At 71.4% G+C, this 50,418-nt stretch carries 50 protein-coding genes and 1 pseudogene; 9 read left to right on the forward strand and 42 right to left on the reverse strand.

The annotated features are described in order from the left end of the window. Positions 1–215, forward strand: a pseudogene (locus MFF54_RS21800) (1-deoxy-D-xylulose-5-phosphate synthase); the annotation flags it as partial. A gap of 67 nt (positions 216–282) precedes the next feature. Here MFF54_RS21800 and MFF54_RS21805 read toward each other — a convergent pair. From MFF54_RS21805 to MFF54_RS21825, 5 genes are all read right to left on the reverse strand, one after another. After that, positions 283–1,278, reverse strand: a complete 996-nt coding sequence (locus MFF54_RS21805) for an NAD(P)H-dependent glycerol-3-phosphate dehydrogenase (protein WP_238306363.1) — start codon at positions 1,276–1,278, stop codon at positions 283–285. After that, positions 1,275–2,204, reverse strand: a complete 930-nt coding sequence (locus MFF54_RS21810; RefSeq protein WP_370880326.1) for a GNAT family N-acetyltransferase — start codon at positions 2,202–2,204, stop codon at positions 1,275–1,277. Before MFF54_RS21810 ends, MFF54_RS21805 begins: the two co-directional genes overlap by 4 nt. A 35-nt stretch (positions 2,205–2,239) precedes the next feature. Then, positions 2,240–3,295: a tRNA (adenosine(37)-N6)-threonylcarbamoyltransferase complex transferase subunit TsaD gene (tsaD, locus tag MFF54_RS21815; RefSeq protein WP_238306364.1), complete on the reverse strand. Its 1,056-nt coding sequence runs from the start codon at positions 3,293–3,295 to the stop codon at positions 2,240–2,242. A 93-nt stretch (positions 3,296–3,388) separates the two neighbouring features. Beyond that, complete coding sequence (locus MFF54_RS21820; RefSeq protein WP_238306365.1) at positions 3,389–3,598, reverse strand: TOBE domain-containing protein; 210 nt, start codon at positions 3,596–3,598, stop codon at positions 3,389–3,391. A gap of 67 nt (positions 3,599–3,665) precedes the next feature. After that, positions 3,666–4,022, reverse strand: a complete 357-nt coding sequence (locus MFF54_RS21825) for a DUF2293 domain-containing protein (protein ID WP_238306366.1) — start codon at positions 4,020–4,022, stop codon at positions 3,666–3,668. 128 nt (positions 4,023–4,150) lie between these two features. Here MFF54_RS21825 and MFF54_RS21830 point away from each other — a divergent pair, with 128 nt between their 5' ends. After that, entirely contained in the window at positions 4,151–4,420 is a 270-nt protein-coding gene (locus MFF54_RS21830; protein WP_238306367.1) for a hypothetical protein, read from the forward strand. A gap of 81 nt (positions 4,421–4,501) precedes the next feature. Here MFF54_RS21830 and MFF54_RS21835 read toward each other — a convergent pair whose 3' ends face one another. From MFF54_RS21835 to MFF54_RS21855, 5 genes are all read right to left on the reverse strand, one after another. After that, entirely contained in the window at positions 4,502–4,831 is a 330-nt protein-coding gene (locus tag MFF54_RS21835) for an integration host factor subunit alpha (protein WP_238306368.1), read from the reverse strand. 128 nt (positions 4,832–4,959) lie between these two features. Beyond that, positions 4,960–5,934: a beta-ketoacyl-ACP synthase III gene (locus MFF54_RS21840; RefSeq protein WP_238306369.1), complete on the reverse strand. Its 975-nt coding sequence runs from the start codon at positions 5,932–5,934 to the stop codon at positions 4,960–4,962. A gap of 152 nt (positions 5,935–6,086) precedes the next feature. Then, the gene (gene plsX, locus MFF54_RS21845) at positions 6,087–7,124 is read right to left on the reverse strand and encodes a phosphate acyltransferase PlsX (RefSeq protein WP_238306370.1); all 1,038 of its coding nucleotides are present in this window, start codon (positions 7,122–7,124) and stop codon (positions 6,087–6,089) included. Between the two features lie 227 nt (positions 7,125–7,351). Then, complete coding sequence (locus tag MFF54_RS21850; RefSeq protein ID WP_238306406.1) at positions 7,352–7,858, reverse strand: YceD family protein; 507 nt, start codon at positions 7,856–7,858, stop codon at positions 7,352–7,354. Then, entirely contained in the window at positions 7,858–8,427 is a 570-nt protein-coding gene (locus tag MFF54_RS21855; RefSeq protein WP_238306371.1) for a ubiquinol-cytochrome C chaperone family protein, read from the reverse strand. The genes MFF54_RS21850 and MFF54_RS21855 overlap by 1 nt, the downstream gene beginning before the upstream one ends. A gap of 171 nt (positions 8,428–8,598) precedes the next feature. On the opposite strand from MFF54_RS21855, the gene MFF54_RS21860 reads away from it, so the two are divergent. After that, positions 8,599–9,096 (forward strand): outer membrane protein assembly factor BamE, encoded by a 498-nt coding sequence (locus MFF54_RS21860; protein WP_238306372.1) that lies wholly within the window; start codon positions 8,599–8,601, stop codon positions 9,094–9,096. Positions 9,097–9,528: 432 nt separating this feature from the next. Here the strand turns inward: MFF54_RS21860 and MFF54_RS21865 are convergent, their stop codons facing one another. From MFF54_RS21865 to MFF54_RS21875, 3 genes are all read right to left on the reverse strand, one after another. Next, positions 9,529–10,893 (reverse strand): aminotransferase class I/II-fold pyridoxal phosphate-dependent enzyme, encoded by a 1,365-nt coding sequence (locus tag MFF54_RS21865; RefSeq protein WP_238306373.1) that lies wholly within the window; start codon positions 10,891–10,893, stop codon positions 9,529–9,531. Next, the gene (locus MFF54_RS21870) at positions 10,890–18,323 is read right to left on the reverse strand and encodes a type I polyketide synthase (RefSeq protein WP_238306374.1); all 7,434 of its coding nucleotides are present in this window, start codon (positions 18,321–18,323) and stop codon (positions 10,890–10,892) included. Before MFF54_RS21870 ends, MFF54_RS21865 begins: the two co-directional genes overlap by 4 nt. 469 nt (positions 18,324–18,792) lie before the next feature. Next, positions 18,793–20,112 (reverse strand): UDP-glucose dehydrogenase family protein, encoded by a 1,320-nt coding sequence (locus tag MFF54_RS21875; RefSeq protein WP_238306375.1) that lies wholly within the window; start codon positions 20,110–20,112, stop codon positions 18,793–18,795. Between the two features lie 270 nt (positions 20,113–20,382). On the opposite strand from MFF54_RS21875, the gene argB reads away from it, so the two are divergent. The 3 genes from argB (at position 20,383) to MFF54_RS21890 (ending at position 22,504) form a co-directional block, all read left to right on the forward strand. Continuing rightward, positions 20,383–21,276, forward strand: coding sequence for an acetylglutamate kinase (gene argB / locus MFF54_RS21880; RefSeq protein ID WP_238306376.1), 894 nt, complete (start codon positions 20,383–20,385; stop codon positions 21,274–21,276). A 71-nt stretch (positions 21,277–21,347) separates the two neighbouring features. Continuing rightward, the gene (locus tag MFF54_RS21885; RefSeq protein ID WP_238306377.1) at positions 21,348–22,079 is read left to right on the forward strand and encodes a pyrimidine 5'-nucleotidase; all 732 of its coding nucleotides are present in this window, start codon (positions 21,348–21,350) and stop codon (positions 22,077–22,079) included. Further along, positions 22,076–22,504, forward strand: coding sequence for a metallopeptidase family protein (locus MFF54_RS21890; RefSeq protein WP_238306378.1), 429 nt, complete (start codon positions 22,076–22,078; stop codon positions 22,502–22,504). Before MFF54_RS21885 ends, MFF54_RS21890 begins: the two co-directional genes overlap by 4 nt. Here the strand turns inward: MFF54_RS21890 and MFF54_RS21895 are convergent. The 4 genes from MFF54_RS21895 to MFF54_RS21910 all read right to left on the reverse strand — a co-directional run bounded on the left by MFF54_RS21895 (position 22,501) and on the right by MFF54_RS21910 (position 26,301). Beyond that, positions 22,501–23,739, reverse strand: coding sequence for a peptide ABC transporter permease (locus MFF54_RS21895; RefSeq protein WP_238306379.1), 1,239 nt, complete (start codon positions 23,737–23,739; stop codon positions 22,501–22,503). The two genes, MFF54_RS21890 and MFF54_RS21895, sit on opposite strands and share 4 nt — an antisense overlap. Before the next feature lie 139 nt (positions 23,740–23,878). Continuing rightward, a complete protein-coding gene (locus tag MFF54_RS21900) occupies positions 23,879–24,403 on the reverse strand; it encodes a DUF2937 family protein (protein ID WP_238306380.1) in 525 nt (174 codons plus the stop codon). 222 nt (positions 24,404–24,625) lie between these two features. Beyond that, a complete protein-coding gene (locus tag MFF54_RS21905) occupies positions 24,626–25,630 on the reverse strand; it encodes a WD40 repeat domain-containing protein (RefSeq protein ID WP_238306381.1) in 1,005 nt (334 codons plus the stop codon). Between the two features lie 11 nt (positions 25,631–25,641). Then, the gene (locus tag MFF54_RS21910) at positions 25,642–26,301 is read right to left on the reverse strand and encodes a YoaK family protein (RefSeq protein WP_238306382.1); all 660 of its coding nucleotides are present in this window, start codon (positions 26,299–26,301) and stop codon (positions 25,642–25,644) included. A gap of 207 nt (positions 26,302–26,508) precedes the next feature. Here MFF54_RS21910 and MFF54_RS21915 point away from each other — a divergent pair, with 207 nt between their 5' ends. Together MFF54_RS21915 and MFF54_RS21920 are read left to right on the forward strand one after the other, a co-directional pair. Next, a complete protein-coding gene (locus tag MFF54_RS21915; RefSeq protein WP_238306383.1) occupies positions 26,509–26,946 on the forward strand; it encodes a response regulator in 438 nt (145 codons plus the stop codon). A 22-nt stretch (positions 26,947–26,968) separates the two neighbouring features. Next, positions 26,969–27,343 (forward strand): photosystem reaction center subunit H, encoded by a 375-nt coding sequence (locus MFF54_RS21920; RefSeq protein WP_238306384.1) that lies wholly within the window; start codon positions 26,969–26,971, stop codon positions 27,341–27,343. 63 nt (positions 27,344–27,406) lie between these two features. Here MFF54_RS21920 and MFF54_RS21925 read toward each other — a convergent pair whose 3' ends face one another. From MFF54_RS21925 to MFF54_RS22045, 25 genes are all read right to left on the reverse strand, one after another. Next, a complete protein-coding gene (locus MFF54_RS21925; protein ID WP_238306385.1) occupies positions 27,407–28,051 on the reverse strand; it encodes a DUF2939 domain-containing protein in 645 nt (214 codons plus the stop codon). Between the two features lie 28 nt (positions 28,052–28,079). Further along, positions 28,080–28,622: an RNA pyrophosphohydrolase gene (locus MFF54_RS21930; protein WP_238306386.1), complete on the reverse strand. Its 543-nt coding sequence runs from the start codon at positions 28,620–28,622 to the stop codon at positions 28,080–28,082. A gap of 53 nt (positions 28,623–28,675) precedes the next feature. Next, a complete protein-coding gene (locus MFF54_RS21935; protein ID WP_238306387.1) occupies positions 28,676–29,905 on the reverse strand; it encodes a divergent polysaccharide deacetylase family protein in 1,230 nt (409 codons plus the stop codon). A 181-nt stretch (positions 29,906–30,086) separates the two neighbouring features. Further along, positions 30,087–31,409 carry a S41 family peptidase gene (locus MFF54_RS21940; RefSeq protein ID WP_238306388.1) on the reverse strand — a complete coding sequence of 441 codons (1,323 nt, stop codon included), beginning with the start codon at positions 31,407–31,409 and terminating at the stop codon, positions 30,087–30,089. Next, a complete protein-coding gene (locus tag MFF54_RS21945; protein ID WP_238306389.1) occupies positions 31,409–32,752 on the reverse strand; it encodes a murein hydrolase activator EnvC family protein in 1,344 nt (447 codons plus the stop codon). Before MFF54_RS21945 ends, MFF54_RS21940 begins: the two co-directional genes overlap by 1 nt. Before the next feature lie 15 nt (positions 32,753–32,767). Further along, positions 32,768–33,265, reverse strand: a complete 498-nt coding sequence (rlmH, locus tag MFF54_RS21950) for a 23S rRNA (pseudouridine(1915)-N(3))-methyltransferase RlmH (protein ID WP_238306390.1) — start codon at positions 33,263–33,265, stop codon at positions 32,768–32,770. A gap of 9 nt (positions 33,266–33,274) precedes the next feature. Further along, on the reverse strand, positions 33,275–33,682 hold the full coding sequence (rsfS, locus tag MFF54_RS21955; RefSeq protein WP_370880324.1) for a ribosome silencing factor: 408 nt from the start codon (positions 33,680–33,682) through the stop codon (positions 33,275–33,277). Between the two features lie 42 nt (positions 33,683–33,724). Beyond that, positions 33,725–34,366, reverse strand: coding sequence for a nicotinate-nucleotide adenylyltransferase (locus MFF54_RS21960; protein ID WP_283206307.1), 642 nt, complete (start codon positions 34,364–34,366; stop codon positions 33,725–33,727). A 7-nt stretch (positions 34,367–34,373) separates the two neighbouring features. Further along, on the reverse strand, positions 34,374–35,675 hold the full coding sequence (locus MFF54_RS21965; protein WP_238306391.1) for a glutamate-5-semialdehyde dehydrogenase: 1,302 nt from the start codon (positions 35,673–35,675) through the stop codon (positions 34,374–34,376). Positions 35,676–35,775: 100 nt separating this feature from the next. Beyond that, positions 35,776–36,912 (reverse strand): glutamate 5-kinase, encoded by a 1,137-nt coding sequence (proB, locus tag MFF54_RS21970; protein ID WP_238306392.1) that lies wholly within the window; start codon positions 36,910–36,912, stop codon positions 35,776–35,778. Beyond that, a complete protein-coding gene (locus tag MFF54_RS21975; protein ID WP_283206308.1) occupies positions 36,909–37,307 on the reverse strand; it encodes a type II toxin-antitoxin system VapC family toxin in 399 nt (132 codons plus the stop codon). The genes proB and MFF54_RS21975 overlap by 4 nt, the downstream gene beginning before the upstream one ends. Continuing rightward, positions 37,304–37,621, reverse strand: a complete 318-nt coding sequence (locus tag MFF54_RS21980) for a type II toxin-antitoxin system VapB family antitoxin (protein WP_238306393.1) — start codon at positions 37,619–37,621, stop codon at positions 37,304–37,306. The genes MFF54_RS21975 and MFF54_RS21980 overlap by 4 nt, the downstream gene beginning before the upstream one ends. A gap of 61 nt (positions 37,622–37,682) precedes the next feature. Beyond that, positions 37,683–38,714 carry a GTPase ObgE gene (gene obgE / locus MFF54_RS21985; RefSeq protein ID WP_238306394.1) on the reverse strand — a complete coding sequence of 344 codons (1,032 nt, stop codon included), beginning with the start codon at positions 38,712–38,714 and terminating at the stop codon, positions 37,683–37,685. 122 nt (positions 38,715–38,836) lie between these two features. Further along, complete coding sequence (locus tag MFF54_RS21990) at positions 38,837–39,433, reverse strand: GNAT family N-acetyltransferase (protein WP_238306395.1); 597 nt, start codon at positions 39,431–39,433, stop codon at positions 38,837–38,839. Between the two features lie 198 nt (positions 39,434–39,631). Next, positions 39,632–39,898, reverse strand: a complete 267-nt coding sequence (gene rpmA, locus MFF54_RS21995) for a 50S ribosomal protein L27 (RefSeq protein ID WP_109953553.1) — start codon at positions 39,896–39,898, stop codon at positions 39,632–39,634. 88 nt (positions 39,899–39,986) lie between these two features. After that, complete coding sequence (gene rplU, locus MFF54_RS22000) at positions 39,987–40,301, reverse strand: 50S ribosomal protein L21 (protein ID WP_066924329.1); 315 nt, start codon at positions 40,299–40,301, stop codon at positions 39,987–39,989. A 183-nt stretch (positions 40,302–40,484) separates the two neighbouring features. Then, a complete protein-coding gene (locus MFF54_RS22005) occupies positions 40,485–41,453 on the reverse strand; it encodes a type II secretion system F family protein (protein WP_238306396.1) in 969 nt (322 codons plus the stop codon). Between the two features lie 32 nt (positions 41,454–41,485). Beyond that, positions 41,486–42,463: a type II secretion system F family protein gene (locus MFF54_RS22010; protein ID WP_238306397.1), complete on the reverse strand. Its 978-nt coding sequence runs from the start codon at positions 42,461–42,463 to the stop codon at positions 41,486–41,488. Beyond that, entirely contained in the window at positions 42,460–43,911 is a 1,452-nt protein-coding gene (locus tag MFF54_RS22015; protein ID WP_238306398.1) for a TadA family conjugal transfer-associated ATPase, read from the reverse strand. The genes MFF54_RS22010 and MFF54_RS22015 overlap by 4 nt, the downstream gene beginning before the upstream one ends. Before the next feature lie 34 nt (positions 43,912–43,945). Next, positions 43,946–45,199, reverse strand: a complete 1,254-nt coding sequence (locus MFF54_RS22020; RefSeq protein WP_238306399.1) for a CpaE/TadZ family protein — start codon at positions 45,197–45,199, stop codon at positions 43,946–43,948. A gap of 55 nt (positions 45,200–45,254) precedes the next feature. Next, on the reverse strand, positions 45,255–45,989 hold the full coding sequence (locus tag MFF54_RS22025) for a CpaD family pilus assembly protein (protein WP_238306400.1): 735 nt from the start codon (positions 45,987–45,989) through the stop codon (positions 45,255–45,257). 78 nt (positions 45,990–46,067) lie between these two features. Continuing rightward, on the reverse strand, positions 46,068–47,585 hold the full coding sequence (locus tag MFF54_RS22030) for a type II and III secretion system protein family protein (protein WP_238306410.1): 1,518 nt from the start codon (positions 47,583–47,585) through the stop codon (positions 46,068–46,070). A gap of 8 nt (positions 47,586–47,593) precedes the next feature. After that, positions 47,594–48,394, reverse strand: a complete 801-nt coding sequence (gene cpaB, locus MFF54_RS22035; RefSeq protein WP_238306401.1) for a Flp pilus assembly protein CpaB — start codon at positions 48,392–48,394, stop codon at positions 47,594–47,596. 125 nt (positions 48,395–48,519) lie between these two features. After that, positions 48,520–49,026, reverse strand: a complete 507-nt coding sequence (locus MFF54_RS22040) for an A24 family peptidase (RefSeq protein ID WP_238306402.1) — start codon at positions 49,024–49,026, stop codon at positions 48,520–48,522. Positions 49,027–49,181: 155 nt separating this feature from the next. Next, on the reverse strand, positions 49,182–49,346 hold the full coding sequence (locus MFF54_RS22045; protein WP_238306403.1) for a Flp family type IVb pilin: 165 nt from the start codon (positions 49,344–49,346) through the stop codon (positions 49,182–49,184). A gap of 377 nt (positions 49,347–49,723) precedes the next feature. On the opposite strand from MFF54_RS22045, the gene MFF54_RS22050 reads away from it, so the two are divergent. Beyond that, the gene (locus MFF54_RS22050) at positions 49,724–50,257 is read left to right on the forward strand and encodes a pilus assembly protein N-terminal domain-containing protein (protein WP_238306404.1); all 534 of its coding nucleotides are present in this window, start codon (positions 49,724–49,726) and stop codon (positions 50,255–50,257) included. The last annotated feature ends 161 nt before the right edge of the window (positions 50,258–50,418 follow it).

A 50,418-nucleotide genomic window follows, 5' to 3' on the forward strand; every position in this document is an offset into this window, starting at 1 on the left:
ATCTGCTGTCGGAGCGGGGTGTTCTGGACGCGATGCGGGTGCGGGTGCGCACGCTGACGCTGCCGGACACCTACCAGGACCACGACACGCCCGACCGGATGTACGCCGAGGCCGGCCTCGACGCCGCCGCGATCGTTGCCAAGGTCAACGAGGTCCTGCCCGAGCGCAAGGCGCGCGCGTCCAACGTAGTCAGCGTCGCCCGTCGCCAGCGCTGAGCGGCTCTCCCTCTGCCCGCACGGCGTAGAGGGGGCCACAGCGGCGAAGCGAGGCTCGGACTGGGGCCTACTCCACCTCGCCCTTGAGCGGGCGCGCCATCAGGCGCGCCACCACCGCGTCGACACGCGCCGCGCCCGCCACGATGTCGGCGACCGCCTCGGCGATCGGCATCTCAAGGCCCTGCGCCCGGGCGAGCGCCACCAGGGCCGCCGCCGTGAAGGCCCCCTCGGCGAGCTTGCCGCCGGCCGCGGCCTCCGGGGTCGCACCCGCGCCCAGCCGCTCGCCGAAGGCGAAGTTGCGCGATTGCGGCGAGGAGGCCGTAAGCACGAGGTCGCCGAGGCCCGACAGGCCCATCAGCGTCTCGGGCCTGCCGCCGTAGAGACGGGCGAAGCGCATCAGCTCCGCGAAGGCCCGGGCGATCAGCGCGGCGCGCGCGCTCTCGCCGAGGCCGCTGCCCGCCACGATCCCGCAGGCGATCGCCAGCACGTTCTTGCCGGCGCCGCCGATCTCGACGCCGCGGACATCATCGGTGTGGTAGAGGCGCAAGGTCGGTCCGGAGAGACGGTGCGCGAGGTCGGCCGCGAGCCCGGCCTCGGCCGCCGCGAGCGTCACGGCGGTCGGCAGGTTGCGGGCGACGTCCGCCGCGAAGCTCGGACCGGAGAGCACCGCGACCGGCGTGCCGACGGGCAGCGCCTCGGCCGCGACCGCGCTCATGAAAGCGTCCGTACCGCGCTCGATGCCCTTCGCGCAGAGCACGATGGGCGCGCCCGGCGGCAGGTGGGACTTGAGCTGTCCGATCACCGCGCGGGCGGTCTGGGCCGGGGTGACGAGGAGTACCGTGCCGGCCGCGGCGAGGGCGCCCGCATCCGCGGTCGCCCGGATGCCGGGGTGAAGCGGCACGCCCGGCAGGTAGCGGGCGTTCTCGCGGCCCCGCTCGATCCGGGCGGCGGCCTCCGGGTCGCGCAGCCACAGCGTCACGGGATGGCGGCCCGCCACCGCGTTGGCGAGCGCCGTGCCCCAGGCGCCGCCGCCGATCACCGCGACCGATCCGTTCTGGCTCATGCGCTTCCTCCGGGCAGGTCCGGTTCGCGGAGATCCCGCGCGTCCATGCGGTACAGGATATGGCGGCTCAGGGGATGATCCGCCGGAATGGCGGGGTGGGCGAAGGTCCCATCCGGGCGCATGCCCAGCCGTTCCATCACCCGCCGCGAGGCGCCGTTGCCCTCCGCCGTGTAGGCCACCACCGCCGGCACCCCGCAGCGCTCGAACAGGTCGGCGAGCACCGCGCGGGCACCGCGCGTGGCGATGCCCCGGCCCCAGGCGGTGCGGGCGAGACGCCAGCCGATCTCGACGCCTGCGCCCGGCCGCTCGCCGCCCGGGAACGGCATCGGTCGCATCATCCGAAGCGCCCCGACGAAGCCGACGAAGCGGCCCGCCTCCTCGACCGCCCAGGGGCCGAACCCGTCCGCCGCGAAGCGCCTGTCGAAAGCGCGCGCCTCGTTCAGGCTCTCGGCACGGCTTCGCAGGCTCGGGAAATGCGCCATCACGGCCGGGTCGGCGTTGAGGTCCGCGAAGGGCGCGTCGTCGCCCCTCTGCCAGCGCCGCAACAGGAGGCCGCCCGACGCAACGAGCCGGTCGGGCGCCGCCGGCGCCCGGCCCCTGCCGCGCCAGAGCAGGGAGCGGCGGTTCAGGAGATCGAGATCCGCGCGGCCCGCGAGGACAGCCTCGCCGAGCTCGATCGCCAGCCCGAGCCGCTCCGGCGGCAGGTTGGCCCAGGCCGGTGCCCCCACGCTCTCGCGCCAGGGGCCGCCGCAGGCATTGTCGAGCAGGATGCGGGCGAAGCACTGGTCGAGACGCGCCGGCCAGTCCGGACGCGCGCGGGCGGCCTCCGGCAGGCGCCGGTCGACGAGGTCGCGCCAGCGCGCCTGGGGATCGGAGGCGGGCGCGGCTGTCGGTGCGGTGGCCGGTGCCGCGACACGAAGGTCCAGAAGATTGCCGCGCGGCAGAACGAGGCGGGGCGCCCTCACACGATGACCGCGGCGCTGCCGGGTTTCTCCGCGAAGGGCCAACGGGCGCGGGCCGGCACCGTGAGATCGTCGGTCAGCCCGAGGCGCAGGCGCTCGAGGCCAGCCCAGGCAATCATCGCGCCGTTGTCGCCGCAGAGCTGGAGCGGGGGCGCCACGAAGGCGAGGCCGGCCTCGCCGGCAAGCGACGCGAGCGCGCGGCGGATGGCGCCGTTGGCCGAGACGCCGCCCGCCGCCACCAGGGCCGTCGGGTGGCCGGCCACGCCCGAGAAGGCGCGCAAAGCCACGCGCGCCCGGTCCACCACCACGTCGGTGATCGCAGCCTGGAAGCTGGCGCAAAGGTCGGCGACGTCGCGCTCGGCCAGCGGTGCGATTCGCTCGGCCTCGATGCGGAGCGCCGTCTTCAGGCCGGAGAGCGAGAAATCCGCCTCGCGCCGCCCGAGCATGGGGCGGGGCAGGCCGAAGCGCTCCGGGTCGCCGGCTTCCGCCATGCGCTCGACCTCGGGGCCGCCCGGGTAGCCGAGGCCCAGGAGCTTGGCGACCTTGTCGAAGGCCTCGCCGATGGCGTCGTCGATGGTGCCGCCGAGGCGCACGTACTGGCCGACGCCCTTCACGGCGACGAGCTGGGTGTGGCCGCCCGAGGCCAGCAGCAGTAGGTAGGGGAAGGCGAGCCCGTCCGTGAGGCGGGCGGTCAGCGCGTGCGCCTCCAGGTGGTTGACCGCCAGCAGCGGCTTGCGGGTGACGAGGGCGAGCGTCTTGGCCGTGACGAGGCCGATCAGCACGCCGCCGATCAGGCCGGGCCCGGCCGCCACCGCGATGCCGTCCAGATCGTCGAGGCCGAGGCCGGCCCGGTCGAGGGCGCGGTCGATCAGCCTGTCGAGCACCTCGACATGGGCGCGCGCGGCGATCTCCGGCACGACCCCCCCGTAGGCGGCGTGCTCGGCGATCTGGCTCAGCACCTCGTTGGCGAGGATGGACGCGCCGCCCTCCTCGTCGTGCGCGACGATGGCGGCCGCGGTCTCGTCGCAGGTGGTCTCGATGCCGAGGATCTTCATCGGTGGATTGTCCGGGGCATGCCTTGGGGCGTTCCTTCTACCCGCGCGGCACGCCCCGTCGCAACGCGCCGCGCGGGCAATCCCCGCTTGCCCTCAGTCCACCGCCACCATGACGTCGGAGGCCTTCACCACCGCGTAGGCGTCCGAGCCGACCGTGAGCTTCAGCGCGTCGACGGAATCGTTGGTGATCGCCGCGGTGACGACCTGACCGGGCGCGACCTCGATCTTCACATGCGCGGTGGTGGCGCCCTTCTCGACCGAGACGATCTTGCCCTTGAGCACGTTGCGCGCACTGATCTTCATGGCACCCGTTTCCTTACCTGCGCCGGAGCGGCGGGGATCCTGTAGCAGGCTCGCACGGCAGGGCACCTCACGATTCGGCAGGATCCTCGCCCGCATCCGGTGCATCCTCGGGAATGGGCGCCGCCCCCCAGCCGGTCAGTACGGCGTTCAGCGCGTCGAGCACGAAATGCCGGGCGCTGTCGCGGTCGTAGCCGTCGGCCAGGAGGTCGTCGTACTCGGTGAAGACGTGGCGGGCATAGGTCACCAGGGCGAGCCTGGCCGCGGTTTCGGGGGCGGCTTTGCGCAGGCCGGGGCTCAGGAGCGCCCGGTCGAGTGTGGCCTCCACCTCGAAGTCGGGCAGGCGCGGGGCGAGGCGCCGGAGCGCCTCCGCGACGCGCGTGCGCCGGTCCGTCGCTGGTCCGGGCCGGTCAGGTCTCACGGGCATCCCCTTTTGTCGCCTTCCCACGCACGGCAGTGCTGTCATAATCCCGACCGGCGCGCGTTCGATCCTGCGTGCCAAGGAACCTGCGTGCCAAGAACAAGGCCCCGCGCGGGCCATGGGAGACCTCGTCCATGCGCCGTATCACGTGCCGTTCCGTGCCCCGCGCGGCCCTCGCGCTGGCCCTGGCCCTCGGCGCAGCGCCGGCCCTCGCGCAGTCGGGCACGGCCCGCAGCCTCACGGCCACGGGTCAGACGAAGCCGCCCGGTGCCGTCGCGGGCGCGCCCATGAAGCCGATCAACGAGGCCGCGATGCTCAAAGCGCAGCAGGCCGCCGAGGCCCGCAACAAGGCGTGGGACAGCAAGATGCGCTCGACGCTGGGCTCAATCTGCCGGGGCTGCTGAGGCGGGCCCCCGGACGGCTCTAGACCTGGTTGTCACGCGCGCTCTTGCGCCGAACCGGCCTCCACTTCGGCGGAGAGCGCTCTAGTCGTCGTCCGATTCGTCGGCGCCGTTCACGACCTGCGCGCCGTTGATGCGGGCCTTCAGCACGTTCGAGGGCTTGAACACCATCACCTGCCGGGGCTCGATCTCGACCTCGACCCCGGTCTTCGGGTTGCGCCCGACCCGGCGGCCCTTGCTGCGCACTACGAAGGAGCCGAACGAGGAGAGCTTCACGGTCTCGCCCTCGGCGAGACAGGTGCAGATCTCGGACAGGACAGTCTCGACGAGCGCCGCGGACTCGGCGCGGGACAGCCCGACCTGCTGGTAGACGGCCTCGCTCAGATCGGCGCGTGTGACCGTCTTACCCGTCATGCTTCACCCCCTTGGAGATTGTCGGGATACAGCCGTTTACGACGTATCTCTATGATGCGGCACGCTAATCGGCGCTCCGGCCGGGGTCAACCGCGCGCCCGCGCATGACCCGCGGAAATCTCCGGCCGCTACCAGCGGATCAGCGCGGCGCCCCAGCTGAAACCGCCGCCGATCGCCTCGATCATCACGAGATCGCCCTCCCGGATGCGTCCGTCGCGGCGAGCGACGTCGAGGGCCAGCGGTATCGAGGCGGCCGAGGTGTTGCCGTGCCGGTCGACCGTGAGGACGATCTTGTCGCGCGCGATCCCGATCTTGTCGGCCGAGGCCTCGATGATGCGGCGGTTGGCCTGATGGGGCACGAACCAGTCGAGGTCGCCCGCCGTCGCGCCGGCGCGCTCCAGCGCGTCCACGATCACGTCGGTGACGGAGCCCACCGCGAAACGGAAGACCTCGCGGCCCTCCATGCGCAGGTGCCCGGTCGTGCCGGTCGAGCCCGGACCGCCATCGACGTAGAGCTTCTCCCGGTGGCGCCCGTCCGAGCGCAGGCTGGAGGCGAGCACGCCGCGCCCTTCCGCGGCTTCGGCCTCGCGGGCCTCCAGCACGATGGCACCGGCGCCGTCGCCGAAGAGCACGCAGGTGGTGCGGTCCTCCCAGTCGACGATGCGCGAGAAGGTCTCGGCGCCGATCACGAGGGCGCGTCGCGCCCCGCCCGTCGTCAGGAACTTGTCGGCGGTGGTCACCGCGAAGACGAAGCCGGCACAGACCGCCTGCAGGTCGAAGGCCGCGCCCTGCCGGATGCCGAGCGCCGCCTGGATCTGGGTCGCGGTGGAGGGGAAGGTGTGGTCGGGCGTCGAGGTCGCGCAGATCACGAGGTCGATGTCGTCGGCGCTCAGCCCGGCATCGTCGAGCGCGGCCTGCGCCGCGCGGGTACCGAGGACCGAGGTGGTCTCCTCCGGGCCCGCGAGATAGCGCTGCCGGATGCCGGTGCGCTGGACGATCCATTCGTCCGAGGTGTCGACCCGCTCCGTGAGCTCGGCATTGGTCACCACCCGGGCGGGCAGGCTCGATCCGGTGCCGAGCACGACGGAACGCAGGCTTTTCATCGTGTTCCTTCCCGGAGCGCCCGGACCGTCCGGCCCGCCGCGCCCCATCCCTCATCCATCGGAACGCGTCCGGTTCCGTACCCGGTTCCGACGGGGTGCGGCCTCGCGCGTCCGGGCTCGCCGCTCCGGCGGGCCGCTGTCGTCTGCGTCCCCTACACCCGCGCCATCGTGGTCGGCGTCTCGTCGAGCATGTCGCGGATCGTCCGCATCAGGTCGTGGCGGGCCATGTCGTGGGCGAGATCCACCGCCGAGGCGAAGCCCGCCGCGTTCTCCGAGCCGTGGCTCTTGATGACGATGCCCTCAAGGCCGAGGAACACGCCGCCGTTGGCCCGGCTCGGGTTCATCTTGTCCTTCAGCGCCCGGAAGGCCTGACGGGCGAAGAACGCGCCGATCTTGGCCGAGAGCGTGCGGGTCATCGCCGCGCGCAGGTAGCTGGAGATCTGCTTGGCGGTGCCCTCGGCGGTCTTGAGCGCGATGTTGCCGGTGAAGCCCTCCGTCACCACCACGTCGACGGTGCCGCGGCCGAGATCCGTGCCCTCGACGAAGCCATGATACGAAAAGTTGGCAGCATCGTGCTCGCGCAGCAGGCGGGCAGCCTCCTTCACGGCCTCGTTGCCCTTCATCTCCTCGGTGCCGACATTGAGCAGGCCGACCGTCGGGCGCTCCAGGTCGAACACGATGCGGGCCATGGCCGAACCCATCACGGCCATCTCGACGAGGTGCTCGGCATCCGTCCCGATGGTGGCGCCGACATCGAGCACCACGCTCTCGCCGCGGATCGTTGGCCAGAGGCAGGCGATGGCCGGACGCTCGATGCCCGCCATGGTCTTCAGGCAGATCTTCGACATCGCCATGAGCGCGCCGGTGTTGCCGGCCGAGACGGCGGCATCCGCCTCGCCGTCGCGCACCGCCTGGATGGCGCGCCACATCGAGGACTTGCCCCGGCCCTGGCGCACGGCCTGGCTCGGCTTGTCGTCCATCGCGATCGCCACCGTGGTGTGGCGCAGCTCGACCGCGCCCTTCAGCCGCGGCTCGGCCTCGATCAGCGGGCCGACCACGGCCTCGTCGCCGAACATGATGAAGCTGGTCTCGGGATGCCGCTCGCGGGCGATGGCTGCGCCCGGCACGACCGTCGACGGCCCGTGATCGCCGCCCATGGCGTCGAGCGAGATGCGCACGCGTTCTGACATGGTCTCTGGCGATCGCGGCCTTTGCAGCGGCGTCGGACGAGGCGTTGGGCCTGGCCGTTCGCGCGGACGTAAGCGGGTGTGGAGCGGGCGACGCGCGACCGCTCCGGCGGCGGGTCCCTCCCGCCATCGGCCGACGCGGCGAGCCTTGCCCGGCGCGCCGGAAAATAGCGATCCAGCCCCGCCGGGCAAACGATTTCTGCGGGGTCCCGGTTGCAGCCCCCGCAGCCTCACCTCTTCTCGTCGCGCAGTTGCTGCAGGGCCGCGAAGGGGTTCGGATCCTCGCCGGCCTGGACCGGCTCGAAGCTGACGCCGGGCTTGCGCGGGTAAGGGTCGAGGCCGAGTGCTAGGAACTCGGCGGTCAGCGCGCCGAAATCCAGGCGCCCGCCGACGATCGGGTCCGGCACGTCGGCGTCCTCCGCATCCGTCCCGGCGAGCTGATCGGTGTCGGTGAACTCGACCTCTACGGGCTCGCTCACCTTGGACTCGAACGGCTCAAGCGTCACGCTGCAGACCTGGGTCACCTGGGCCTCGACCGTGCCGGTCACCCGCAGACGGTTCAGCGAGCCCGCGATGTCGAAGCGGCCAACGAGGTCGCGGATCGCCGGGATCTTGAAGTCCCGGGCCAGCGCCTCGGCTTCCGCGGGGCTCGCCTCGACGGTGACGCTGCCGCGCCCCTGCGGCAAGCGGTCGACGTTCACCACCCGCGAGAGCGGGCCGGCCTTGTCCGTGTGCATCATACGCTCACTCCTGCATTCCTGAAGGCTGCCGGCTCGGGGAAGCGCGGCCCGGTCTCCAGCAGCCCGTCGAGGTCGCTTCCCTCCAGCGCTTGCGCCGCCGCCCGCACATAGGCCGCGAGCCCGGCCGCCTCCGCGTCGGCGTGCACCGCGCCGTCCTGGCCGAGGACGTTGCGGGCGAGCGCGGCGCGCAAAGCCGCCATGTCGTCCGCGTCGAGGGCCGCGTCGTAGCCCTCCGCCCGGCCGTAGAAGGCGGCACCGAGCTTCTTCATGCGCTTGGGCACGCCGAAATCGCCAACGCCGAGTTCGCGGAGCGCTGCATCGAGCTGGAGGAACACCGCGTTGACGAGGTCCTGCGCCACGTCCGCGGCGGGGTCGGGCAGCGCCCGCATCCGGCGCAGCACGAGGATGACGTGCAGGCACAGCGCCTCGAACCGGCCCTCGACGGTGTCGGGCACGCCGAGGTCCGTATAGAGTGCCGGCGCGCGCGAGGCCTCGTTGATGCGCAGGTGCAGCGTCTCGATCAGGCGCCGCCGGGCGTCCCCGCGGCGGAAGAATCGGGCGATCATCTCACGTCCTCGCCGGTGCCGGCCGGCTTCTCCCCGGCCGTGTGGCCGAGCTTGCCTTGTCAAAGCCATAACCCCGCGGTACGGCAACCCACCGTCAAGGTGCAAGCGTGGCGGGCGCCGTTTTTCCGGGCGCGCGCACGCCTTCCAACACAGCGACTGCAAGGGGGGCCGATGCGGCGCCGTCTCGTCTCGTCACTGGCGCGTGCCGCCCTCATCAGTGGTCTCGGCGTCGCCCTCTCGGGCTGCATCGGCGAGGAAATCCGCCACGGCTACCAGCTCGACCAAGCCGCGCTCGCCGCGGTGAAGCCCGGCATGAGCGCCGAGCAGGTGCTCCAGACTCTGGGCACGCCCTCGACGGTGTCCACGGTCGGCAACAAGTCCTGGTACTACATCTCGCAGAACACCAGCCGCACGGTGATGTTCCTCGGCGAGCGCGTGGACGACCAGAAGGTGACGGCGGTGTACTTCACCCCCGCCTTCAAGGTGGAGCGCGTGGCCCTCTACGGCCTGCAGGACGGAAAGGTGTTCGACTTCATCGAGCGCACCACGCCGACGAGCGGCCAGGACCGGGCCTTCCTCAGCCAGCTCTTCCGCGGCCTGACCCGCTACGAGCCCTTCGGCAGCGGCTCCGGCACCAGCATCGTCCCGGGCGCCAACCGCGGCATGTGAGGTGAGTGGGGGAGGGCCGTCAGGCTCTCCCACACCCGCGGCCGAAGCGTCGCGGCGAGCCTCCCCCGCGGTCTTCCGACTTCACGCAGCAGGTGCGGATACTCTCAACGCTCTACCTCCCCCCTCTGCGGGGGAGGGTGGCCCGCGAAGCGGGTCGGTCGGGACAAAGTCCAGTAGAGAGGGGAGCCCGGGTTTCCGGTAAGGCCGCCTGAGCGCGTGAAGGGCGTAGCCCTTACCTGCACCGTCGCACCCCTCTCTGCGGGACCTGGTCCCGACCGACCCGGCCTTACGGCCGGCCCCACTCCCCCGCAGAGGGGGGAGGGGATGCACCTCGGGCAAAGAGGATTGATCGGAAGCAATCGCGCGCGTCTTAGGCATTCACGCACGCGCGCGGAACGGTGCGGCCGCGTCCGGGACGCACAGTCGCCGGTGTCAGACGCGCTTGGCCAGCAACTGCTCGATCAGCGAGCCGCCCTGCTCGATCGCGGCGAGTTCCTCCGCCACCGCCGAGACGGTGTCGCGGATCTGCTCGGCCGTATGCTCCGAGGTCATGAAGAAGCGCAGCCGCGAGGCCCGCTCCGGCACGGCCGGGTGGATGATCGGCTGCACGTTGATGCCGCGCTTGTAGAGGCGATCCGAGAGCGTCACCGACTTCAGCGAGTCGCCCACGATCACCGGTATCACCGCGAGACCTAAGCTGAAGCCGGTGTCGAGCCCGTGCTTCTTGGCGCAGTCGAGGAAGAGTCGGCCGTTCCGGCGCAGGCGCTCGACCCGCTCCGGCTCGGCCTGCATCACCGCAAGGGCAGCCTCGGCCGCGGCGGCGAGCGGCGGCGACATGCCGACGCTGTAGACGAAGCCGCCGGCCGTGCACTTCAGGTACTCGATCAGCGCCGCCGGGCCGCAGATGTAGCCGCCGCAGCCGGAGAGCGTCTTCGAGAAGGTGCCCATCCAGATATCGACGCTGGTCGGGTCGATCCCGGCATGCTCGAACAGTCCGGCCCCGGTCCGGCCGAGGACGCCGAGGACGTGGGCCTCATCAACCATCAGCCACGCGTTGTAGCGCTGCTTCAGGGCGATCAGGCCGGCGATGTCCGGCGCGTCGCCGTCCATGCTGTAGAGGCCCTCGACCACGATGAGCGCCCGCCGGTGCTCGTGGCGCGTCGCCTGCAGCAGGGTCTCCAGGGCGTCGAGGTCGTTGTGGGCGAAGGAGCGCCGCTGCGCGCCGGAGAGCTGCGCCCCCGTGACGATCGAGTTGTGGCTGAGCGCGTCGTGGTAGATCACGTCGCCGGCATCGAGCAGCGCGCCGATGGTGGTCACGTTGGTGGCGTGCCCGCTCACCATCGCGACGCAGGCGTCGGTGCGGTAATGGGCGGCCAGCGCCTTCTCGAGGCTGATATGGCCCGGGCGCTCGCCGGCGACGACGCGGCTCGCCGAGGACGAGGTGCCGAAGGCGTCAATCGCGGCCTTGGCCGCCGCGGTCACCGCCGGGTGCCCGTTCAGGCCGAGATAGTCGTAGGACGAGAAGTTGACGAAGGGCCGACCCGCGATGCGCGTCGTGGCACCGGCCTTCGTCTCGTGGACGTGGAAGAAGGGGTTGCCCAGCCCGATCAGGTCGGCGGCCGAGCGCTGCAGCTTCAGCTCCCGGTAGCCCGGCAGCGATTCGAAGCTGAGGACGGAGGGATCCTGGGCGGGCTCGGCAGCCCGAACCGGTTGCGGCCGGGGCGGCGTGCGCCCCAGCCGGTTCGTCACAAAGCCTGCCAGAGCGGCGCGCCCCCCGTCCGGCTTCGGATTGCTCATGGAAGGATCTCTTTGATCTCGCGACTGTTCTGCTCGACGAGGTCCTGGAAGGGCGCGATCGCGGCCGCGTCGACCTCGCTGCCGACATGCTTCGAGGCGAGGCTGAGCGCGACGCCGGCAGCCTCATCCATAGGCGCCGAAACCGCCTGAATTAAGGTCTCGGACAGCTCGTTCACGGTGAGGCCCGACGACAGGCCGGCCGGCGGCGAATCGAGGCCGAAGCGCTCCTGCAGGCTGGCACCGAGCTCGACGCCCATCAGCGAGTCGAGGCCGATCTCGGAGAGCTGGCGCACGCGGCTGATGTCGTCCTTCGGCAGGCGCAGGATGCGGGCGATGTCCTCGACGATCGCGTCGGCCACGGTCTTGCGGACCGTGTCGAGGTCGCCGCCCTTGAGGAGGGCCGCGATGTTGATCGTCGCGACGGTGCCGGCCTCCGCCTGCTGGTCGGAGCCGAGGTCGCTGTAGCTCGGCGACTTGAGGGTGGCGAGACGCTCGCGCGCCTTGCCCCAGTGCATCGCCGCGATGGCGACGACCGCCTCGTCCGGGCTCTGGCCCTGGGCCTGCAGCGCCTCTTCCATCAGGTCGAGGCAGCGGCGCGCCTCCATTGGCGTGACGCCGACGCGCGACGACAGCGTCTCCATCACCGCCTTGTTGCGGGCGAGCATGCCGACATCGCCGATCGCGCCCCAGGCGACGGCGAGCGCCGGCAGGCCCCGGCGGCGGCGCTGGCGGGCGAGCCCCTCCATGAAGCCGTTGGCGGCGACGTAGGCGCCCTGGCCCGGGTTGCCGATGAAGGTCGTGGCCGAGGAGAAGACCACGAAGTAGTCGAGCTGACGGTCGCGGGTCGCCGCGTCGAGGTGCTGGGCGCCGATCACCTTCGGGCCGATCACCGCGTCGAGATTGGCCGCGTCGATGTTGGCGATCAGGCCGTCCTGCAGCACGGCCGCGGCGTGGATCACGCCCGCGAGACGGCCGCCCTTGGCCTCGATGCCCGCGATCAGGCGATCGACCGCGGCCCGGCTGGTGATGTCCACCGCCGGAGCCTCGACCGTGACGCCGCGGGCAGCGAGCTCGGTGACCGCCGCCTTCGCTTCCTCGCTCGCCGCGCCCTTGCGGCCGCAGAGCACGATGTGCTTGGCGCCGCGATCCGCGAGCCAGCGCGCCGCCTCCAGGCCGAAGCCGCCGAGGCCGCCGGTGACGAGGTGCACGCCCTTGGGCGCGATCGCGAAGCTCGAGCGCTGCTCGGCCGGGACCCGGCCGGGCTTCGGCGGGCTGATCACGATCTTCCCGATATGGCCGGATTGCTGCATCAGCCGGAAGGCGTCGGAGGTCTCCTCCGCCGTGAAGGGCTGGAAGGGCAGGGGCTTCAAGCCGCCCTCGCCGAACAGAGCCATCACCTCGCGGAACAGCCGCGCCCCGTCCTCGCCCTGGTGCTGGAGCACCTGATCGAGATCGACGCCGAAATAGGAGAGGTTCCGGCGGAACGGGCGCAGGCCGATATGGGTGTTGGCGACGTAGTCGCGCTTGCCCAGCTCCACGAAGCGGCCGAACGGCTTGAGCGCGTTGAGCGAGCGCTCCATCGCCTCGCCGAACAGGCTGTTCAGCACCACGTCGACGCCCGAGCCCGTGATTGCCCGGATCTCGTCCACGAAGGCGAGCGAGCGGGAATCGAGCACGTGCTCGGCGCCGAGCGCCTTCACCAGCGCCCGCTTCTCACGCGAGCCCGCCGTCGCGATGACGCGGGCGCCCTTCAGCTTGGCGATCTGCAGCGCCGCGAGACCGACGCCGCCCGCGCCGCCATGGACCAGCACCCACTCGCCGCGTCGCAGGCGGGCGAGCGAGACGAGGCCGTAATAGGCGGTGAGGAAGGCGACCGGCACGGTCGCGGCCGCCATCGGGTCGAGCCCCTCGGGGGCGGGCGCCACCACGAGGTCGGGCACCACGATGTGGGTGGCGAAGCCCGACTGGGCAAAGGCCACGACCGGGTCGCCGACCTTGAACGTCGAGACGCCCGCGCCCACCGCGGCGACGCGGCCGGCGCATTCGAGGCCCAGCCGCGGACCCGCGAAGCCGTCCTCGAGGATCTCCTCCGGGAGCATCGAGAGCGCCCAGAGCACGTCGCGGAAGTTGAGGCCCGTGGCCTCGACGGCGATCTCGACCTCGCCGGGGCCGGGCTTGCGGCGCTCGGCCGGGCCCCAGACCATCTCGTTGAGGCCGCCGGTGTTGCTGCGCTCCAGGCGCGCGGCCTCGGCCGGCACGGCATCCGCCGCACGACGACGCGCGGCGCCCGGATGGAAGCGCACGACCTGCGTGCGGTCCTCGTCCAGCACGATCTCCGTCTCGGGCGTGCCCGACAGGATGAGGTCGCGCAGGCGCTCGGAGGCACGCTTCGAGGACATCTCGGGCGCCAGATCGATGCGGCGCACGTCGAGGTTCTGCACCTCGTTGGCGAGCGTGCGCGAGAAGGCCCAGACGCCGGCCTCGACGTTGGTCGCCTGTCCGCCGCGCTCGCGGGTGGCGCCGGGCGCGACAACCCAGAGCCGGGTCTGGCGGCTACCCAGATGCTCGATGCAGCGCTTCAGGCTGAGGCAGCGGTCGCGCAGGCGTTCGGCCGCCTCGCCGCCGCGGGTGAAGGCGCCGGCCAGGAACACCACCGTGTCGGGGGTCTCCCGCTCCAGCTCCATCAGCGAGGCGTCGGAATCGAGGATGATCGAGACGTGGACGCCGCTGGCGACGAGCAGCGTCGCGAGCGAGGAGGCAGTCTCGGCCGCGAACTCGTCGTCCGAGCCGATCACGAAGGCGAAGGTCTGGGCCGGGGCCGGGGCCGGACGGGCCGGCGCCTCGGCGATGAGGAGCAAGTCGTCGCCGTTGGCCGAGGCCGCGCGCTCCGCCGAGACGCTGACGAGGCCGGTGGCGCTCAAGCTGCGCTGCCACCCCGCGATGTCGTCGAGGCGACCCACCGGGAGGTCGCCCACGCCCGCCTCGAACCAGCTCGGGGTGAGGCCGAAGACGAGGTCGCGGAACAGCGAGGCGCCGGGCTCCACCGCGATCATGAGGCCGCCGGTGGCGAGAGCGTCGGCGAGCTGGCGGGGCAGCTCGCGCTCGCCGCGGTGGAGGGCGCCGCTCGTCAGCACAAGGTCGAAGGCCGCCGCCGACAGTTCGTCGGCGGTCTCGGCCACGGTGACGCCGCGCGGCAGGGCGAGGCGGGCGCGCTCGGCGAGGCGTCGGTCGGTGTCGAACACGGTGAGCCGCGCTTCCACCTCGTCCGCGAAGGTCGCGACTTGGGCCGAGAGCGGGCCGAAGCCGGCCTGGAGGATGCGCAGCGCCCGGTCCTTCGGCAGGCGCTCGCGCGCCGCCTCGACGATGCGGGCCACCACGTCCGCCGCGTGGCGCGCGGTGGCGCTGCGCAGGGTGAAGGCGTCGAGCGCGTTCTGCGGCAGGGTCGGGGCGTCGGTCAGCTGCCCGGCGAGCAGACGCTCGACCAGGGCGCCGACATCGGCGACGAGCACCAGCTCGGCCGAGAGCTCCGGATGGTCGGCCGCGATCCAGCGCACGATCTCGTCGGGCGCGGGCAGCGCCGAGCCGTCGTTGAGCGTCCAGGCGGCGCCGGCCTGCTCGGCCAGACCGCTGCTCTCGAGCGCCAGCAGCGCGTTAACGAGCCACGGGCGCAGCTCGGCCGGTACCCGGGCGTCGGCCGCGACCCGGCCGCCCTCGGCGAGGCCGGAGGCCAGACGGTAGGCGAGGGAGGTCGCCCAGCCCTCCAGCAGCAGGTGGCCCGGCGAGAGGCCGGCATCGGCCTGCGCCTTCGCGGCCTCGACCGCGGGCTTCAGGCGCACGGCGATCGTCGGGCGCCGGTCCATGGGCACGGCGGTCGGCTCGGTGGCGAGCTCGGTGGTCTGGGTGATGGCGTAGGCGGCCAGATCGTCGCCGCCCTTGGCGCGCAGCGCCTGGAACCGGCCCTCGCGGATGGTGGCGACGACGGCACCGTCCGTGTCGAGGACCGTGAAGTCGGCCAGGATGCTGCGCTCGTTGCAGCGGCGGGTGCGGATCACCGCGCGGGCAATCGCGACGCCGGGCCGCACGAGGCGGATCTCGCCGAAGCGGACCGGGATGTAGGCCTTGCCGGCGTTCTCGCCGAGGAGATCCGCGAAGAGCAGGATCAGGCCGTGGAAGCAGGCATCGAGCCGCGCCGGCACGAGGCCGTAGCGGGCATCCGCCTCGGCCGGGACGAGGTCGGAGACGATGGTCTGATCATCGAGCCGCGCCGAGAGCGCGACCTGCCGGAAGCTCGGGCCGAAGCCGAGGCCGGCGGCGAGCGCCTGGGCGTAGAGCGCCTCGCCGGTGACCGCGCGGTCCTCGGGCATCTCGACGTCGGGGGCGACGGCCGGGGAGAAATGGCCCTCGACCACCTTGGCGGAGGCGTGGAGCTGCCAGGGCGTCTGGGCGAGGCGCGGACGGCTCAGCACCTGGATGCCGTTGCCCGAGCCCGAGAGGCGCACCGCGACCTCGCGCAGCGCCTCCTCGTTGAACACCATCGGCGCGTGGATCTCGAAATCCGCGAGCACGATCTCGTCGCTGCGCAGGGCCTCGCGGGCGCAGGCCAGCGCCATCTCGACGAAGCCGGCGCCCGGCATGATCGCCTGGCCCTCGATGCGGTGGTCGTCGAGCTCCGGCACCGTCACGGTGTCGACGAAGCCGTTCCACTCCAGGCCGTCCGGCGCCGTGCGCGAGCCGATCAGCGGGTGGTAGTGCCGCGCGGAGGTCGCGCCGACGCTCTCCGTCGTCTCGGCCAGCCGGAAGGAGCGGCGCTGCCAGGGATAGGTCGGCAGGCTGATCGCGCCCTTCGGGGCGGCTCCGAACAGCAGGGCCTCGTCGACTGCCGCGCCCTGCACCAGGGCGGCGCTGACCGCCTTGGCGATCGGATCGCCGCCGGCCTCCTTGCGGTGCATCACGCCGACCACGGCGTTGTCGATGCCGAGCGGCTCGATCGCGTCGCCGACATGGGACATCAGGGTCGCGCGCGGGCCGACCTCGACGAAGATGCGGGCGCCCTGGCGGGTCGCCTCCTGCACCGCGTCGCAGAAGCGGACCGGCTCGCGGATGTTGCGCCACCAGTAGGTCGCACCGAATTCCTCGCCCGCCAGGATCTTGCCGGTGACGGTCGAGACCATGCGGGTGGTGCCCGCGGAAGGCTTGAGCCCGGCGAGGTCGCGCAGCAGCGGCTTCTCGGTCGGATCCATGATCCGGCCGTGGAAGGGGTAGTCGAGGTCGAGCTTGCGCCCGCGGCGGCGCTTGCGCGAGAGGGCCTTCAGCGCCGCGTCGATATCGGCGACCGGCCCCGCGACCGTGACGGCCTTCGGGCTGTTGTAGGCGGCGATGTCGAGGGCGGGGAAGTCCTTCAGCGCGCCCGGCACCTCCTCGACGGGCATCAGCAGCACCGCCATGGTGCCCTGGCCGCGCGTCGTCTCCTGGTGGTGGCTGCGGTAGAAGATCACCCGCACGGCCTGTTCGAGGCTGAGGATGCCGGCGGCCTCGGCCGCGGCGATCTCGCCGACGCTGTGGCCGAGCACGTAGGCCGGGTTCAGGCCACGGGCGCGGAGCGCCGTGGTCGAGGCGCTCTGGATCGCGAAGATCAGCGGCTGCGATACGCTGGTGAGCGCGAGGCGCGCGTCCAGATCCGCGGCCTCGAGAGCCTCCTTGAGCGACCACTTGGCGTAGGGCTCGAACAGGGCGTCGATGCGGTCGAAGGCGGCGCGGAACGTGGCGTTCTCGGCGTAGGCCTCGCGACCCATGCCCGCCCACTGGCTGCCGTTGCCCGAATAGATGAAGGCGACCTCCGCGGCGCGGTCGATCGCGGTGCCGGTCACGGCGTCGGCCGCGTCCTCGCCCTCGCCCTCGCCGACGGCCCGCAGCGTCGCGGCGACGTCGGTCCGGCCGTCGAGCGGGATCGCGAGGCGCGCGTTCAGGCGCTCGCGGCGGTGGGCCGCGCCAGCGGCGATCCGCCTCGTCTCCGCGGCGTCGGCCTGCGCGAAGCGCTCGGCGTAGTCGAGCGCGAGGTCATTCAGCGCCGCGCGGCTCTGGGCCGAGAGCAGCAGCACTTCGGGGCCCTGGTCCGCTGGACCCGCCATCGCGACGCGCGCCGTCGGCTCCGCGTCGCTGAGCACGACGTGGGCGTTGGTGCCGCCGAAGCCGAAGGAGTTGACGCCCGCGAAGCGCTCGGTCGGCCCGCGCGGGATCGCGCGGGCTTCCCGCACCACGTCGAGGTTCAGCTCGCCGAACGGGATGTCGGGGTTGAGCTCGGCCGAGTGGAGCGAGGCCGGGACGAGGTCGTGTTCCAGCGCGAGGCTCGCCTTGAGCAGGCCGGCGAGGCCCGAGGTCGGCTCGGTATGGCCGATATTGGTCTTGATCGAGCCGATCGGCAGCGGCGCCTTGCGCGAGCGCCCGAGCTTGTTGCCGATGGCCGAGGCCTCGATCGGGTCGCCGACCGGCGTGCCGGTGCCGTGCGCCTCGACGAAGGCGATCCGATCGAGGTCGATCTCGGCTTCGCGGTAGACCTTCTCAAGGAGCGCGCCCTGGGCGTAGCCGGAGGGCAGCGAGATGCCGGTGGTGCGCCCGTCCGAGTTCACGCCCGAGGCCACGATGCGGCCGCGCACGGTCGCCTCGGCGCGCATGGCGGCCTCGGCCGATTGCAGTACGAGGACGACGCCGCCCTCCGAGCGAACGTAGCCGTCGGCATTGGCCGAGAAGGCCTGGCACAGGCCGGTGCGCGAGAGCATCTGCGCGTTCGAGAAGCAGATGAAGTTGAACGGGCTCGCCAGCACGTTCACGCCCGCCACGACCGCCGTGTCGATGCGGCCGGACTGGATCGCCTGCACGGCGTTGTCGAGCGCGACGAGCGAGGACGAGCAGGCGGTGTCGACCGTGAAGCTCGGACCCTTCAGGTCGAAGATGTAGGAGATGCGGTTCGAGAGGATCGAGAGCGTGTTGCCGGTGGCCGCGTAGGCGTCGCCCGACGAGGCGTCGAGGATGCGCAGGTTGCCGTAATCGAGCGATGAGGCGCCGACGAACACACCGATCTGCGAGCCGGCGACCGCGGAGGGACGAAGCCCCGCATCCTCCAGCGCTTCCCAGGTCAGCTCCAGCAGCAGGCGCTGCTGCGGGTCCATCTGCTCGGCCTCGCGCGGCGAGATGCCGAACACCGCCGGGTCGAACGACCAGACGTCGTCGAGCACGCCCGCCGCCCAGGTGTAGCTCTTGCCGCGCTCCTGCGCGCGCGGGTGGCCGAAGCGGTCGAGCGACCAGCGGTCGTCGGGAACGCGGCTCACCGCGCAGCGCGGCTCGGTCAGAAGCTGCCAGAGGCCATCGACGCTCGAAGCGCCAGGCAGGCGGCAGGCACGACCGACGATGGCGATATCTGTACGTTGAGTCACGTTCGGTTCGCACACGCTCGTTACGGGAGCCGATTCGTCCGCCGGCCACGGGGCATTCCCTTGATCCCTTAGTATGGCTCCAATGCGGAGGCAAACCGGCGAGAGCTGGGACGATGTGGGCTGTTGCCCGATTGCACCGGGCTGTGGCATGTATTCATCAGACGCTATGCAGCCATTCTTGGCCTATGGCATTGACAAAGCGCAGTCAGACGATCGGGTTTGTTGCGCTGCCGCAGCATCGTTGCCTTAATTCGGCCGCACTGCCTATGGCCCCGCGGGCCGGATGTTCGATAGCGGGTGCGGTTCGACTTGCGTCGATCCGGATGCAGGGCTGTCGATGCCGAAGGTCTCGTCGCGGTCACGCGTCATCGACCGATGACGTGTCGCCATATGCAGTCGCGTTCCGGAACAGCCCCGCTTCGGTATTGGCCCCATGCCGTGGCGGCATGGGACGGCGGTAAGGCGGACCTCAGGCCTCCCCGCTGCCGGGACGGCCGATGCTGACGTAGTGGAACCCGTGCCGCTGCACGCTCGCGTGATCGTACACGTTGCGCAGATCCACCAGGACACGGCCCGCCATGACCTGCGCCAGGCGGGCGAGATCGAGGGCCCGGAAGGCGTTCCACTCGGTGACGATCACCAGGGCATCGGCGCCCTCGGCGCAGTCGTAGGCGTCGCGCGCGTAGGCGACGTCCCGGAGCAGGGGCTTGGCCGCCTCCATGCCCTCCGGGTCGTAGGCGCGCACCTGCGCCCCCGCGTCCTGCAGGCCGGTGATGATCGAGAGCGCGGGCGCATCGCGCATGTCGTCGGTGTTCGGCTTGAAGGTCAGGCCCAGCACCGCGATCGTCTTACCGCGCACCGAGCCGCCGCAGGCCAGCACCACCTTGCGGGCCATGGCACGCTTGCGTTGATCGTTGACCGCCACCACCGTCTCGACGAGACGCACAGGCGTGCCCGCGTCCTGCGCGGTCTTCACCAGCGCCAAGGTGTCCTTCGGGAAGCAGGAGCCGCCGTAGCCGGGCCCTGCGTGCAGGAACTTCGCGCCGATGCGGTTGTCGAGCCCGATGCCGCGGGCGACCTGCTGCACGTCGGCGCCGACCTGCTCGCAGAGGTCGGCGATCTCGTTGATGAAAGTGATCTTGGTGGCGAGGAACGCGTTGGCGGCGTACTTGGTCAGCTCGGCCGTGCGCCGGCCGGTGACGAGGATCGGTGCCTGGTTGAGGAAGAGCGGGCGGTAGATCTCGCGCAGAACCTCCTCGGCGCGCGCGTCCTCGGCGCCGACCACGATGCGGTCGGGGCGCTTGAAGTCGCCGATCGCCGCGCCCTCGCGCAGGAATTCGGGATTGGAGGCGACCGAAACTTCGGCGTCGGGCCGAATCTCCCGGATGATGCGCTCGACCTCGTCGCCGGTGCCGACCGGCACGGTCGATTTGGTCACCACCACCGTGAAGCCGTCGACCGCCTCGGCGATCTCGCGCGCGGCCGCGAACACGAAGGAGAGGTCGGCGAAGCCGTCGCCGCGGCGGGAGGGCGTGCCGACCGCGATGAACACGGCGTCGGCGGCCGCGACCGCGGGCTTCAGCTCGGTGGTGAAGCTGAGGCGGCCCTGCTGGACGTTCTCGGCCACCAGCGCGTCGAGGCCGGGCTCGTAGATCGGCATGCGGCCGGCGTTCAGGGCCTCGATCTTGGCCGGGTCCTTGTCGACGCAGACAACCTGATGGCCGAAATCCGCGAGGCAGGTGCCGGAGACGAGGCCGACATAGCCGGAACCGATCATCGCGATGCGCATGGACGACTTTCCTGTGATCCCGGGATCCCGCCTTCCCGGACGGACCGAACCCGCCCCTCGCCGGGATTCGCGGTGAGATTGAGGCGGCGGTCCCGAATGGCGCAGCTTTTGCCCCATGCCTCCTCCGGGGACCAGTCCCCGTGGAACGGACCATCACGAAGCGATCAAGAAGCGCCCGTATGACCGCCGCGCGCCCGCGGCTTCGCAGGCGCCGACACTTCCGCTAGAAGTCCGCCCGCTCGGGGTGCCGACCGGGCGCGAGGGAATGCGATGACCGAACTGCCCAACGTGCACGTGCGCGCCGAGGTCCTGGCCCAGGCCCTGCCCCACATGCAGCGCTACGACCAGGAGATCGTGGTGATCAAGTACGGCGGCCATGCCATGGGCGATCGCGCGGCGGCGGAGGATTTCGCCGAGGACATCGTGCTGCTTGAGCAGTCGGGCCTCAAGCCGATCGTGGTCCACGGCGGCGGCCCGCAGATCGGCCGGATGCTCGACCGGCTCGGCATCCAGTCGGAGTTCCGCGGCGGGCTCCGCGTCACCGACGAGCCCACGGTCGAGGTGGTCGAGATGGTCCTGGCCGGCTCGATCAACAAGCAGATCGTCGGCTGGATCTCGGCCGAGGGCGGCCGGGCGATCGGCCTGTGCGGCAAGGACGGCAACATGGTCCGCGCCAAGCGCGCGACCAAGACGGTGCGCGACCCCGACAGCATGGTCGAGCAGGTGGTCGATCTCGGCCTCGTCGGCGAGCCGGAGCATGTCGAGCGCGGCGTGCTCGACGCGGTGCTGAAGGCCGAGCTGATCCCTGTTCTGGCCCCCGTGGCCTACGGGGCGGACGGGCAGACCTACAACGTCAACGCCGACACCTTCGCCGGTGCCATCGCGGGCGCGTTGCGGGCCAAGCGCCTCCTGCTGCTCACCGACGTGCCGGGCGTGCTCGACAAGGACAAGAACCTGATCCCCGAACTCACCGTCGAGGATTGCCGGCGGCTCATCGCGGACGGCACGATCACGGGCGGCATGATCCCGAAGATCGAGACGTGCATCTACGCGATCGACCAGGGCGTCGAGGCGGTAGTCATCCTCAACGGCAAGGTCAACCACGCGGTGCTCTTGGAGCTGTTCACCGATTACGGCGCCGGCACCCTGATCCGCAGGGCCTGATACGTCTGGCCTGAGCCCGTTCCAGCGGCCGGGCGCGCCCCGGCCGCCCCCACCGCGCCGTCGAGAGCCTCGTGTATCTGCCCGAAGCCTGTCGCCTCACCACCCCCGACGCCCGCGGCTTCGACCGCGTGGACACCTGGGTGTTCGACCTCGACAACACGCTCTACCCGAGCGACGCGATGGTCTGGCCGCAGGTGGACGAGCGCATCACGCTCTACGTGATGCGCCTCTACGGGCTCGACGGGATCTCGGCCCGGGCGCTGCAGAAGCACTTCTACCACCGCTACGGCACCACCCTGAAGGCGCTGATGATCGAGGAGGGCGTCGACCCGCACGACTTCCTCGATTTCGCGCACGACATCGACCACTCGACGATCCGGCTCGACGCGGCTTTGGGCGACGCGATCGAGCGCTTGCCGGGGCGCAAGCTGATCCTCACCAACGGCTCGCGCCGCCACGCCGAGCGGGTGGCGGAGAAGCTCGGCATCCTCAGGCATTTCGAGGACGTGTTCGACATCGCGGCGGCCGATTTCGTGCCCAAACCGGAGCGCTCGACCTACGAGCGCTTCCTCGACCGCCACGGCATCGACCCGACACGGGCGGCGCTGTTCGAGGACATCGCCCGCAATCTCGTGGTGCCGCACGATCTCGGCATGGCGACCGTGCTGGTCGTGCCGAAGATCGCCGACCCCTACCGTGAGGCCTTCGAGCAGGCGGCGGTGCAAGAGCCGCATATCGACCATATCACGGACGACCTCGCGGGCTTTCTGGAACACTGCGTCCTGCCGGTGAAGGCGCCGTGAGCCCCGAGCCCGACACCGCCGCGCTCGCCGCCGCCAAGGCACCGAGCCTCGCCGAGATCGAGGCCCTGGCGGACGCCGCCTTCGCGGGCCTGCCCGAGGAATTCCGCGCCCTCTGCGCGGGCGTGCGCATCGTCGTGGACGATTTCCCGGACGCGGAGACGCTCGCCGAGATGGACTGCGAGTCCGAGTTCGACCTGCTCGGGCTGTTCCGCGGCGTCGGCCTCGCGCAGGCCGGCGAGGTCGTGACCGGGCAGATGCCGAACGTGGTCTGGCTCTACCGCCGCCCGCTGCTCGACTACTGGGCCGAGCACGACGAGACGCTCGGCCACCTCGTCGCCCACGTGCTGATCCACGAGATCGGCCACCATTTCGGCCTGTCGGACGACGACATGGCCCGGATCGAGGACGCGGCGGAGATCGCCTAGCCCATTTCCCCGTCCCGAATCCGCCGCAGGCGGCTGATCTTCGGGCGGCTGGTGCGGAACTGGCCGCGCTCGATCGCCACGAAGACGAGGATCGTCAGGGCGATCGCGGTGAGCCACCAGATCACGGTGAGCCCCACGCCGATGCAGGCGATGGTGAAGGCGCTGGCGAAGGCCGCCATCGCACCGGGTACCAAGAGCGGGTTGTCGCGGCCCGCCCGCCGGATCGAGGCGTAGAGCGCGAAGGCGGCGGCGAGCGAACCGACCACGCCGAGCTCGTACCAGAACTCGAACAGCGCGGTCGTCGGCGCGTTCATCGGCACCAGCCCGGCGAAGCGGCCGCGCAGCGCCGTCTCGAAACCGTGGCCGGTGATGAGGCGGAGCGGCTCCGAGGTGACGACCTTCTGCCAGCTCTTCAGCGACAGCACGCCCGGCGCCAGCGGCCCGAACAGGGCAGCGCCGATCGGCCGGGCGATGAAGGGCAGGAGCGGCGCCGCCGCGAGCAGGCCCGCGCTGATCCCGGCCGTCAGCAGGACGCCGAGGCGTGGCCGGAAGCTCGTCACCGCGAAGGCCAGAGCGCCGACCACGAGTGCCACGATCTGCGTGAGGTTCGGCGAGATCGCGAGCGCGGCGGCCACCGCCAGCGCGATCGCCAGCGCCTCCCGGTCGCGGCGGCGCGAGCGCAGCCACGCCACGGCCGGCCAGACCAGCAGGGCGAGCAGCGTCAGGCCGCGGTTGAGCGCGCCGTCGTCCTCCGCGCTGCCACGCATGAGCTGCTCGCCGAACAGGCCGAGCAGCACCGCGACCAGGGCCGCGACGGTGACGCCGAGGGGCAGCAGGTAGAGGTTGGCCGACCGCATCCGGTCGGGCAGCGAGAGATAGCCCATCATCGTCAGCAGGATCACCGCGACGAGGTTGGCCAGACGCTCTGCGGCCGACCCGAGGAAGGGCGTCCAGGCGAGCGAGAGGGCGGACCAGAGCACCACCAGCATGCCCGCCAGGAAGGCCGGCGAGCCGAGGAGGCGTATGCCGAGAGGCCCGAGGCGGCGCTGGCGCCCGTCGATCACGCTCGCGATCACCAGGAGCACGACGGCGATCGGCGCCAGGATGATGGAGGCGCGGCGTGCCACCTGGGCCACCACCGGCACCACCACGAACAGCCCGAAGAACCCGACGCGCCGCAGAAGCGCGGCGGCATCGAGGGCCGGATCGACGGTCGGGTTCGGTGAACGCGCCATGGGTTCGCGACTCTGAGCACGGATCCGGTACGAGCGGAGGCTCGCACGGCTTCGTGACTCCTCCCTAGTGCAACCCGCGGGCAAGCGGCTGTAGATGCACGGACACACCATGCCCGCGATGCGGCGCCACGAGGCGGCCTCAGGCGGTCGTCGTCTCGGCCCGCGGCCGACGCCGCACCGCGCGGCGGCCGACATCCGACACCACGCGCCAGCCGCCCCAGGCGGCCAGGAAGCCGAGGAGCCCGGCCACGAGCCCGTCCGCGGTGGTCGGCACCGCCGGCTGGTAATCGCTTAGCGTCGCCCGCATCAGCCCCGGATCGGGATGGCGCAGGATCGCGACGGTGCGCCCGAGCGGGCTCGTCGCCTCGGCGAGCGCTTGCTGCTGGGCGCTCAGGGCGGCGAGGCGCTCGATCGTGGCGCCCGCCGCCGCGCCGCGGCGGGCGACAAGCGCGTCCGGATTGCCACGCAGGCGGTCCACCGCGCCGTCGCGGGTGTTGCCGGTGGCGCGCGCGTCGGCGTCCAGGCTCGCGACCTCGCGGCGCAGCTCGTCCACGGCGCCTCCGAGACGCTGGGCGTATTGCTGCGCGAATTCCGGCGCCTGAGCGGCGACACCGCCGCCGAGGAGCCCGAGCGCGAGGCCGAGGGTGCGGAACACGGCGAACACGGTGACCTCCGATGATGCGGCCGGGACAAGAGCATGCCGAGGCGCCCTGGGCCAGAGCCGAGCGCCAGGGCATGGATTCCGAGGGTCGAAACCTTCGGCGGGTGCAGGGTGGAACCCTGCGATTGAAACCATCGGCCCGGCTTCGCCGGCTCGGTGGTTTTAACCCGAGGCTCTGCTCCGGGACCCTGCGTAAAGGTCTGACACCCTTGGGGATCCCCGGCCTCAGGCGGGAAGCGTCAGCAGGCCGGCCTGCCCATCGGTGCAGCCGAAGGCGAGGCGGTTGCCGCGGCGGTCCCAGGCGAGCGCCGAGATCCCGCTCGCCTTCACGGCCGGGCGGACCAGCAGCTCGGCCGCGTCGCTGAAGCGGACGAGCAGGATGCAGCCGTCCTCGTAGCCGATCGCCAGAACCGGCGCCTTCGGGTGGAAGGCCACCCGCGAGACACGGGCGGGGCGCACGCCGCACTCGCGCGGGGCCTTGCCGGTCGGGCCCTCCTTCGAGTCGAAGGGCCAGATGATCGCGGCCTCGGCGCCGCTGGTGGCGAGCCACTTGCCGTCCGACGACCAGCCGAGCGAGCGCACCTTGGCGGGGTAGCCCGACATCCGCATGTGGCCGGGATCGGGCTGGAGGCGCCAGCCGTGCAGGGCGTTCTCCTGCATCGTGGTGACCACGAAACGCCCGTCCGGCGACCACGTCACGTCGATGTGCGAGCCCTTCCATGCGACCACCTCAGGCGGGGTCTCCAGGTTCGGGTACCAGAGGCTGGCGCCGTTGTAGTGCGCGACCGCCAGCCGGTAGCCCTTCGGTGCGAAGGCGAGGCCACGCCCGGTCGACGGCGCCTCGAAGGTGCGCTCGCGGCGCTTGGCGTCGAGGGCGACAACGCGGCGGCCGGCCGAGAAGGCCAGTCCCCCGTCCGGGTGCAGCGCCAGGGCGTCGATCCAGGCGTTGTTCCTGGCGATGGCCGTCTCGGTGAGCGTCCCGTCCTTCCCGATCGCCACCACGCGCCCGTCGTCGCCGCCCGTGAGGAGGCGGGACCCGTCCCCGGCCGCCACGAGGATCGAGCCTTCCGGATGGGCCGCCGCGCGCACCGCCTCGCCATCGGAGGCCAGCACGACCGTGCCGTCGCCGAGCGCCAGCGCGAGCGTCTCACCGAGCCAGTGCGCCGCCGTCACGTGCGCGCCGGCCTCGACCGGGGCGACGTGGCTCGTCAGGGAGGCGGGGGTGCTCATGCGCGGATCCTTCAGGGTACGGCGGTGGTCGCCCGTGCGGATAGGACGGCGGCGACCCCCGCGAAAGTCCCCCCGACCAGGGCGGGCACGAGGAGGGCGTAGAGCTCGTAGGTCCCGTAGGCCAGCGTGCCGACGAGCGCGCCCGTGAGCAGGGCGCCCCAGACCGCCGCGTCGCCGATCCAGCCGAAGGGCGGCCCGGTGCGGGTGAAGGCCTCGGCGATCTTCTGGGCGAGCGCGAACAGCGCGCCCGTGACGAAGGTGGTCCCGGCGCGAAAACCCTTCACCTGCGACAGCACCGCGTTCTGCGCACCCATCGCCATCGCCATGAAGAAGGAGGCGAGGCCGAGCTCGGGCGTGGCGAGGCCGAGCGCGAGGGCTGCCAGGATCAGCAGGGTCTCGTAGGCGAGCACGACCGCGGTGGCCCAGCGCCGCGGCACCACGATGGCGAGGCCGCTGCCGAGCGTCGCGCCGAACAGGAAGCCTGTGACCAGCATCGCCGGGAGCGCGGCGTGCTGGAAGGCGCCGTTGGCCAGCGACACGGAGAGCTGCGTCGTGTTCCCGCTCATGAACGAGGTGTAAAGCCCGCCGAGCCGCACGAAGCCGATGGCGTCGACGTATCCGGCGAGCCCCGTCAGCACGAGCCCGGTGCCGACCTGCCAGGATCTGTTCACGAATTCCGCCCCTGAGAGCTTCGCAATAAGACTCTGTTAACCAGTTCGGGTGCTCCGTTCAGGTGGGGGCGGGCAGGGTTAAGGCTTCGCTCACCAAACCCGAGCAATTCAATCCAATCACGGCGAACACCGGAGCTGAGGGCCCCGTTGGTCCGACGATCCGGTGCCGGGGCGGTCGCCCCGCGCCAGGTGAGTTGGAGTTGCGTCATGATCCCCTTCGCCTGCACCGCGCTCGCACTGCCCGCCTTCCTCGACAAGATCGACCACGCGTCCTCGACCGTGCTCGTCGTCGAGGACGAGCCCTTCGTCTGCGAACTCGCCGCCGAGGCGCTGATGGACGAGGGCTACCGCGTGCTCACGGCGGCCGACGCCTGGGAGGCGGAAGAAATTCTTGCGCGTGAGAGCGTCGACCTGCTCTTCACCGATATCGACCTCGCCCGCAACACGAACGGCCTCGCGCTCGCCCAGCACGCGCGATGCCAATGCCCGGACCTGCCGGTGGTCTACACCTCTGGCGGCCGCGCGGGTCTGCCGGAGAGCGAGCAGGTCTCCGAATCCGTCTTCGTGCCGAAGCCCTATCGGCCCAGCCAGCTCGTGGCGCTGACGAACGATCTCCTGCGCCGCGCACACCCCCACCACGCCTGAACCCGACACGACCGAGACGATCATGATCCGCACGCGCCTTCTCATCGCCGCCCTCGCGCTCGGCCTCTCGGCCGGTGCGGGACAGGCCGCCTGCGACGTGACGGGCGCGCGGATCGAGGAAAAGCTCGCCGGCAAGAGCGACCTTCAGCAGGATGCCAACCAGCAGACGCTGCGCGACCTGCGAACCCTGCGCGACGCGGCGATCGTGCTGGACGCCTTCAAGTACACCGCCGAATGCGAGCGCCTGCTGGCAATCGTCACGGAACTCGCCGCCAACCCCGAGCGGGCGATTGAGCAGGGCGGCGACACCGACGAGGACAAGGCCGAGAGCCTCGTCCAGGCCCGCAAGCCGCGCATCCCGGCAGGCGGCAACGAGCCGAACCCGAAGCCGCGCTGACGGCTACAACGGCGCACTTTTTCCTCCCCCGCAGCGGGGAGAGCGCGCGCCTCCCCTCCGCTCTCACGGCTGCGCTGGCGCCTCGCGCTGCTCGCCCCGGCCGCGCAGGTTGGCCTTGGCGAGCGTGCGGGCGAGGCCGGCCGCCATCTGCTGGCGCAGGGTCTCGGTGACCTCGATGTCGGTGAGGCGCCAAGCCCAGCCGCGCAGGCGCATGCGGATGCGGGTCTGGTCCTGGCGGGGGCCGCCCGGTGGAATCGCGATCACGACCGCGCGGAAGCCGCGCATCTCCGAGGCGAGGTAGTAGGGCATCAGGCCGCCGATTCGGTCGATCCGCAGACCCGCGCGGGCCGGCGTAGCCGGCCGTCCCTGCTCGACCTTGTCGAGCCAGCCGTCGTCGAGCAGGTCGATCACCGTGGCGGGCGTCACCATGGTCTCGGCGAGCGCCAGGGCGAGGCCGGTCGCCGCCTCGCCGAGTTGCTGCCGCTCGCGGGGGCCGAGATCCGGGTTCTGGTCGGCGGCCGCCTTCACGGCGGCCGTCGTCTGCCGCACGAGCGAGAGGCGCAGCGTGCGGAAGTTGACGTGGCTCTCGATATAGGCCGCGTCCCGCGCCCGCACGGCCCGCGCGAGGTCGTAGAGCGCCCAGAGCGGGCTCAGCGTGAACAGGATCCAGCCGAGCGCGATCGCGAGGGGGACGGCGAGCCAGCGCATCGGGCGGCTCAGCCGGGCCGGGCCGCGCTCAAGCGGAGCGCGCCCAGCTCGCGAGCGGCGCGAAGGCGGTGACCACCGCTTCGTAGACCGGCCGCTTGAACGGGACGACGAGGCCGGGCAGCTCGTCGAAGGCCGCCCAGCGCCACGCGTCGAACTCGGCCTTGTGCGCGCCGCCGCCCGGATGGTTGACGTCGATCGCCTCGTCGGTGCCCAGGAAGGCGAAGGCGAACCATTTCTGGGTCTGGCCGCGGTAGCGCCCCTTCCAGGCCTGCTTCATCAGGTCCGCCGGCAGGTCGTAGGGCAGCCAGTCGGGCACCTCGCCGAGGGGGCGGATCAGCGCGGGCGAGACGTTGGTCTCCTCGTGCAGCTCGCGCACGGCGGCCGCGGCGGCCGCTTCGCCGTCGTCGATCCCGCCCTGCGGCATCTGCCAGGCATGGACGGCGGCCCCCACCCGGTCCGCGTCCTTGCGGCGGCCGACGAAGACGCCGCCGGCGCGGTTGATCAGCGCGACGCCGACGCAGGGGCGGTAGGGCAGGGGGGCCTCATGGCCGAGGAGAGGGGCGCTCGTCATCGCGCGGGACCATAGGGAGGGCGGGACCCAGCCGCAACGGCTGGCAGGCCGCGCTACTCCGCCTTCGAGACGCGGCTGTCGGGCATCTGGTTCCGCAGGGCCGCGCTCACCGGCACGATGCGCAGACCCCGCGCCTCAAGATCACGGGTCCAGCGGGCGATCCGGTCGATCGTGGTGGGCAGGGCGCTCGCCGAGGCCAGCACGAAGCCCTTGGCCCGGGCCTGCGCCTCGAGCCGCGCGAGCTCGCGGTCGATCGCGTCGGGCCGCGCCACGGCGTCGAGGACGATGTCGGCGCGCGCGAGCGGCGCCCGCGCCTTCTGCACGAGGCCGGCGGCCACGGCGCGCGCGCCGGTGCCGTCGTCGACGAAGCCGAGGCCGCGGGCGCCGATCTCGCGCAGCACCGGCTCGAAGGCGGCATCCCCCATCAGCTTGGCCCCCATGAAGTTCACCACGCCGACATAGCCGGTGAACCGGCTCATCGCCCAGGCGAGGCGGTCGGCGTTCTCCGGGCCCTTGAGGCTTGTCAGCAGGGTCTGGGGCCCGGGATCGCTGTCGGGATAGTCGAAGGGCTCCATCGGGGCCTGGAGCAGCACCTCGTGCCCGGCCGCGCGGGCGCGCGCTGCGGCGCGCTCGACCTCGCCGCCGTAGGGCGCGAAGGCGAGGCTGACCGCCGGCGGCAGCTTGGTGATGGCTGCGGCCGTCGCCGCTTGGCCGATGCCGAGGCCGGTGACGAGGATCGCGACGCGCGGTCCCTGGCCCGGCTCCTCCGGCCGCGCGTAGACGTCGAGGGCACGGAGCCGACCCTCGCCGAGCTTCGGCAGCGCGCCGTGCCGTCCGCGATCGGTCAGGCGCGGGTCGGGGGCGGGCGCGAGTTGGGTGACGGGGGAGGGCACGCGAATCACCACCGCCTCGGTCGGCGCTGTCGTGCCGGTGGGGCGGACCACGGTGACGCCCGACGCCGACTCGACCTCCTCGGCGCTGCGCTGCGCGCGTGGCGGCGCCTGCGGCGCCGGTGCGGGTGCGGCGGCCGGAGCCTGCGCCACCGGGGAGGGCGCGGCCGGCTCCCGGAGCGTGATCGCCACCGTGACACGGGGCTCGCCGCCCTGCGGATCCCCGAAGGCGACGAGCGCGCCCGCGCCGAGGGCCAGCGCCGCCGCACCGCCGCCGAAGAGCGCGCGTGCCGTGAGCAGGCCGCGCAGCCGCGCGCGGATCCGCTCGGCCCGGCTCGTCGGCTCGGCCACCCCGAGGGGACGCGTCAGGATATCGTCGGAGGTCTCGCTCACCGGCGTCTCGACAGGGGCCGCGCCGGATCAGCGGAGCGCGGGCGGGCTACCCCCGTATTGCCGGTCCGCAGGGTTAATTTTTCCTCAACGCGGAGGTCGGGCCGGCCCTCATGGCGCCCACGAAAAACCCCGCCCGGCGCGCGCCGGACGGGGCTCGTTGGTCTCGACCGATGCCGGCCGATCAGTTCGGCAGACTGGGCTTCTGGGTGTTCGAGGCGCCCTTCTGGATGCCGTGCAGGAAGTCCACTGCCGCGGTGAGCTGCTTGTCCTTGGCCGGATCCGGCGGGACGTAGGCCGACGAGCCGCCGCGCTCCTCGGTATCCTTCTGCTTGAGGTGGCCCTTCAGGCCGGCCTCGCCTTTAGTCTCGTCCTTGCCCTTCAGCTCGTCCGGCACGTCCTGCAGCACCTCGGTGTCGGGCTCGATGCCCTTCGCCTGAATGGAGCGGCCGGACGGGGTGTAGTAACGCGCGGTGGTGAGCCGCAGCGCGCCCGAGCCGCCGAGCGGGATGATCGACTGGACCGAGCCCTTGCCGAAGGAGCGCGTGCCGAGGATCGTCGCGCGCTTGTGATCCTGCAGGGCGCCAGCCACGATCTCGGAGGCCGAGGCCGATCCGCCATTGACCAGAACCACCACCGGCTTGCCCTTGGTGATGTCGCCGGACTTGGCCGAAAAGCGCTGCGTCTCGTCCGGGTTGCGGCCTCGGGTCGAGACGATCTCGCCGCGGTCGAGGAAGGCATCGGAGACCAGCACCGCCTGGTCGAGCAGGCCGCCCGGGTTGTTGCGCAGGTCGATCACGTAGCCCTTGAGCTTGTCGTTGCCGATCTCGCTCGAGAGCTTGTCGACGGCGGTGCGCAGGCCGTCGAAGGTCTGCTCGTTGAACTGGGTCAGGCGGACGTAGCCGACGTCGCCGCCCTCGACGCGCGAGCGCACCGGGCGGATCTTGATCACGTCGCGGGTCAGCGTGACCTCGATCGGGTCCTTCGCCTCCTTGCGGCTGATCTTCAGCTTGACGGCGGAGTTGACCGGGCCGCGCATCTTGTCGACGGCTTGGTTCAGGGTCAGGCCCTGGACCTGATCCTCGTCGATCTGGGTGATCACGTCGTTGGCGAGCAGGCCCGCCTTCGAGGCCGGGGTGTCGTCGATCGGGGTGACGACCTTGATCAGGCCGTCCTCCATTGTGACCTCGATACCCAGCCCGCCGAATTCACCGCGGGTGGTGGTCTGCATGTCGCGGAACGCCTTGGCGTCCATGTAGCTCGAATGCGGGTCGAGCGAGGTCAGCATGCCGTTGACGGCCGCCTCGATCATCTTCGACTCTTCGGGCTTCTCGACGTAGTCGGTCCGCACCTTCTCGAACACGTCGCCGAACAGGCTGAGCTGGCGGTAGGTCTCCGCGGAGGCGGCGACGGCGCGCGGGCCCGACAGGAAGTCGGTCTGGGTCGCGACCATCGATGTCCCGGCGCCCAGGAACGCGCCGAGCATGATGAGGGAAGTCTTGCGCATTAGCCGCGAACCTTCTCGCTTGGGCTCTTCGCCCACCAGGGCTCCGGGTCGATGGAGCCCCCGTCCTTCTTGAACTCGACGTACAGAACCGGATCGGTACGGTCAGTGTCGGGCGCCGCCTGGGCCGCGCTTCCCTCGCCCATGCTGCCCACCGGCTCTCCTGCGAGCACGAACTGTCCGACCTCGACGCTGATCTGATCCATCCCCGCGAGCAAGAGATAGTAGCCATCGCCCGCGTTGATGATCAAGAGACGCCCGTAGGACCGGAACGGTCCCGCGAAGGCCACCCAGCCGTCCGCCGGAGAGGAGACGACCGCCTTCGCCCGCGTCGAGAGCGATATGCCGCGCGTCACCCCGCCGTTGCCGTCGGGCTGGTTGAAGCCGCGCACGAGCCGGCCGGTGACGGGCCGCGGGATATCGCCGCGGGCCTCGGCGAACTTCACCTTCGGGGCGAGCCGGGCCGGATCGCGGAAGCCGGCGGCCGCGAAGCGCTCCTGCGTGGCCCGGGCCTCGCGCTCCTCGGCGGCCTTGGCCGCGTCCGCGGCGCGCCGGGCGGCCACGACCTCGGATTCCACCCGGTCGAGCAGGTCCTTCAGGCTGCGGGCCTGGTTGCCGAGCTCGGCCGCGCGGACGCGCTCCGAGGCGACGCTGCTCTCCAACTCGGCCTGCCGGGTGCGGCGCGCACCCACCAGCGCGTCGAGGCGCTGCCGCTCGCGGGCCCAGCCGGTGAGGTCGTTCTGGAGCGCCTGCTTGTCGGAGGCGATCAGGCCGCGCAGGCGGACGAGTTCCGTCAGGTCGCCTGCCAGCGTGTCGACCTCGCCGCGCAACTCCGGCACCACGGCGCCGAGCAGCATCGAGGTGCGGATCACCCGGAGCATGTCCTCGGGGTTCACCAGCACGGCCGGCGGCGGGCGCCGTCCCATGCGCTGGAGCGCGGCCAGGATCTCAGCGATCACCCCGCGCCGGGCGTCGAGCGAGCGACGGATCGCCGTCTCGCTGTCGCCGAGCGTTCTGAGGCGCTCTTCCAGCCGGTTCATCCGGTCCTCGGTAGCCTGGGCCTGACGACCGGCATCGAGGAGCGCCGCGTTCAACTTCGCGCGATCGCGCCCGATCTCGGAGATCTCGGCCTCGGCCTGCGCACGGGCGCTGCCGCTGGCGGCGAGCGCATCCTCGATCCGCCGCAGATTCTCGGCGCGGCTGTCGCGCTCCTCCTGCGCCTTGCGGATGCGGTCGGGTTCGGCCGCCTTCGTCTCCGGCTTCGGATCCTGCGCCCGCGCGCGCTCGGGCGATACCGCGAGAACGGCGAGGAGAGCGAGGGCAGGGGCGCGGAGGTCGAGTTTCATGCGGCGATGCTGCGCTCAGGCGCCCGCGTCGCCGCGGTGATAGGGGTGCCCGGCGAGGACCGTCATGGAGCGGTAGAGCTGTTCGAGGACGAGCACGCGCACGAGTCCGTGGGGAAGGGTAGCGGCACCGAAGGAGAGGATCAGCTCGGCCCGCGTCCGAATTGAGGCATCGTGGCCGTCCGCGCCGCCGATCGCGACCGCCAGCGCCGGACGCCCGGCATCGCGCCAGGCGCCTATGCGCTCGGCGATGCGCTCGCTCGCCAGATCAGAGCGCCCGCGCTCGTCATAGGCGATCAGAACGCCGTTCGCCGGGAGGTGTGCGAGCAGCCCGGAGGCCTCCTCGGCGCAGCGGTCGGCCGCCCGGCGCGCGCGGCTCTCAGGGATCTCCAGGATGTCGCAGGCGGTGCATCCGAGGCCGCGCCCGACCTGTGCGGCGCGCTCGCGGTAGCGCTCGGCCAGATCCCGCTCAGGGCCGGCCTTCAGCCGACCCACCGCGGCGACGAGGAGGCGCAAGGCGCCGCGTCAGCCGGCGAGCGGCTGGCCCGCCGGGCGGTCGGCGCCCCACATCTTCTCGAGATTGTAGAAGCCGCGCACCTCAGGGCGGAAGATGTGCACCAGCACGTCGCCCGCGTCGATCAGCACCCAGTCGCAGGCCGGCAGGCCCTCGACTCGGGCATTGCCGAAGCCCTTGGCCTTCAACTCCTGCAGGATCTTGTCGGCGATCGAGCCGACATGGCGCTGCGACCGGCCCGAGGTGATGATCATGGTGTCGGCGAGCGAGGTCTTGCCGACGAGATCGATGGCGATCGTCTCCTCGGCCTTCATCTCCTCCAGGCACCCGAGAGCGAGCGCCCTCAAATCGTCGATCCGCTCCAGCGCGGCGGTCTCGGGCCCTTGCGCCCCGTTGCGGCTCGTCTCGGACAGCGTCACGATTCCTGATAACTACGTTCGGTCCCGCCGGAGCGGTAGGCTTCAGAAGGTGGAGGGTTCGGAAGCCGATTGCAATACGCTGTTCCGAGCCGGACCGCCATTGCGGATCTGCGTTGAGGACAGCGCGGAGCGCGGCCCGTGCAGATAGATCCACGCCGGCGGCGCGCGCAGCGGCAGCGTCCGAGCCTCGGCTTCGGGAACGCGGTTCCGGGCCAAGAGCCGCGCGGCGCGCGACGCGGGCGCCGTGAGCGTGAAGCCCGGACGGTCGACGATGGCCACCGGCATCATCGCGGCGATCTCGCGAAATCCCTTCCAGCGGTGAAAGCTCGCCAGCGAATCGGCGCCCATGATCCAGACGAAATGCACCCCGGGCCTCCGCCGGGTGAGGTAGCGCAGGGTCTGACGCGTGTAGCGCGCGCGGATCCGCGCCTCGAAGCCGGTGACCGCGATGCGCGGATGGTCGGCGACGCGCGCGGCCTCGGCGCAGCGCCGCTCCAGCGGTGCCAGCACGCGCGCGTCCTTCAGCGGGTTGCCGGGCGTGACGAGCCACCAGACCCTGTCGAGCCCGAGCCGCCGCATCGCGGTGAGCGTTACGTGCCGGTGCCCGAGATGGGCCGGGTTGAACGAGCCGCCGTAGAGCCCGACCCGCATTCCCGGCGCGGTGGGCGGCAGGACGAGCCGCACGGCCCCGTCAGACGGGACGCGTCTGGCCGTTGCCGTGGACCCGGTACTTAAAGGTCGTCAGCTGCTCGACGCCGACCGGGCCACGCGCGTGCATGCGGCCGGTGGCGATGCCGATCTCGGCGCCGAAGCCGAACTCGCCGCCATCCGCGAACTGGGTCGAGGCGTTGTGGGTGACGATCGCCGAATCGACCTCGGCGAGGAAGCGGGTCGCGGCCTCCGCGTCCTCGGTGATGATCGCGTCGGTGTGGTGCGAGCCGTTGGTCTCAATATGGTCGATCGCCGCGTCGAGCCCGTCGACCACGCGGGCCGAGATCACGGCGTCGAGATACTCGGTGCGCCAGTCGGCCTCGCTCGCGGGCGTTACCCGCCCATCGACCGCCTGCACGGCCGCGTCGCCGCGCACCGCGCAGCCGGCATCGAGCAGCGCCGTGACGAGGGGCGCCAGATGGGTCTCGGCGCAGGCGCTGTCGACCAGCAGCGTCTCGGCCGCGCCACAGATGCCCGTGCGGCGCATCTTGCTGTTGAGGAGCACGGTGCGGGCCATGTCGAGATCGGCCTGCCCGTGGACGTAGACGTGGCAGATGCCGTCGAGATGGGCGAAGACCGGCACCCGGGCCTCGCTCTGCACCCGCTCCACGAGACCCCGTCCGCCGCGGGGCACGATCACGTCGACGCAGCCGCCAAGGCCGGCCAGCATCGCGCCGACCGCCGCGCGGTCGCGGGTCGGCACGATCTGGATCGCGTCCGCGGGCAGCCCGGCCGCTGCCAGACCCTCGCTCATCGCCTGCGCGATGGCGACCGCGCTGCGGTGGCTGTCCGAGCCCGCCCGCAGGATCGCGGCATTGCCGGCCTTGAGGCAGAGGGCGCCGGCATCGGCCGTGACGTTGGGGCGGCTCTCGAAGATCACCCCGATCACGCCGAGCGGCACGGCGACGCGCTCGATCATAAGCCCGTTCGGGCGCTCGATCGCGGCGAGCTGGCGTCCGACCGGATCGGGCAAGGCGCCGATCTTCTCGACCGCCGCGGCGATGCCTTCCAGCCGCTTCTCGTCGAGGGTGAGCCGGTCGATCAGCGCCTGCGTCTGCCCGGCGGCCTTGGCGGCGGCGACGTCCCGGGCGTTCTCGCGCAGGATGGCGTCGCGGCTGGCCCGCAGACGCTCCGCTATCGTGCGGAGCGCCACGTCCTTCGTCTGGGCCGGAGCCAGCGCCATCTGCCGGGCGGCGGCGCGGGCGCGCCGGCCGATGCCCGCCATCAGGGTCGCTAGATCGTCGGAATTGGCGAGGTCCGACTTCAAATTCAGAGCAGGCACGTGACTAACCCCGTCGATCGCAGCGTCCAGCCCCGATCATCTGCAACGCGTCTTCGCATGTTCGGATCCGGCGAAACAAGTCACGGATCGCACACCGGCGCTAGTCCACGAACAGGGCAAGGTCGTCGCGGTGGACCATCCAGGAGCGGCCCGGATGGGTCAGCAGTTCGGCGATGCGCGCGCTCGGATGGCCGATGATCAGCGCGGCCTCGCCGCTGTCATACGCCACGAGACCGCGCCCGAGCGTGCGGCCGGCGAGGTCGCGGATCAGCACGGCGTCGCCCCGCGCGAAACTGCCCTCGACGGCGCGCACGCCCACCGGCAGGAGGCTGGCGCCGCCCTGGAGGGCGCGCACCGCGCCCTCGTCGATGACGAGGCTGCCGCGCGGCTCCAGCGAGCCGGCGATCCAGGTCTTGCGGGCGGCGTTCGGCGTCGAGCCCGAGAGGAACCACGTGCAGCGTCCGCTCTCAGTGACCGCGCGCAACGGGTTCTTCTCGCGCCCGTCCGCGATGATCATGTGGGTGCCGCCGCCAACCGCGATCTTGGCCGCCTCGACCTTCGTGCGCATGCCCCCGCGCGACAGTTCCGAGGCCGGGCCGCCCGCCATCGCCTCGATCTCCGGGGTGATGCGCTCGACGAGCGGCAGGTGGCGCGCGTCCGGGTCGCTTCCCGGCGGGGCGGTGTAGAGCCCGTCGATGTCGGAGAACAGCACCAGCACGTCGGCGCCGATCATCGTGGCGACGCGGGCGGCCAGCCGGTCGTTGTCGCCGTAGCGGATCTCGCTGGTGGCCACCGTGTCGTTCTCGTTGACCACCGGCACGGCGCGGAGTTCCAGGAGCTTCTGCACGGTGGCGCGGGCGTTGAGGTAGCGGCGGCGCTCCTCGGTGTCCTGCGGGGTCACAAGGATCTGGCCCGCCACGATGCCGTGGTGGCCGAGCGCCTCCGACCAGTGCCGGGCCAGCGCGATCTGCCCGACCGAGGCCGCGCCCTGGCTCTCCTCCAGCTTCAGCGCGCCCGGTGCCAGCCCGAGCACCGTGCGGCCGAGCGCGATGCTGCCCGAGGACACCACCAGCACATCGACGCCGCGGGCGTGGAACTCGGCGATGTCCTCGGCGAGCGCCGCGAGCCAGGCATGGCGCAGCCGGCCGCGGGCGCGGTCCACCAGCAGGGCCGAGCCGACCTTGATGACGATGCGGCGGAAGTCTTCGAGGACGGGTGTCGAGGCGGCGAGCGTCATGGGGCGGGGCTGTAGGCGGGAACGATGTCCGTGTGGACGAAGTCGTCGCCCTTGAACAGGAGGGGCAGGCGCATGACCGACGCGACCGCGTCGGATAGGCAGTCGCCGAAGTTGAGCCGGGCGCGGTGGCGCCCCCGCCCGTAGCGGGTGAAAGCCTCGGCGGCGGCCGCGAACATCGCGGCGTCGAACGGAACGATCGTGATGCCGCCGTCGCGCAGAAAATCGTTCAGCGTATCCCCAGCCGCGGAGAGGTGTGCGTCCAGCACCATGCGCGTCGCGACGAGCGTTGGTGCCCCGACGAGCGCGCGTTTGCTGCCCAGGACCTTCGAGAAAGCCAATTCCTCATCCTCGGCGAGCAGCATCGCCACGATGGCCGAGGAATCGCGCACGATCATATCGGCAGGCCGTGCTCGTCATAGAGATCGCTGTGGTCGGAGGTGGCGCCAGGCTTCTTCAATGCGCTGGCACGCTTGGTCAGAGCGCGAAGGCGCTCGTAGCGCGCGCGCTGCTCCGGGTTCATCTCCTCGGGCGTCAGGATGCGCGGCGGTGCCGGGCGAGCCTGCGTTTCCGGTCTTGCACGAATCTCCTCATGCGAGGCGGTGCGGAGCGCGCTCAGCACCACCTCGTCGACCGAGGTTCCGCGGCGTTCGGCCAGATCGCGCGCGAGTGCCAGGGCCTCCTCGTCCGCGATGATCAGCGCGTCCGTCATGTCGGCCTCCCGCGAGCCCGAGATCAGATTCGAATCCTAGCAGGACCCCACTGGTCCGTCATCACGGCTGCCAGGCCGGCGCGTCCGCCTCGGCTTCCTCGGCAGCGGCCGCCTCGATGGTGGAGGCGAGCGCGCGCAGGGCCTCCTGCACGCCCTGGCGGGTGGCCGAGGAGAGCACCAGCGGCGCCCGGCCCGCGGCCTCCGTCAGGCGGGCGACCTGGGCTTCCAGCGTCTCGGGGTCGAGCACGTCGGCCTTCGAGAGGGCGACGATCTCCGGCTTGTCGGCGAGGTCGTTGCCGTAGGCCTCAAGCTCGCCGCGCACCAGCCTATAGGCCTCACCCGCATCCTCGCTCGTGCCCTCCACGAGGTGGAGCAGCACCCGGCAGCGCTCGACATGGGCCAGGAACTTGTCGCCGAGGCCGACGCCCTCGTGCGCGCCCTCGATCAGGCCCGGGATGTCGGCGAGCACGAACTCGCGCCCGTCCGTGCTGACGACGCCGAGCCCCGGATGGAGCGTCGTGAAGGGATAGTCCGCGATCTTGGGCTTGGCCGCCGTCACGGTCGCCAGGAAGGTCGATTTGCCGGCGTTCGGCAAACCGACGAGGCCCGCATCGGCGATCAGCTTTAGGCGCAGCCAGATCCACATCTCGGTGCCTTCGAGGCCCGGATTGGCGTGCTTGGGCGCGCGGTTCGTCGAGGTCGTGAAGTAGGCGTTGCCGAAACCGCCGTTGCCGCCCTTGGCCAATCGGATGCGCTGGCCAATCTCGGTGAGGTCGGCGATCAGGGTCTCGCCGTCCTCGGCTAGCACCTGCGTGCCGGCCGGCACCTTCAACACCACGTCGGAGCCGTTGGCGCCGTGGCGGTTCGAGCCCATGCCGTGCTCGCCCTTCTTCGCCTTGAAGTGCTGCTGGTAGCGGTAGTCGATCAGGGTGTTCAGGCCCTGCACGCACTCGATCCAGACGTCGCCGCCGCGGCCGCCGTCGCCGCCGTTCGGGCCGCCGAACTCGATGAACTTCTCGCGGCGGAACGACACGCAGCCGGCCCCGCCGTCGCCGGAGCGGACATAGACCTTGGCTTCGTCGAGGAACTTCACGGCGCGTCAACCCTTCCGGGAGGGGCCCCGAGGACCACTCCGTCCACCATCACTCAATCAGCGGCCGGCCGCGGATCGGGTTCCGCGACCGTCCTTTGCCCGGCTTTTCAGGACCCAGCTTTTCAGGCCGCTTGCGCGGTCTCCGGGTCGATGCTGGCCAGGCCCAGCCAGCGCGCGCGGTCGAGCCGGAACAGGTCCCCCGTCACCGCGCCGCCGCGCGCCGGGAAGGCGCGCGTCTCGGTCCCGGTCCGGACGAAACCGCAACGCTCCAGAACCCGGCGCGAGGCCGCGTTGTCGATCCGGGCCGAGGCCGTGACGGCCGCACCGCCCGCATAGGCGAAGTAGGCGTCGAGCACCGCGGCGACCGCTTCGCCCATCAGCCGGCCGCCCCACGAGGGTCGGCCAAGCCAATAGCCGAGCTCGGGCGCACCCTCACCCCCGACGAGGCCGACGACGCCGATGAGATTGGCCGGCGCGGAGCGCCGCGCCAGGGCGAGGGTGAGGCCGGTGCCGGCGGCGTTCCCCGCGCGCGCCTGCAACAGGAAGGCATCCACCTCGGCCCGCGACAGCGGGTGCGGGATCTGCGCGGTCATCCCGGCCACGGCCGGGTCCCCGGCGAGGCGCAGGACGGCGTCCGCATCCTTGGCGCAAGGCCAGCGCAGCCAGAGACGGCGGGTCTCGATCCGGAAGACGTCGTCGCGGGTCAGGTCGGGGAACATCGTGTCACCTCGCGGGCGGCGCCTCGCTCCGGAGGGCGCCGCGGTCAGAGACGACGAAGGGGAGGATGGTGCCCCATCCTCCCCGCTGCTTCCGTCCGGTGCTGGCCCGCGCCCGGGGCGCGGTTCTGGCTCGGAGACGTCTGCCGGGTCGTCTGGGACACCGGCGGGACGCTCGCTTCGCCTACGCGCGCCCGCCGCTTACTCTGCCGCCTCGAGAGCCGGCACCACCGTCACGAAAGCGCGCCCGCGGCGCGTCTCGAATTGCACCTTGCCGGGTACGAGGGCGAACAGGGTGTGGTCCTTGCCCATGCCGACATTGGTGCCGGGATGCCATTTGGTGCCGCGCTGACGCACGATGATGTTGCCCGGAATGACGGCCTCCGAGCCGAACTTCTTGACGCCGAGGCGCCGGCCTTCCGAGTCGCGACCGTTGCGGGACGAGCCGCCAGCCTTCTTGTGTGCCATGGGAGATGCTCCGAATGCTTGGGGTCAGGGATGCGGTCGCGGTCGAGGCCCAGGGACCCTTCGCGCGCCCAGCGCTGTCAGACCTGGATCAGGCCTGGATGCCGGTGATACGCACCACCGTGTGGTGCTGGCGATGGCCGCGCTTGCGGCGCGAGTTCTGGCGGCGGCGCTTCTTGAAGGCGATGACCTTCTTGTCCCGGCCGTGGCGGACGATCTCGCCCGTCACCGTGATGCCCGAGAGGGTCGGCGCGCCGACCTGGGTGGCGCCCGCGCCGTCGGCGAAGAGCAGGATCTCGCCGAACTCGACGGTCGAGCCTTCCTCGCCCGGAAGGGTGGCGATCGTGATGGTGTCGTTGGCGGCGACGCGGTACTGCTTGCCGCCCGTCTTGATGACTGCGAACATCGTTCTCTCGTGTTCTCGAACGGCCTCCGGAGCGGATCCCCTGGGCCGGCTTCTTGTTTGAGTCGTGACCCCGGCCCGAGGCCGGCATCAACGCGAAACGCGCGGACTTCTGCGAGGAAGCCGCGCGTGGTGGCGGTGGGATAGGCCGCGAGCCGGCCCGTTGTCAAGGATTGGCGCGCGAGATCAGTTCACGCGCATGATCTGGATCACCGCGGGCGTGATGATCACCACGAAGAGCACCGGCAGGAAGAACAGGATCATCGGCACGGTGAGCTTCGGGGGGAGCGCCGCGGCCTTCTTCTCGGCCTCGGTCATGCGCTGGTCCCGGCTCTCCTGGGAGAGCACGCGCAGCGCCTGCCCGATCGGCGTGCCGTAGCGCTCGGCCTGGATCAGCGCGGTGGCGACCGCCTTCACGGGATCGAGGCCGATGCGGATGGCGAGGTTCTCGTAGGCCACCCGCCGGTCCGGCAGGTAGGACATCTCGGCCGTCATCAGGGCCAGCTCCTCGGCCAGCACGATCGAGGAGGTGACGATCTCGGTGCTGACCCGCTTGAAGGCGTGCTCGACCGCCATGCCCGATTCCACGCAGATCAGCGTGAGGTCGAGCGCGTCGGGCCATGCCTTGCGCACCTCGGCCTGCCGCTTCTTGGCGGCGTTGAGAAGGAAGAGCTCCGGCGCCTTGATGCCGAGAAGGGCCGCCACGATCACCAGGGCGACGCGCACGAGCGTCGGCTGGTCGAGCACCTCCAGCACGAACAGGTAGACGATCGCGCCGACCGTCATCACGACCGGCATCACGAGGCGGAAGAACAGGAAGGCGGTCTCGGATTGCGGGCCGCGGTAGCCCGCCTGCATGAGTTTGACCTTCGCGGTCTCTGTGCCGAGCCAGCGGCGCAGGTCAAACCGCTCGACCACCTCCTTCATGTAGGTCTTGGACTCGACCCGGAGCGTGGCGCGGGTCGAAGCCTTCTCGCGCTCGCGGCGGCGGATCTGCTCGCGCTCGTCGCTGACGAGCTTCATCCGCTTGCCGAGCTTGTCGGATTCGAGCAGCGGCTGGGCGATCGCGAAGGCGGTCGCGGCGGCGGCGATACCGGTCAGCGCCGTCCCCAGGAAGCGGGCGTCGAAGAGCGACGCGGCGATCTGCTCGATCATCGGGCTGTGGCTCGCATCGGGCTATGGCTCGCTCAGAAATCGAAGGCGATCATCTTCTTGATGGTGAAGATCCCGGCCCCCATCCACAGGGCCGAGCCGACGAGCGCGATCTTGCCGATGTCGGTCGTCCAGAGCAGCGAGATGTAGTCGGGGCTCGTCAGGGTGGTGATGCCCGCGACCCCGAAGGGCAAGGCCGCGATGATCGAGGCGGAGGCCTTGGCCTCCATGCTCATCGCCTGGACCTTGCCGGCCATCTTGCGGCGCTCGCGCAGCACCCGGGAGAGGTTGTTGAGGGCCTCCGAGAGGTTGCCGCCCGATTGCTGCTGGATGCTGATGACGATGGCGAAGAAGTTCACCTCCGGCACCGGTACCCGCTCGTAGAGACGCGACACGGACTCGGCGAGCGACAGGCCGAGCGCCTGCGTCTCGATGATGGTGCGGAACTCGCTGCGCACCGGTTCCTCGGCCTCGCGGGAGACCATGCGGAAGCAATCGCCTACCGGGATGCCGGTGCGGATGCCGCGCACCACCACGTCGACGGCGTTCGGCAGCTCGGCGGTGAACTTCGCGATCCGGCGCACGCGCAGGGTGCGCAGCATGTACTGGGGCAAGCCGAAGGCGCCGACGAAGGCGCCGCCGAGCGCCACCAGCGGGTTCTCGGTGATCATCAGAAGGAGGATCGCCAGAACGAGCCCGATGCCGCCCGAAATCATCCAGAAAGTCTTCACGCTCCAGGGCAGGCCGGCCCGGGCGATCTTCAGGTCCAGCGTGACCTTGGTGGTGCCCTTCGCCTTGGCGTCGATCTCGCTCAGCGTCTTGGCGACCTGATCGCGGCGGCTCACGCCGGCGACCCGGACCTGAGCGTTGCCGGCGGGCAGCGTCATGGTCTTCAGGCGCTGGGCGGCCCGGCGCTCGCCGCCCATCAGCGGCAGCACGAAGACGTAGACGAGGCAGACGGCCGCGAAGGCGCCCAGCCCGATCGCGATTCGGGGATCGACCGCGCCGGTCATGCCGCCGCTCCCGTCTCGGCGGCGTCCAGCGCCGCAGAGAGCTTCTGCTCCAGCCCGTAATAGCGGGCCCGCTCCCAGAATTTCGGCCGGCCGATCCCGGTCGAGCGGTGGCGCCCGATCAGGCGGCCGTTCGCGTCCTCGCCGACGATGTCGTAGAGGAAGACGTCCTGCGTGGTGATCACGTCGCCCTCCATGCCGATCACCTCGGTGATGTGCGTGATCCGGCGCGAGCCGTCGCGCAGGCGCATGGCCTGGATCACCACGTCGATCGAGCCGACGATCATCTCGCGGAGCGTGCGCGACGGCAGGGTGAAGCCGCCCATCGAGATCATCGACTCGATGCGGGACAGGCACTCGCGCGGCGAGTTGGCGTGGAGCGTGCCCATCGAGCCGTCGTGGCCGGTGTTCATCGCCTGCAGGAGGTCGAAGGCCTCGGGCCCGCGCACCTCGCCCACGATGATGCGCTCGGGCCGCATGCGCAGGCAGTTCTTCACGAGGTCACGCATGGTGACCTGACCCTGGCCCTCCATGTTGGGCGGGCGCGTCTCCAGGCGCACCACGTGGGGCTGCTGCAATTGCAGCTCGGCCGCGTCCTCGCAGGTGATGATGCGCTCGTCGTGCTCGATGAAGGCGGTGAGACAGTTGAGCAGGGTGGTCTTGCCGGAGCCCGTGCCCCCCGAGATCACCACGTTGCAGCGCGAGCGGCCGATGATCTTCAGGATCTCGGCGCCCTCCGGCGAGATCGCGCCGAAGCGCACGAGCTGGTCGAGGGTGAGCTTGTCCTTCTTGAACTTGCGGATGGTCAGCGCCGGGCCGTCGATGGCGAGCGGGGGGGCGATCACGTTGACGCGCGAGCCGTCCGGCAGGCGCGCGTCACAGATCGGCGAGGCGTCGTCGACGCGCCGCCCCACTTGGCTGACGATGCGCTGGCAGATGTTCATCAGCTGCTGGTTGTCGCGGAAGCGCACGCTCGTGAGCTGGATCTTGCCGCCGACCTCGATGAAGGCCCGGCTGGCGCCGTTGACCATGATGTCGGCGATGTCGTCGCGGGCGAGCAGCGGCTCCAGCGGCCCGTAGCCCAGCACGTCGTTGCAGATGTCGTCGAGCAGCTCCTCCTGCTCGGAGATCGACAGGACGATGTTCTTGAGGCCGATGATCTCCGAGACGATGTCGCGGATCTCCTCGCGCGCCGTCTCGCCGTCGAGGCGGGCGAGCTGGGCGAGGTCGATCGCCTCGATGAGCGCGCCGAAGATCATGCTCTTCGTGCGGTAGTAATCCTCCGAGCGCTGCGTCTCGACCATGACCGGCGCGGAGGCGGGAATCGGGTCGGGCCGGCGGGCGGGCACGTCCGGCTGATGGAGGACGGGGGCCGCGGCTTTCGGGGCCTGGGTGGCCGAGGTGGCCACCGGGGCGGCCGGGCTGGCGACGGCGCTTCTGCGACCGAACATGGCGGGCCTCCTCGGGCTCTGGGGCCGGCCGGGCTCAGGACGCCTTGCGGCGGGCGAGCTTGGCCAGGAGCGGCTGCAGGGGTTCGAGCAGGTTCGCGCGGGTGCGGCGCGGCTCGGGCCGGCCGAGGATCGTGGCGGCGAGGTCCGAGACGATCTCGGCGACCTTCGAGCCCGCCTGCACCTCGGCGATCATCTGGCCGTTGTTGGCGGCCGTGCCGAACAGGGCCGGCTCGAACGGGATCGTCGCGGCGAGCGTGGTGTCGAGCGCCTTGGCGAACTCCGCCGCCCCGATCTCGGGGCGCTTGGGCATGCCGGTGCCGTTGAGGACCACGCGCGGGGCGCGGTCGTTCGGCCGCCCGTGCTGGAGCGCGGTGAGCATGTTCTTGGCGTTGCGCAGGGAGGCGAGGTCGGGCCCGGCCACGATCACCAACTCGTCGGCGCCGGTGAGCACGCGGCGCGACCACGCGCTCCAGAGATGGGGCACGTCGAGCACGATGCAGGGCACGGCCGCGCGCAGGTGCTCGATCAGCCCGTCGAAGGCCGGCTCGGTGAGGTCGATCGTCCGGTCGAGGGTGGCGGGCGCCGAGAGCAGGCTGAGATGGTCGCTGCACTTCGAGAGCAGGCGCTCGACCAGCGCCGAATCGAGGCGCTCGGGCGCGAACACCGCCTCGGCGATGCCCTGCGGCGGGTCCTGGTTGAAGTTGAGGCTCGCGGTGCCGAAGGCGATGTCGAGGTCGGCGATCACGGTCTGCAGCTTCTGGCTGCGGGCGATCGTCCAGGCGAGGTTGTGGGCGATGGTCGAGGCGCCGACCCCCCCGCGCACGCCGCAGACCGCGACGGTGCGCCCGACCGGCTTCACGCCGGGCGCCGAGAACAGGTCGGAGATCGAGGCGATCAGGTCGAGCGGGTCGACCGGCGCGATCAGGTAGTCGCTGACGCCGCGCTGGATGAACTGCCGGTAGAGGCCGACATCGTTGACGTGGCCGATGACGAGGACCCGGGTGCCCTCGTCGCAGACCTCGGCGAGCGCGTCGAGGTACTCGAGCGGCTTGGCGCGGGCCCCTTGGGTCTCGATCAGGATGACGTTCGGCGTCGGCGCGTTGCGGTAGGCCTCCACCGCCGCCGCGGCGCCGCCCATCTGGACCTTCAGATGCGCCTTCTGCAGGCGCCGGTCGGCGCCCGCGCCCTCGACGGTCGCGGCGGTCTCCGGCGTCTCGCAGAAGGCCTGGATGGTGATCCGCGGCACCGGTGCGATCATGCGCTCGGGTGTCTCGGAGGGGTCCGGCATGGGTCTGGTGTTCCGTCTCGGGTCCGGAGCGGGAGGCGTGCGGGAACGGGCCGGATCAGAGGCCCAGGCGGTCGCGCACGTTCGTCTGGCCATCCTGACGCCAGTTGGTTGACGGATCCTTGCCGTCGCGCATCTGGCCGATGTCCTTGACCCGGCGTGCGGTGTCGAGCCGGCCCTCGGTGCGGCCGCGAACGAGGTCGACCGGGTCGGCGACCTGGGCGGCGACGTTCGCCTGCATGGCGCAGCCGAGGTTCCAGGCCGGCTCATTGCGCAGGTTCGCCATCGGGGTGCTGAAGCCGAGATCCTGCGGGAACAGGCCGCATTTGTCGGCGACCTGCGCCTGCAGACGCTGGAAGCTCAGCCGCACCGGCGCCGCGAGGCCCGGATTGGCGACCGGGTAGCCGGAAAGGACCATCTCGCCCGCACCCACCCCGCCCGAGGCCGCGAGGCGCCGCACGGTCGCGACGGTGCGCTCGACCGCGGCCCCGGCGCCGGGCGCCACCCCGCGGGGCGCCTCGAGCGTGAGCGTGCCGCGGCCGTAGCGCCGGTACTCCAGCACGAAGGCGTCGACGTCCGCCGACTGGCGCGGGTCGAGATGGCCGGTCCCGGTCGGGAAGACGTCGAGCGTGCGGGCGTTGTCGGCGAGCACGATCGGGTGCCGGGCGCGGTAATCGTGGGGGTAGACCGATCCCGTGGTCGCGCGATCGGCCTGGCAGGCGCCGAGCGCCGTGCCGATGAGGGCGGCCAGCGCCGCGGCGAGAGGGGTCGGACGGGGGAGGGGCGGAATCATCGCGCGAGAGGATCCTGATCGGGGTGCCGGGTCGGGCGCTGCCGCCCGAGGAGTCTCGGTTGCCGGAGGGCCGGCCGCTCAGTCGGTGATGAAGCCGACGCGACCGCGATAGGCGCGGCCGAGCGGCTGCGCGCCCGCGACGCCGTAGAGGCGGTTGATCTGGCCGAGCAGGACGCCCTGGCCGTCGGTGGCGTCCACGAAACCCTCGTCGGGCCGGGTGACCTGGCGAGCCTCCATCGGCTTGGCGATGTAGGGGGTCACCATGATCATCAGCTCCGTCTCCTGCCGCTGGTAGTCGCGGCTGCGGAACAGGGCACCGAGGATCGGCAGATTGACGAGGCCGGGCAGGCCGGCGACCGCCGCCTTGCTCTTCTGCTGGATCAGGCCCGCCGTCATCATGGTGGCGCCCGAGGGCAGCTCGACGGTCGTCTCGGAATTGCGCACCGTCAGGCCCGGCACCGCCGTCGTCGCGTTGCCGCTGACGAAGCTGTAGGAGTTCTGCGGGTCGATCTCGCTGACCTCGGTGCCGACGCGGATCGAGATCCGGTTCTCGGACTGCACCACGGGCGTGAAGTTCAGGCTGACGCCGTACTTCTTGAAGGCGATGCCGACCACGCAGGCCGGCTGCTGGCCGGGGACCAGGCTCGGTGTGCAGGACTGGCTCGACGGGACCGGCAGCTCACCGCCCGCGGTGAACTTGGCCGCTTCGCCGGAGATCGCGGTGAGCGTCGGTTCCGCCAGGATGCGGGAGACCCCGGCCTGCTCGAAGGCCTTCAGCGTCGCCGTCAGGCTCGCGCCGCCGGCTCCGTTGATGGTGCCCGAGAGCAGGTTGCCGCTCGGGAACTGGCCGCCGGACAGGGAGAGCGGCGTGGCGTTCACGAGGTTGAGGTTCGACCAGCCGCCGCTCAGATTGACGCCGAGCTGCTTCAGTACCGTCCGCGAGACCTCGGCGACGGTGACGCGCAGCATCACCTGATCCTTGCCGCGGATCGTCAGATTGTTGATCACCGCCCCGCGGGCGCCGCCCGCGACGCCCGCGCCGCTGGCCCCGCCGCCGCCGGCCCCGGAGGTGCCCACGAAGGCGTTGGAGATGTCGATGGCCTGCTGGGCCTCCGCCGAGGAGCCGACCGAGCCCGAGAGCAGCACCGAATCGCCGCTGGAGCGCACGTCGAAGCGTCCGCCCGGGATGCTCTGGCCAAGGATCTGGCGGAGCGCGCCGAGATTGAGGTCCCGCGCCACCGTGACGTCGAGGGCGGAGATCTGGCGTCCCTCGGCGTCGAGGATGAAGATCGAGGTGGTGCCGTTCTCCACGCCGATGACGAAGACCTTGCGGGTCGAGCGCACCACGGCGTTGGCGACCTTCGGGTTGGCGACGAACACCTCCTTGGCGTCGCGCGGCAGGTCGATGATCACCGAGCGCCCGGCCGTCATCTCGATCTTGCGCGTCGCATTCGCCTCGGCATTGCCGACTGCGATGGCGGGCGGCGGCCCGAAGGTCTGGCGCTCCTGCGCGGGGGCCTGACCGGCGAGGAGCGCGAGACCGAGGCCGAGACTCCGGCCGAGGGGCGCGCGCGGGCGGGCGGGGGAGGGAAGCATCGCGGCCATCACCGGGTCGTCTGCTGACGGGCGACGCCGAAGCGCACGACCGTGAGGGCATTGTTGGATTGCTGCGGCTCGGGCTCGGCGACGCGTCCCGAATCGGCGAGGCTGCGCAGCGACAGCGAGAGCGCGCCGACCTTCTGGGCGAGCGTGATGGTCTCGGCCTGGGCGGGGGTGAGCGCCAGCGTCGCGGTCTCGCCGGTGACGACGTTGGTGCCGTTCTTCTCCTGGATGAGCTGCCCGACCGCCAGCACGCGAACGTCTGTCAGGATCGTCTGCGCGGATTGCACGTCGCTGCCGCTCGAGCGGGAATTGTCCTCGTCGCGGGCGGTGCGGATCACGTCGACCCGGTCGTTGGGCAGGATGAAGCCGCCCGCCGAGTTGGTGCCGCGGCTGTCGGTGACGATGGCGACCGCGCGCATGCCGGGCGGCAGGATCGCCGCCATGAACCCGCTCTCGGGCTTCACGAGCTTCTGCGGGCGCACCGGCTCGCCCGGCAGGAAGGGTGAGCGCACGGTGGCGCCGACCGTCTCTTCGAGGGCCTTCGGGTTGGCCTTGCGGGCGATGTAGCCGGCCACGAGCGCGTCGTCGGGCCATTTCTGCCAGCGCAGGTCGGCGGCCTGGAGAACCTGACCCATCGGCAGCTCGGCCGCGGCGACCAGCACCTCGCTGACCGGCGCGGGCGGCGGCGCCTCGACGCGCACGACGGTCGGGGGCGGGGGCGGGTCACCCCCGCTCATCAGAAACGCCGCCCCACCACCCGCGACGAGGGCGATGGCGAGGACGGCAAGGCGTGCTGGTTGCATGACGGCCCACGGCATCCGCGACGGCGTGAGGTTCGCCGTCGTGAACAGTTTGCCCGGGCATTCGTGTAGGTATGGTTAAGCGGAGGTCACCGCACCGAAACGGGCCTGTCCCGATCGCGGCATGATCAGGCGGAGAGGGCCCGCGCCCAGACGATGGTCTCCGGAAAGACCAGAAGTGCCGCGGCGGCGAGCGCGATACCGTACGGAATGCCGGTCTTGGCGTCGTGCAGGTGCAGGATGAAGGGCAGGCGCGCCGCGGCCTGGGGCAGCGGATGGCTGCGCGCGGCCAGGATCGCCAGCGTCAGCGCGCCACCGATGATCGAGGCGACCAGCAGGTAGTCGACGAGTCCGTCGAAGCCGAGCCAGAGCGCGGTCGCTGCGGCGAGCTTGGCATCGCCCCCGCCGATCACCCCGAAGGCGAAAAGGCCGAAGGTGACGGCGAGGACGAGGGCTGCCGCGCCGAGATGCAGGCCGATCTCCTGGGCGGACATCAGCCCCGTGCAGGCCAGCACCGCGAAGGCCGCGATCAGGGCGAGCGAGATCCGGTTCGGGATCAGCATGGTCAGGAGGTCGCTCGCCGCGGCGTAGGCCATCAGGAACGGGAAGATCACCAGGATTCCAAGGGTGGCCATGGCGTCTCGTGCTCAGGCGCGGGTGGGCGGCGGAAAGGGTGCGGGAGAGGCGGTGAGGAACGCGACGCGGCCGATCCCGCGCGAGGGCGGAATCGGCCACGTCGCCGGTGCCGTGCGGCGCGTTCCGGGAGCGGCGCTCCGGCGCGCCGGCCGGATCAGTTGAGCTGGGCCGAGATCGAACCGAACTTCACGTTCAGCTGGGAGCCGATGGTCTTCAGGGTGCCGATGATCACGACCGCGATCAGGGCGGCGATCATGCCGTACTCGATCGCGGTGGCGCCGGACTCGTCAGAGGCGAAGCGCTTGAACACAGACGTCATGGGAGCGATCCTTGGTGCAACGACTTTCGAGGGCCGTCGAAGCTCTGAGGTCTCGATCGGCGACGGATGCAGGATGTCTCAGAGCGCCTTGAAATTCGGTTAAGTCGATCCGCCTCATCCCGACCTCTCGGGAGCGGTTTGATCTTGGTGAAGAAGGCGTTAGCGCGTTGTGGATAGGGCGCGGAACCTGTCGGCGGCTCAAGGTTTAGGGGCGGACAGTGCGCCTGACGCGGATTGCTGCGGGCTGGCCTTCGGGCCGCCGATCCGGAGGTGGGCTTAGGCCTTCCTTCACCATTCCGCGCTCTTGTATCCGGCAGATGCGGATCCGCCGCCCGCGCGGCCGGCGGCCGCGTGAGACCCTCGGAGTTCCGCTGGCCATGCGCCGTATCCTGCCCCGCCTCGCCAAGAGCTTGGCCAAGGGCCTGGCCAAGGGCCTCGTGACCGGCCCCGCTGCCGGCCTCGGCCCGGTCGCCGGCCTGCTGCTCGCGGCCTCGGCCGCCGCGGCGGCGCCCGAGACGCCGCCCGTCGTTACGGTCTTCGTCGACAACGCCAAGGTGATGCGCCTGCCGGAGCGGACCCAGACGATCATCGTCGGCAACCCGATCATCGCCGACGTGACCCTGCAGAAGAACGGCGTGATCGTGCTCACGGGCAAGAGCTTTGGCTCGACCAACCTCATCGCCCTCGACAGCACGGGCGCGATGATCGCCGAGACGACGATCCGGGTCGACGCCGCGCAGACCTCCGTGGTCACGGTCCAGCGCGGGGCGCTCGATCGGAACTCCTATTCCTGCACGCCGGTCTGCCAGCCCTCGGCCCAGCTCGGCGACGCGGCCGAGTATTACGGCTCGGTCAGCGGCCAGGCGGATTCCCGCCGCAAGATGGCGACGGGCGGCGGGCCGGAGCGCTGAGGGAAGCGCCTCCGGCAGCCGGCCTCAGAGGGTCTGGTTGTAGGCGCCGACCTCCTCGTTCTGGCGGAGGACGGCGTCGACGGCGGCGAACATGGCGCGCAGGCGCGCCTCCGAGACCGGGCTCTCCACCACCACGACGAGCTCGGGCTTGTTCGAGGAGG

Source organism: Methylobacterium gregans (assembly GCF_022179245.1).
In the GTDB taxonomy this organism is placed as follows: Bacteria; Pseudomonadota; Alphaproteobacteria; order Rhizobiales; family Beijerinckiaceae; genus Methylobacterium; species Methylobacterium gregans.

Bases quoted from the DNA above. Each gene is read 5' to 3' on its own strand.
- MFF54_RS21805 (WP_238306363.1), bottom strand. From the start codon at position 1,278: ATGAGCCAGAACGGATCGGTCGCGGTGATCGGCGGCGGCGCCTGGGGC.
- tsaD (WP_238306364.1), bottom strand. From the start codon at position 3,295: ATGAAGATCCTCGGCATCGAGACCACCTGCGACGAGACCGCGGCCGCC.
- MFF54_RS21820 (WP_238306365.1), bottom strand. From the start codon at position 3,598: ATGAAGATCAGTGCGCGCAACGTGCTCAAGGGCAAGATCGTCTCGGTC.
- MFF54_RS21825 (WP_238306366.1), bottom strand. From the start codon at position 4,022: ATGCCCGTGAGACCTGACCGGCCCGGACCAGCGACGGACCGGCGCACG.
- MFF54_RS21830 (WP_238306367.1), top strand. From the start codon at position 4,151: ATGCGCCGTATCACGTGCCGTTCCGTGCCCCGCGCGGCCCTCGCGCTG.
- MFF54_RS21835 (WP_238306368.1), bottom strand. From the start codon at position 4,831: ATGACGGGTAAGACGGTCACACGCGCCGATCTGAGCGAGGCCGTCTAC.
- MFF54_RS21840 (WP_238306369.1), bottom strand. From the start codon at position 5,934: ATGAAAAGCCTGCGTTCCGTCGTGCTCGGCACCGGATCGAGCCTGCCC.
- plsX (WP_238306370.1), bottom strand. From the start codon at position 7,124: ATGTCAGAACGCGTGCGCATCTCGCTCGACGCCATGGGCGGCGATCAC.
- MFF54_RS21850 (WP_238306406.1), bottom strand. From the start codon at position 7,858: ATGCACACGGACAAGGCCGGCCCGCTCTCGCGGGTGGTGAACGTCGAC.
- MFF54_RS21855 (WP_238306371.1), bottom strand. From the start codon at position 8,427: ATGATCGCCCGATTCTTCCGCCGCGGGGACGCCCGGCGGCGCCTGATC.
- MFF54_RS21860 (WP_238306372.1), top strand. From the start codon at position 8,599: ATGCGGCGCCGTCTCGTCTCGTCACTGGCGCGTGCCGCCCTCATCAGT.
- MFF54_RS21865 (WP_238306373.1), bottom strand. From the start codon at position 10,893: ATGAGCAATCCGAAGCCGGACGGGGGGCGCGCCGCTCTGGCAGGCTTT.
- MFF54_RS21875 (WP_238306375.1), bottom strand. From the start codon at position 20,112: ATGCGCATCGCGATGATCGGTTCCGGCTATGTCGGCCTCGTCTCCGGC.
- argB (WP_238306376.1), top strand. From the start codon at position 20,383: ATGACCGAACTGCCCAACGTGCACGTGCGCGCCGAGGTCCTGGCCCAG.
- MFF54_RS21895 (WP_238306379.1), bottom strand. From the start codon at position 23,739: ATGGCGCGTTCACCGAACCCGACCGTCGATCCGGCCCTCGATGCCGCC.
- MFF54_RS21905 (WP_238306381.1), bottom strand. From the start codon at position 25,630: ATGAGCACCCCCGCCTCCCTGACGAGCCACGTCGCCCCGGTCGAGGCC.
- MFF54_RS21915 (WP_238306383.1), top strand. From the start codon at position 26,509: ATGATCCCCTTCGCCTGCACCGCGCTCGCACTGCCCGCCTTCCTCGAC.
- MFF54_RS21920 (WP_238306384.1), top strand. From the start codon at position 26,969: ATGATCCGCACGCGCCTTCTCATCGCCGCCCTCGCGCTCGGCCTCTCG.
- MFF54_RS21925 (WP_238306385.1), bottom strand. From the start codon at position 28,051: ATGCGCTGGCTCGCCGTCCCCCTCGCGATCGCGCTCGGCTGGATCCTG.
- MFF54_RS21930 (WP_238306386.1), bottom strand. From the start codon at position 28,622: ATGACGAGCGCCCCTCTCCTCGGCCATGAGGCCCCCCTGCCCTACCGC.
- MFF54_RS21940 (WP_238306388.1), bottom strand. From the start codon at position 31,409: ATGCGCAAGACTTCCCTCATCATGCTCGGCGCGTTCCTGGGCGCCGGG.
- MFF54_RS21945 (WP_238306389.1), bottom strand. From the start codon at position 32,752: ATGAAACTCGACCTCCGCGCCCCTGCCCTCGCTCTCCTCGCCGTTCTC.
- proB (WP_238306392.1), bottom strand. From the start codon at position 36,912: ATGACGCTCGCCGCCTCGACACCCGTCCTCGAAGACTTCCGCCGCATC.
- MFF54_RS21975 (WP_283206308.1), bottom strand. From the start codon at position 37,307: ATGATCGTGCGCGATTCCTCGGCCATCGTGGCGATGCTGCTCGCCGAG.
- MFF54_RS21980 (WP_238306393.1), bottom strand. From the start codon at position 37,621: ATGACGGACGCGCTGATCATCGCGGACGAGGAGGCCCTGGCACTCGCG.
- MFF54_RS21990 (WP_238306395.1), bottom strand. From the start codon at position 39,433: ATGTTCCCCGACCTGACCCGCGACGACGTCTTCCGGATCGAGACCCGC.
- rpmA (WP_109953553.1), bottom strand. From the start codon at position 39,898: ATGGCACACAAGAAGGCTGGCGGCTCGTCCCGCAACGGTCGCGACTCG.
- rplU (WP_066924329.1), bottom strand. From the start codon at position 40,301: ATGTTCGCAGTCATCAAGACGGGCGGCAAGCAGTACCGCGTCGCCGCC.
- MFF54_RS22005 (WP_238306396.1), bottom strand. From the start codon at position 41,453: ATGATCGAGCAGATCGCCGCGTCGCTCTTCGACGCCCGCTTCCTGGGG.
- MFF54_RS22010 (WP_238306397.1), bottom strand. From the start codon at position 42,463: ATGACCGGCGCGGTCGATCCCCGAATCGCGATCGGGCTGGGCGCCTTC.
- MFF54_RS22015 (WP_238306398.1), bottom strand. From the start codon at position 43,911: ATGTTCGGTCGCAGAAGCGCCGTCGCCAGCCCGGCCGCCCCGGTGGCC.
- MFF54_RS22020 (WP_238306399.1), bottom strand. From the start codon at position 45,199: ATGCCGGACCCCTCCGAGACACCCGAGCGCATGATCGCACCGGTGCCG.
- MFF54_RS22025 (WP_238306400.1), bottom strand. From the start codon at position 45,989: ATGATTCCGCCCCTCCCCCGTCCGACCCCTCTCGCCGCGGCGCTGGCC.
- MFF54_RS22030 (WP_238306410.1), bottom strand. From the start codon at position 47,585: ATGCTTCCCTCCCCCGCCCGCCCGCGCGCGCCCCTCGGCCGGAGTCTC.
- cpaB (WP_238306401.1), bottom strand. From the start codon at position 48,394: ATGCAACCAGCACGCCTTGCCGTCCTCGCCATCGCCCTCGTCGCGGGT.
- MFF54_RS22040 (WP_238306402.1), bottom strand. From the start codon at position 49,026: ATGGCCACCCTTGGAATCCTGGTGATCTTCCCGTTCCTGATGGCCTAC.
- MFF54_RS22045 (WP_238306403.1), bottom strand. From the start codon at position 49,346: ATGACGTCTGTGTTCAAGCGCTTCGCCTCTGACGAGTCCGGCGCCACC.
- MFF54_RS22050 (WP_238306404.1), top strand. From the start codon at position 49,724: ATGCGCCGTATCCTGCCCCGCCTCGCCAAGAGCTTGGCCAAGGGCCTG.